At 39.6% G+C, this 57,671-nt stretch carries 53 protein-coding genes and 3 tRNA genes (2 of these 56 running past the window's edge); 25 read left to right on the top strand and 31 right to left on the bottom strand.

What is annotated here, in order from left to right; all coding sequences use genetic code 11:
* A protein-coding gene (locus tag G0Q07_RS07375; protein ID WP_163345478.1) for a DUF438 domain-containing protein crosses the window boundary here: on the top strand, nucleotides 1-465 show its end. It extends 777 nt beyond the left edge of the window; only the last 465 of its 1,242 coding nucleotides appear in the window; its start codon lies off the left edge, out of view; the stop codon is at nucleotides 463-465.
* A gap of 4 nt (nucleotides 466-469) precedes the next feature.
* A complete protein-coding gene (locus G0Q07_RS07380; protein WP_163345479.1) occupies nucleotides 470-1,018 on the top strand; it encodes a DUF1858 domain-containing protein in 549 nt (182 codons plus the stop codon).
* 205 nt (nucleotides 1,019-1,223) lie between these two features.
* Here the strand turns inward: G0Q07_RS07380 and G0Q07_RS07385 are convergent.
* Nucleotides 1,224-1,297 (bottom strand) — tRNA-Met (locus G0Q07_RS07385).
* Between the two features lie 148 nt (nucleotides 1,298-1,445).
* Between G0Q07_RS07385 and G0Q07_RS07390 the strand changes: the two genes are divergently transcribed.
* The 4 genes from G0Q07_RS07390 (at nucleotide 1,446) to G0Q07_RS07405 (ending at nucleotide 5,824) form a co-directional block, all read left to right on the top strand.
* Entirely contained in the window at nucleotides 1,446-1,823 is a 378-nt protein-coding gene (locus G0Q07_RS07390; RefSeq protein ID WP_163345480.1) for an START-like domain-containing protein, read from the top strand.
* Between the two features lie 123 nt (nucleotides 1,824-1,946).
* On the top strand, nucleotides 1,947-3,428 hold the full coding sequence (locus G0Q07_RS07395; RefSeq protein WP_163345481.1) for an LptF/LptG family permease: 1,482 nt from the start codon (nucleotides 1,947-1,949) through the stop codon (nucleotides 3,426-3,428).
* 6 nt (nucleotides 3,429-3,434) lie between these two features.
* Entirely contained in the window at nucleotides 3,435-4,637 is a 1,203-nt protein-coding gene (locus tag G0Q07_RS07400; RefSeq protein ID WP_163345482.1) for a glycosyltransferase family 4 protein, read from the top strand.
* Entirely contained in the window at nucleotides 4,634-5,824 is a 1,191-nt protein-coding gene (locus G0Q07_RS07405; protein ID WP_163345483.1) for a glycosyltransferase family 2 protein, read from the top strand. Before G0Q07_RS07400 ends, G0Q07_RS07405 begins: the two co-directional genes overlap by 4 nt.
* Before the next feature lie 221 nt (nucleotides 5,825-6,045).
* Here the strand turns inward: G0Q07_RS07405 and G0Q07_RS07410 are convergent, their stop codons facing one another.
* Both G0Q07_RS07410 and G0Q07_RS07415 read right to left on the bottom strand, forming a co-directional pair.
* Complete coding sequence (locus G0Q07_RS07410; protein ID WP_163345484.1) at nucleotides 6,046-6,723, bottom strand: TrmH family RNA methyltransferase; 678 nt, start codon at nucleotides 6,721-6,723, stop codon at nucleotides 6,046-6,048.
* An 84-nt stretch (nucleotides 6,724-6,807) separates the two neighbouring features.
* On the bottom strand, nucleotides 6,808-7,080 hold the full coding sequence (locus G0Q07_RS07415; RefSeq protein WP_163345485.1) for an HU family DNA-binding protein: 273 nt from the start codon (nucleotides 7,078-7,080) through the stop codon (nucleotides 6,808-6,810).
* A gap of 284 nt (nucleotides 7,081-7,364) precedes the next feature.
* Between G0Q07_RS07415 and G0Q07_RS07420 the strand changes: the two genes are divergently transcribed.
* From G0Q07_RS07420 to G0Q07_RS07430, 3 genes are all read left to right on the top strand, one after another.
* Nucleotides 7,365-7,449, top strand: a tRNA-Ser gene (locus G0Q07_RS07420).
* A 359-nt stretch (nucleotides 7,450-7,808) separates the two neighbouring features.
* Nucleotides 7,809-7,881: transfer RNA gene (locus G0Q07_RS07425), tRNA-Trp, on the top strand.
* Between the two features lie 113 nt (nucleotides 7,882-7,994).
* The gene (locus G0Q07_RS07430; protein ID WP_163345486.1) at nucleotides 7,995-8,711 is read left to right on the top strand and encodes a (Fe-S)-binding protein; all 717 of its coding nucleotides are present in this window, start codon (nucleotides 7,995-7,997) and stop codon (nucleotides 8,709-8,711) included.
* Nucleotides 8,712-8,779: 68 nt separating this feature from the next.
* On the opposite strand, the gene G0Q07_RS07435 is transcribed toward G0Q07_RS07430, so the two are convergent.
* Nucleotides 8,780-10,582 (bottom strand): ABC transporter ATP-binding protein, encoded by a 1,803-nt coding sequence (locus G0Q07_RS07435; RefSeq protein WP_246223003.1) that lies wholly within the window; start codon nucleotides 10,580-10,582, stop codon nucleotides 8,780-8,782.
* Between the two features lie 82 nt (nucleotides 10,583-10,664).
* Nucleotides 10,665-12,011, bottom strand: a complete 1,347-nt coding sequence (gene purB / locus G0Q07_RS07440; protein WP_246223004.1) for an adenylosuccinate lyase — start codon at nucleotides 12,009-12,011, stop codon at nucleotides 10,665-10,667.
* Between the two features lie 200 nt (nucleotides 12,012-12,211).
* On the opposite strand from purB, the gene G0Q07_RS07445 reads away from it, so the two are divergent.
* A complete protein-coding gene (locus G0Q07_RS07445; protein ID WP_163345489.1) occupies nucleotides 12,212-13,612 on the top strand; it encodes an NfeD family protein in 1,401 nt (466 codons plus the stop codon).
* A gap of 135 nt (nucleotides 13,613-13,747) precedes the next feature.
* On the opposite strand, the gene G0Q07_RS07450 is transcribed toward G0Q07_RS07445, so the two are convergent.
* Both G0Q07_RS07450 and G0Q07_RS07455 read right to left on the bottom strand, forming a co-directional pair.
* On the bottom strand, nucleotides 13,748-14,284 hold the full coding sequence (locus tag G0Q07_RS07450; protein WP_163345490.1) for a GNAT family N-acetyltransferase: 537 nt from the start codon (nucleotides 14,282-14,284) through the stop codon (nucleotides 13,748-13,750).
* A gap of 60 nt (nucleotides 14,285-14,344) precedes the next feature.
* On the bottom strand, nucleotides 14,345-15,232 hold the full coding sequence (locus G0Q07_RS07455) for a dienelactone hydrolase family protein (protein ID WP_163345491.1): 888 nt from the start codon (nucleotides 15,230-15,232) through the stop codon (nucleotides 14,345-14,347).
* A 189-nt stretch (nucleotides 15,233-15,421) separates the two neighbouring features.
* Between G0Q07_RS07455 and purT the strand changes: the two genes are divergently transcribed.
* Nucleotides 15,422-16,615: a formate-dependent phosphoribosylglycinamide formyltransferase gene (gene purT, locus G0Q07_RS07460; RefSeq protein ID WP_163345492.1), complete on the top strand. Its 1,194-nt coding sequence runs from the start codon at nucleotides 15,422-15,424 to the stop codon at nucleotides 16,613-16,615.
* Between the two features lie 700 nt (nucleotides 16,616-17,315).
* Here purT and G0Q07_RS07465 read toward each other — a convergent pair.
* The 3 genes from G0Q07_RS07465 to mltG all read right to left on the bottom strand — a co-directional run bounded on the left by G0Q07_RS07465 (nucleotide 17,316) and on the right by mltG (nucleotide 21,794).
* Entirely contained in the window at nucleotides 17,316-18,119 is an 804-nt protein-coding gene (locus G0Q07_RS07465) for a beta-galactosidase small subunit (RefSeq protein ID WP_163345493.1), read from the bottom strand.
* Entirely contained in the window at nucleotides 18,116-20,632 is a 2,517-nt protein-coding gene (locus G0Q07_RS07470) for a glycoside hydrolase family 2 TIM barrel-domain containing protein (protein WP_163345494.1), read from the bottom strand. The genes G0Q07_RS07465 and G0Q07_RS07470 overlap by 4 nt, the downstream gene beginning before the upstream one ends.
* A gap of 100 nt (nucleotides 20,633-20,732) precedes the next feature.
* Complete coding sequence (mltG, locus tag G0Q07_RS07475; protein WP_163345495.1) at nucleotides 20,733-21,794, bottom strand: endolytic transglycosylase MltG; 1,062 nt, start codon at nucleotides 21,792-21,794, stop codon at nucleotides 20,733-20,735.
* A gap of 327 nt (nucleotides 21,795-22,121) precedes the next feature.
* Here mltG and G0Q07_RS07480 point away from each other — a divergent pair, with 327 nt between their 5' ends.
* Nucleotides 22,122-23,330, top strand: coding sequence for an FprA family A-type flavoprotein (locus tag G0Q07_RS07480; RefSeq protein ID WP_163345496.1), 1,209 nt, complete (start codon nucleotides 22,122-22,124; stop codon nucleotides 23,328-23,330).
* A 153-nt stretch (nucleotides 23,331-23,483) separates the two neighbouring features.
* On the top strand, nucleotides 23,484-24,116 hold the full coding sequence (locus G0Q07_RS07485; RefSeq protein WP_163345497.1) for a histidine phosphatase family protein: 633 nt from the start codon (nucleotides 23,484-23,486) through the stop codon (nucleotides 24,114-24,116).
* A 46-nt stretch (nucleotides 24,117-24,162) separates the two neighbouring features.
* Here the strand turns inward: G0Q07_RS07485 and G0Q07_RS07490 are convergent, their stop codons facing one another.
* The 11 genes from G0Q07_RS07490 to G0Q07_RS07540 all read right to left on the bottom strand — a co-directional run bounded on the left by G0Q07_RS07490 (nucleotide 24,163) and on the right by G0Q07_RS07540 (nucleotide 34,690).
* Entirely contained in the window at nucleotides 24,163-25,374 is a 1,212-nt protein-coding gene (locus G0Q07_RS07490) for a cation:proton antiporter (protein WP_163345498.1), read from the bottom strand.
* An 82-nt stretch (nucleotides 25,375-25,456) separates the two neighbouring features.
* A complete protein-coding gene (locus G0Q07_RS07495; RefSeq protein WP_163345499.1) occupies nucleotides 25,457-25,993 on the bottom strand; it encodes a DUF2284 domain-containing protein in 537 nt (178 codons plus the stop codon).
* 56 nt (nucleotides 25,994-26,049) lie between these two features.
* Nucleotides 26,050-26,415, bottom strand: a complete 366-nt coding sequence (locus G0Q07_RS07500) for a DUF2200 domain-containing protein (protein ID WP_163345500.1) — start codon at nucleotides 26,413-26,415, stop codon at nucleotides 26,050-26,052.
* An 87-nt stretch (nucleotides 26,416-26,502) separates the two neighbouring features.
* Nucleotides 26,503-27,312 carry a ZIP family metal transporter gene (locus G0Q07_RS07505; RefSeq protein WP_163345501.1) on the bottom strand — a complete coding sequence of 270 codons (810 nt, stop codon included), beginning with the start codon at nucleotides 27,310-27,312 and terminating at the stop codon, nucleotides 26,503-26,505.
* A gap of 96 nt (nucleotides 27,313-27,408) precedes the next feature.
* Complete coding sequence (locus G0Q07_RS07510; RefSeq protein ID WP_163345502.1) at nucleotides 27,409-28,455, bottom strand: AMP-binding protein; 1,047 nt, start codon at nucleotides 28,453-28,455, stop codon at nucleotides 27,409-27,411.
* Nucleotides 28,455-29,483, bottom strand: coding sequence for an o-succinylbenzoate synthase (gene menC, locus G0Q07_RS07515; RefSeq protein ID WP_163345503.1), 1,029 nt, complete (start codon nucleotides 29,481-29,483; stop codon nucleotides 28,455-28,457). Before menC ends, G0Q07_RS07510 begins: the two co-directional genes overlap by 1 nt.
* On the bottom strand, nucleotides 29,480-30,385 hold the full coding sequence (locus G0Q07_RS07520) for a 1,4-dihydroxy-2-naphthoate polyprenyltransferase (RefSeq protein WP_163345504.1): 906 nt from the start codon (nucleotides 30,383-30,385) through the stop codon (nucleotides 29,480-29,482). Before G0Q07_RS07520 ends, menC begins: the two co-directional genes overlap by 4 nt.
* Before the next feature lie 83 nt (nucleotides 30,386-30,468).
* A complete protein-coding gene (menB, locus tag G0Q07_RS07525; RefSeq protein ID WP_163345505.1) occupies nucleotides 30,469-31,293 on the bottom strand; it encodes a 1,4-dihydroxy-2-naphthoyl-CoA synthase in 825 nt (274 codons plus the stop codon).
* Nucleotides 31,294-31,472: 179 nt separating this feature from the next.
* Nucleotides 31,473-33,152 (bottom strand): 2-succinyl-5-enolpyruvyl-6-hydroxy-3-cyclohexene-1-carboxylic-acid synthase, encoded by a 1,680-nt coding sequence (gene menD / locus G0Q07_RS07530; protein ID WP_163345506.1) that lies wholly within the window; start codon nucleotides 33,150-33,152, stop codon nucleotides 31,473-31,475.
* On the bottom strand, nucleotides 33,139-34,263 hold the full coding sequence (locus G0Q07_RS07535) for a chorismate-binding protein (protein ID WP_163345507.1): 1,125 nt from the start codon (nucleotides 34,261-34,263) through the stop codon (nucleotides 33,139-33,141). The genes menD and G0Q07_RS07535 overlap by 14 nt, the downstream gene beginning before the upstream one ends.
* Nucleotides 34,253-34,690: a PaaI family thioesterase gene (locus tag G0Q07_RS07540; protein ID WP_163345508.1), complete on the bottom strand. Its 438-nt coding sequence runs from the start codon at nucleotides 34,688-34,690 to the stop codon at nucleotides 34,253-34,255. Before G0Q07_RS07540 ends, G0Q07_RS07535 begins: the two co-directional genes overlap by 11 nt.
* 196 nt (nucleotides 34,691-34,886) lie before the next feature.
* On the opposite strand from G0Q07_RS07540, the gene G0Q07_RS07545 reads away from it, so the two are divergent.
* Entirely contained in the window at nucleotides 34,887-35,645 is a 759-nt protein-coding gene (locus tag G0Q07_RS07545) for an SGNH/GDSL hydrolase family protein (protein WP_163345509.1), read from the top strand.
* A 65-nt stretch (nucleotides 35,646-35,710) separates the two neighbouring features.
* Here the strand turns inward: G0Q07_RS07545 and G0Q07_RS07550 are convergent, their stop codons facing one another.
* Nucleotides 35,711-37,021: an MATE family efflux transporter gene (locus G0Q07_RS07550; protein WP_163345510.1), complete on the bottom strand. Its 1,311-nt coding sequence runs from the start codon at nucleotides 37,019-37,021 to the stop codon at nucleotides 35,711-35,713.
* A gap of 275 nt (nucleotides 37,022-37,296) precedes the next feature.
* Between G0Q07_RS07550 and G0Q07_RS07555 the strand changes: the two genes are divergently transcribed.
* Entirely contained in the window at nucleotides 37,297-37,896 is a 600-nt protein-coding gene (locus G0Q07_RS07555; protein ID WP_163345511.1) for a superoxide dismutase, read from the top strand.
* Nucleotides 37,897-37,983: 87 nt separating this feature from the next.
* Here the strand turns inward: G0Q07_RS07555 and G0Q07_RS07560 are convergent, their stop codons facing one another.
* Nucleotides 37,984-38,970 carry a tetratricopeptide repeat protein gene (locus tag G0Q07_RS07560; protein WP_163345512.1) on the bottom strand — a complete coding sequence of 329 codons (987 nt, stop codon included), beginning with the start codon at nucleotides 38,968-38,970 and terminating at the stop codon, nucleotides 37,984-37,986.
* Nucleotides 38,913-40,973, bottom strand: a complete 2,061-nt coding sequence (locus G0Q07_RS07565; RefSeq protein ID WP_163345513.1) for a hypothetical protein — start codon at nucleotides 40,971-40,973, stop codon at nucleotides 38,913-38,915. Before G0Q07_RS07565 ends, G0Q07_RS07560 begins: the two co-directional genes overlap by 58 nt.
* 299 nt (nucleotides 40,974-41,272) lie before the next feature.
* Here G0Q07_RS07565 and G0Q07_RS07570 point away from each other — a divergent pair, with 299 nt between their 5' ends.
* From G0Q07_RS07570 to G0Q07_RS07580, 3 genes are all read left to right on the top strand, one after another.
* Nucleotides 41,273-42,235, top strand: a complete 963-nt coding sequence (locus tag G0Q07_RS07570; protein ID WP_163345514.1) for a glycosyltransferase family 2 protein — start codon at nucleotides 41,273-41,275, stop codon at nucleotides 42,233-42,235.
* Nucleotides 42,236-42,268: 33 nt separating this feature from the next.
* A complete protein-coding gene (locus tag G0Q07_RS20245) occupies nucleotides 42,269-43,006 on the top strand; it encodes a class I SAM-dependent methyltransferase (protein ID WP_203532695.1) in 738 nt (245 codons plus the stop codon).
* 163 nt (nucleotides 43,007-43,169) lie between these two features.
* Entirely contained in the window at nucleotides 43,170-43,748 is a 579-nt protein-coding gene (locus G0Q07_RS07580; RefSeq protein WP_163345515.1) for a superoxide dismutase, read from the top strand.
* A 100-nt stretch (nucleotides 43,749-43,848) separates the two neighbouring features.
* On the opposite strand, the gene xylE is transcribed toward G0Q07_RS07580, so the two are convergent.
* From xylE to G0Q07_RS07605, 5 genes are all read right to left on the bottom strand, one after another.
* Entirely contained in the window at nucleotides 43,849-45,225 is a 1,377-nt protein-coding gene (gene xylE, locus G0Q07_RS07585; RefSeq protein ID WP_163345516.1) for a D-xylose transporter XylE, read from the bottom strand.
* Between the two features lie 219 nt (nucleotides 45,226-45,444).
* Nucleotides 45,445-46,770: a xylose isomerase gene (gene xylA / locus G0Q07_RS07590; protein WP_163345517.1), complete on the bottom strand. Its 1,326-nt coding sequence runs from the start codon at nucleotides 46,768-46,770 to the stop codon at nucleotides 45,445-45,447.
* 32 nt (nucleotides 46,771-46,802) lie between these two features.
* Nucleotides 46,803-48,152, bottom strand: a complete 1,350-nt coding sequence (locus G0Q07_RS07595; RefSeq protein WP_163345518.1) for a Gfo/Idh/MocA family protein — start codon at nucleotides 48,150-48,152, stop codon at nucleotides 46,803-46,805.
* Between the two features lie 22 nt (nucleotides 48,153-48,174).
* Nucleotides 48,175-49,659, bottom strand: coding sequence for a xylulokinase (locus G0Q07_RS07600; RefSeq protein ID WP_163345519.1), 1,485 nt, complete (start codon nucleotides 49,657-49,659; stop codon nucleotides 48,175-48,177).
* Between the two features lie 114 nt (nucleotides 49,660-49,773).
* Entirely contained in the window at nucleotides 49,774-50,763 is a 990-nt protein-coding gene (locus tag G0Q07_RS07605) for a GntR family transcriptional regulator (protein WP_163345520.1), read from the bottom strand.
* Nucleotides 50,764-51,050: 287 nt separating this feature from the next.
* On the opposite strand from G0Q07_RS07605, the gene G0Q07_RS07610 reads away from it, so the two are divergent.
* The gene (locus tag G0Q07_RS07610) at nucleotides 51,051-51,632 is read left to right on the top strand and encodes a nitroreductase family protein (RefSeq protein WP_163345521.1); all 582 of its coding nucleotides are present in this window, start codon (nucleotides 51,051-51,053) and stop codon (nucleotides 51,630-51,632) included.
* Between the two features lie 44 nt (nucleotides 51,633-51,676).
* Here G0Q07_RS07610 and G0Q07_RS07615 read toward each other — a convergent pair whose 3' ends face one another.
* The gene (locus tag G0Q07_RS07615) at nucleotides 51,677-52,588 is read right to left on the bottom strand and encodes a proline dehydrogenase family protein (RefSeq protein ID WP_163345522.1); all 912 of its coding nucleotides are present in this window, start codon (nucleotides 52,586-52,588) and stop codon (nucleotides 51,677-51,679) included.
* A gap of 285 nt (nucleotides 52,589-52,873) precedes the next feature.
* Here G0Q07_RS07615 and G0Q07_RS07620 point away from each other — a divergent pair, with 285 nt between their 5' ends.
* The 6 genes from G0Q07_RS07620 to G0Q07_RS07645 all read left to right on the top strand — a co-directional run bounded on the left by G0Q07_RS07620 (nucleotide 52,874) and on the right by G0Q07_RS07645 (nucleotide 56,133).
* Complete coding sequence (locus G0Q07_RS07620) at nucleotides 52,874-53,470, top strand: OmpH family outer membrane protein (protein ID WP_163345523.1); 597 nt, start codon at nucleotides 52,874-52,876, stop codon at nucleotides 53,468-53,470.
* A gap of 73 nt (nucleotides 53,471-53,543) precedes the next feature.
* On the top strand, nucleotides 53,544-54,398 hold the full coding sequence (locus tag G0Q07_RS07625) for a glycosyltransferase (protein ID WP_163345524.1): 855 nt from the start codon (nucleotides 53,544-53,546) through the stop codon (nucleotides 54,396-54,398).
* Nucleotides 54,374-54,724 carry a hypothetical protein gene (locus G0Q07_RS07630; protein WP_163345525.1) on the top strand — a complete coding sequence of 117 codons (351 nt, stop codon included), beginning with the start codon at nucleotides 54,374-54,376 and terminating at the stop codon, nucleotides 54,722-54,724. The genes G0Q07_RS07625 and G0Q07_RS07630 overlap by 25 nt, the downstream gene beginning before the upstream one ends.
* A 334-nt stretch (nucleotides 54,725-55,058) precedes the next feature.
* Entirely contained in the window at nucleotides 55,059-55,229 is a 171-nt protein-coding gene (locus G0Q07_RS07635; RefSeq protein WP_082063502.1) for a DUF362 domain-containing protein, read from the top strand.
* A gap of 92 nt (nucleotides 55,230-55,321) precedes the next feature.
* On the top strand, nucleotides 55,322-55,954 hold the full coding sequence (locus tag G0Q07_RS07640) for a hypothetical protein (protein ID WP_163345526.1): 633 nt from the start codon (nucleotides 55,322-55,324) through the stop codon (nucleotides 55,952-55,954).
* Nucleotides 55,930-56,133, top strand: a complete 204-nt coding sequence (locus G0Q07_RS07645; RefSeq protein ID WP_163345527.1) for a hypothetical protein — start codon at nucleotides 55,930-55,932, stop codon at nucleotides 56,131-56,133. Before G0Q07_RS07640 ends, G0Q07_RS07645 begins: the two co-directional genes overlap by 25 nt.
* Before the next feature lie 38 nt (nucleotides 56,134-56,171).
* On the opposite strand, the gene G0Q07_RS07650 is transcribed toward G0Q07_RS07645, so the two are convergent.
* Nucleotides 56,172-57,671, bottom strand: the 3' portion of a protein-coding gene (locus G0Q07_RS07650) for a YfcC family protein (protein WP_163345528.1). 99 nt of this gene lie beyond the right edge of the window; the window shows 1,500 of its 1,599 coding nt (coding positions 100-1,599); the start codon falls outside the window, past its right edge — the gene reads right to left on this strand; the stop codon is at nucleotides 56,172-56,174.

Raw genomic sequence — 57,671 nt, forward strand, 5'->3', positions numbered from 1 at the left:
GAGGGATTTACCGAAGAAGAAACCGAAAGTGACATTAATTCCGACGGAAACATTCAACTATCTTCAGGCAGTTTTTCGGCAGCGGAAATAAAAGCCATTCTGAATTCCGTTCCATTCGATATGACTTTTGTAGATAAAAACGACAAGGTGAAATATTTTACCCAGGGAAAAGAACGGATATTTGCCCGCAGCCGCTCCATAATCAATCGCGATGTGCGTTTGTGCCACCCGCCGGGGAGTACGCATATTGTTGAAAAGATACTGGAAGATTTTAAGTCGGGAAAAGCTTCACATGCACCTTTTTGGATACAAATGAAAGGTAAATTTATTAAAATTGAATATTATGCGCTTCGTGATGAACAAGGAGAATACATGGGGACTTTGGAGGTTTCGCAAGACTTGACAGAGAACCGAAATCTTGAAGGCGAACGCAGGATTTTGTCATATACTGATGATAAAGAATAAAATAATGAACAAACTGATCATTACACCTAAAACAAAAATATACGACCTGCTGGAGGCCTATCCACAGCTCGAAGATGTGTTAATCAGTGCAGCACCGCCTTTTAAAAAGTTGAAAAATCCGGTGTTACGCAAGACCATTACAAAAATCACCACGTTGAATCAGGCAGCAACAATCGGCGGACTGAAAGTGGAAGAGCTAATTAATAAATTAAGAAGCCAGGTTGGCCAAACCAATATTGATGGTGTAGGCGATGAAACTGAAAATTACACCACTGAAAAACCGGCTTGGTTTGAAGAGCGCAATATTGCGGAAACCATTGATATCCGTGAAATGCTGAATGCCGGAGAACAGCCTGTTCATGAAGTAATGTCGGCCATTAAAAAATTGAATGAGAATGAAATACTTCAAGTGATTGCACCTTTTATTCCGGCTCCGCTAATCGATAAATCGTTGAGCATGAGTTACAGGCACTGGCTGAATAAAAAAGACAGTGAAGAATATCGGGTGTTTTTTATCAAGAAAAATAGTAACACGTTGGGATTCAAAAACTGAATGAGAAGAGGTTGTCAAAATTGGCTTCAAGAATTGCAGTTCAAACTTAATTTTCAACCCCAAACTGATTCAATGATTATTGCTTTGTTTAGCAGGGCGATTACTGGTAAAAGCTGTGAATTTACACTACATTATATGTGTAATATTTGTTTCACCTAAAAAGAAAAAGGAGCCCGGTAATTACCAGACTCCTAGTGTTTTTAAGTAGCGAGAGGCGGGCTTGAACCGCCGACCTCGTGATTATGAATCACGCGCTCTAACCAGCTGAGCTACCTCGCCATTTGTTTTCCAAAAATGCGGTGCAAATATAGTATTTATTTTTATTTCGAGTAACCATTTCTGCAAAATTTCAAATTATCTTTATTCCTGTGTTTTTAACCAGTTGTAAGTTACGTTCTTATTAATTATATTGCCAAAAATCAAACATATGACTAGTAAAGTTAAGATTAACCTGGAATACATTGTTAACTGTTCTCCCAAAGTGCTCTATAACAGACTAAATACGGCCTCGGGATTAACAGAGTGGTTTGCCGATGATGTGCGTGTAAGAGGAAAACATTATACTTTTATATGGGAAGGATCGGAGCAAACCGCGGAGATGACTTTGCACAAAGAAAATCGTTTGGTTAGGTTTAGCTGGGTTGATGAAGAAGAAACTTACTTCGAATTTAAGATAACACGGGATGAACTTACCAGTGATGTTTCTCTTTTGATTACAGATTTTGCTGATGAAGATGAAATCGATGAAACACGAGGTTTATGGGATTCGCAAATTGCTGAATTAAAACATGTATTAGGTTCATAAGTCGTTTATTCCCAATTATTGAAAGCCGTATTCCGGTGTCAATAACGTTTCTTAACCTTTTTTACTTTACTAATTCCTAAAATAACTTAGTTTTGTAAGCGTTTCCAGAATGAAAGAATGTACATGAAACGTCTACACCTTTTTGTTATAAAATCTTTTTTAGGTCCATTTTTTATGACCTTTTTTATTGTGCTTTTCGTGCTGCTTATGCAGTTCCTGTGGAAGTATGTAGACGATCTGGTGGGCAAGGGGCTCGATTTTAAAGTATTGGGCGAAATGATGTTTTATGCATCCTTTGCTTTACTTCCACTGGCTTTTCCACTGGCAATGCTGTTGGCATCAATTATGACCTTTGGTGCATTGGGCGAAAATTACGAGTTAGTTGCGATGAAAGCTTCAGGAATTTCACTTTTCCGAATTATGAAGCCATTAATCGTTATTGCCGTGCTTATTACCGGAACCGCCTTCTATTTCTCCAATAATATTCTCCCTAAAACTAATCTGAAATTTTCAACACTTCTGTACAGTGTTAAGAAGCAAAGGCCCGAGCTGGTTTTGCAAGAAGGTGTTTTTACTAACGAAATGGATGGTTACAGTATTAAAGTTGGTCGTAGAGATAACGATACAAAAATGTTATACGATCTGCTGATTTACGACCACACAAAGAATAAACCCAACGAAAGTGTTACCGTAGCCGATTCAGGATTGTTGCGAATAACGGAAGACAAAAAGTACATGGTGCTTAACCTTTATAGCGGAGTAACTTATCAGGAGCAAAAATCGCAGGATCGAACTAAAACGGAAACGTATCCATATCAGCGAAATCGTTTTGAAGAACAGACTATCCGGGTAAAAGTCCGCAATTTTGAATTTAACCGTCGCGATGAAAGTATCTTTAAGAACCAGTATCGGATGCTCACTATCGATCAGTTGGAGACTGCCGATGACAGCTTGACCGATGATTATTACGACCGGTTAAGAAATTACATGATGCAGATTAATATAACCCCAACAATAACGCGAAGAATGTACAACCTTACCGCAAAAGCTGATTCGTTGAAACGTGATATTGTCGATTCAAAAGCCGATTCGATATTCGATTTTGATGCCTATTATAGTGGTCTCGATAAATGGGTGCAGGCCGATATTGCTAAAAGTGCACTCGACCGGGCTCGAAGCAATATGCAACAGATAAATATGTTCCAGGGGCAGCTTTATAGCAAAAAGAAAATGCTGAATAAGTACCGGATGGAGCGCCATCGAAAGTTTACACTATCAATAGCTGTGCTCATCTTCTTTTTTATCGGTGCACCTTTAGGGGCAATTATTCGTAAAGGAGGATTGGGAATGCCAGTGGTGGTATCAATTTTCTTATTCATTTTATATTACATTGTTTCCATGAGTGGAGAAAAGACTGCGCGCGAGGATGTTTGGGCAATGTTTAACGGTATGTGGTTTTCTTCCTATATTTTTCTCCCTGTCGGCGTGTGGTTAAGCTATAAAGCAGCAACCGATTCGGCTATTATGTCGGCCGAAACCTATACGAAGTTTTTTGCCCGTTTGGGGCTAGGAAGGTTTTTCTCAAAAAAGAAATCAAACGATTAAGCCGGAATGAACATATTGCAGGTAACAAATAAGGTTCCTTTTCCAGCCAAGGATGGTGGGGCCATTGCCTGTATGAATTTAACAAAAGGATTTTCGCAGCTGGGAAATAAGGTGACCGTGCTGGCAATGAACACTATAAAACATCATGTTCAACTCGATGAGATTCCCGAAGAAATAAAACAATTAGCCACATTTAAATTGGTGGATGTTCCGGCAAAAATAAATGTTTTCGAAGCTTTGGTAAATCTTATATTTTCGCGGCAACCTTATAATGCCGTTCGGTTTATTGATAAAAAATTTAGTGAAGCACTGGAAGACTTGTTAAGCAAAAACCAATTCGATATCGTTCAACTGGAAGGACTTTATGTGTGCCCATATATTCCATTAATACGAAAAAACTCAAATGCAACGGTGGTTTATCGTGCTCATAACGTTGAGTTTGAAATTTGGAAACGGACGGCAAAATTGGCGCATGGTTTGAAAAAATTATACCTACAAAATCTTTCAAAAAGGATAAAACGTTTTGAAACCCGGTTGTTGAACACGTATGATATTTTGGTTCCGATTACAGACAGAGACGGCGATATTTTAAACCGTTTGGGAAATGTGAAAGATAAACAGGCTTCCCAAACCGGTATTGATTTATCAAGTCTTCTTACGGATGCAACAAACCTCAATTTTCCATCACTTTTTCATATCGGATCGTTGGAATGGGCCCCCAACCAGGAAGGTGTTTTGTGGTTTGTCGAGAATTGCTGGCCGAAAATCCATGAAAAATACCCTGATTTACGTTTTTATGTAGCCGGAAGAAATGCTCCAAAGTGGTTTGCCGATAAGTTGGATGTTGATGGTGTTGTTTTTGAGGGAGAAGTTGCCGATGCTTACCAGTTTATGAATTCAAAAGCTGTTATGATTGTTCCGCTGTTTTCGGGGAGTGGTATGCGCATAAAAATTATTGAAGGAATGGCACTCGGAAAATCTATTGTATCTACATCGATTGGGGCAGAAGGCATTGACATTACAGATGGTGAAAATGTTTTAGTAGCTAACGATTCGAATGGCTTTGTGCATGCTGTTTTTAGCTTGATTGAAGATCGTAACTTATTTGAACGCATAGGAAAAAATGCAACTCTTTTTATCCAACAGAATTTTGATAATTTAGCAATAACGAAAAAGCTAATCGAATTTTACAAACAAAACATTAAATGATCTTAAGCGTTTTTTTCTGGATATTTTTATTCTTATTGTTTTATACCTATGTCGGGTATGCGCTTGTTTTGTGGTTTTTTGTCGGTCTAAAGAAATTGTTCGGGAGTCGGAAGGTTTTAGTTGAAAATGAAGCGTACGAGCCCGAAGTTTGTTTATTTGTAACTGCTTTTAATGAGAAAGATTACATTGATCAGAAAGTGGAAAATGCGTTTTCGCTTGATTATCCCAAAGATAAAATTCAATATGTGTGGGTTACCGACGGCTCGGATGATGGGAGCCCGGAGTTGTTAAAAAAAATAGAAGAGCTGGAAGTTTATCATCAGCCGGAGCGACGCGGGAAAATGCATGCCATGAACCGGGGGATGAAATTTGTTAAAGCGCCCATTGTAATCTTTTCCGATTCGAACACTTTGCTGGGGAAACAATCCATTCGCGAGATTGTAAATTGTTTTAGCAACCCAAATGTTGGTTGTGTGGCAGGAGAGAAGCGCATTGTTCAGAAAGATGAAGAAGCAGCTGCCGGCGCCGGTGAAGGATTGTACTGGAAAATGGAATCGTGGATAAAGCGTAAGGACTGGGAATTAAATTCGGCAGTTGGGGCAGTTGGCGAGCTGTTTGCCATAAGAACTGAGCTTTTTGAGAATGTTGAAACCGATACTTTACTCGATGATTTTATTATTTCGTTGCGCATTGCTCAAAGCGGATACAAAATCGCCTATGCACCAAATGCCTATGCCGAAGAAACAGCCTCGTTTAATGTAAAAGAGGAGCTAAAACGTAAAGTAAGAATTGCTGCCGGAGGAATTCAAACTATTGTACGATTGAAAGGATTGCTCAATCCATTTAAAAACGGCATATTGAGCTGGCAGTATTTTTCGCATAAGGTATTGCGCTGGGCTTTTGCTCCACCGGCTTTGTTCCTTTTGTTTTTAACAAATTTGTTTCTCGTATTAAATAACGATCTGTGGAGTGTGAGTAATTTTTATGGATTTGTTTTCTATCTGCAGGTTTTGTGCTACCTGGCCGCTGCTTTAGGTTGGTACTTTGAGAACAGAAAAGTACGGATGAAAGTGTTATTTGTTCCTTATTATTTTTTGATGATCAATTATGCAGCAATTCTTGGTATTGTTCGGTATGTAAAAGGCCAACAGTCCGTAAATTGGGAAAAATCGAAAAGAGCGGGGTAGTTTATTTTCCGGTTAATGGTTAAAAGCCTTCAATTTTATCGCAGCTACTTTAGTTTCTATAAATATTATTTAATCTCGGAAATGTAACGTTTGAAGTGCAAAGTTAAACATGACCTTAGATACCTCATGTTTACAACTTCGTACTTTAGGCCAATTAGTGGTGCAATGACAGAATTTTGTTCGATTTTTAAAACTATGTATTTTTTAATGTGTCGTGTTTTTTATTCTTTATTCTCTTCATAAAAGCGTTTTTCAAGCAACTCACTTCTTTTAAAGGTTTTTCGTATCCATTCCATTTTTAGTTCCGCTTTTTCGTCATCGCTTAGTTGCCAGCCAAGATCATTGCTGGCTCTCATCTTCAGAGTAAGGTGATGCAGTATTATTGCTGCCGAAACAGAGATATTAAAACTTTCGGTAAAACCATACATCGGTATTTTCAAGAATTCATCTGCTTCCTGCATAATCGTTTCCGTTATTCCCGGAAGTTCCGATCCGAATACCAGTGCCGTTTTCCCTTTTGCAATGTCAAAATCCTGTAATTCCTGATCGTCGGTGTGCGGAGTAGTTGCAACAATTCGGTAGCCCTGTTTTTTTAGTCCTTGAATTACTTCAATACTGTTGTTTTCCGCGTTGTTGTATTTGTGCAGCGACAACCATTTTGAAGCTCCCATGGCAATTTCGCGGTTAACCTGAAATTCGTTACGGTCTTCAATAATATGTACATCCTGAATGCCAAAACAATCGCAGGTGCGTAAAACTGCACTTGCATTTTGTTTCTGATAGATATCTTCCAATACAATAGTAAGGTGTTTGGTGCGCATATTTAATGCCTTGTCAAAAAGTTCAAGACGCTTTGGCGTAAGGTAGCCCGACAGGTATTCAAGAAGTTTATAGTTCATATTAGTTAGTGTATGATTTAGTTAAATGAAAAAGGGAAGCGTTTAGCTTCCCTTTAATCAGTTTCTTTTACCAACTTGTATAAGTTACGATACAGCATCAGCTAATTCAGCACCAGCTTTAAATTTTACAACTTTTTTTGCTGGAATAGTAATTTCTTTTCCTGTTTGAGGATTTCTACCAGTTCTGGCACCACGTTCAGTAACAGAGAAAGAGCCAAATCCAATAAGAGCAACACGGTCCCCAGCTTTAAGAGCATCAGTAGTAGCACCTACAAATGCGTCAAGAGCTTTTTTAGCATCAGCTTTACTAAGGCCTGCTTTTTCGGCCATCGCATCAAGTAATTGAGCTTTGTTCATAAGGTAAAATTTTAAATAATTAATTAAGTGATTGAAAATAAATAACTTAGTTCTATGTACTTTGTAAAGAATATTCTGAATCTTTCTGCTTTTTCAAGGGTTAAAATTCGTCAAACATTCAGTAAAATCAAGCGTTTCAGAGAACTTTTCTAACTTTTAGCTAAATTCATAAATATGTTTTAAAAAACCAAACCCTGGCTCCCTTTTTTTTTAAGTAATTTCTGAAAAATTTGTCAAAAAGTGTTTTGTACTTAAAAAAAATAATCTACTTTTGCACCGCATCTGGAGAGATGGCAGAGTGGTCGAATGCGGCGGTCTTGAAAACCGTTGTACCGCGAGGTACCGGGGGTTCGAATCCCTCTCTCTCCGCAAGAATCCATCGAAGTTTTTTCGATGGATTTTTTTTGCTCCAACATGTTGATAACTTTTTGCGGGAAACCGATTTTAAGTTGCTCTTAGTTAGGCAAATATAGGCTTCGGGTCTCTTTTTTGTTTACTTTTTCGGGAATTATGTTCCAAAATTTAGAGATTGAACGAATAATGTTGTTGGGAAAACGAAATTTTACCCTACTTTAAGAGTTCGTTTATTCTTATTTGAGTTTAATCATTTGCTGAAAAATTTCAAAGATAAATTCCTAAAATGTGTTGGGTGAGTATTTGCAATAAATTTCTTCACCGGCTTAGGTAATTAGAATTGAATTACTATATTTGCACTCGCAAAAAGAAACACGGGTGTAGCTCAGTTGGCAGAGCACTGGTCTCCAAAACCAGGTGTCGGGAGTTCGAGTCTCTCCTCCCGTGCGAAAGCACAAAAGGTCTTACTTTAGTAAGGCCTTTTTTATTGAATAAATTTCCTGACAGAAATCGTTAGATCTTCAGCTTTTAAGTGTTATTTTCACAACAAATTCGAGCCAATGCAAATCGATGTTTTTATTCCTTGTTTTATCGATCAGTTTTATCCTGAAACTGCTGGAAGTTTTGTTAAACTGCTGGAAAAGGTAGGGTGCGATGTAAAATATAATCCAAAACAAACTTGCTGCGGGCAGCCGGCTTTTAATAGTGGTTACTGGGATGAGGCAAAAACGGTGGCCAAAAAATTTCTCAAAGATTTTGAACAGGCAAGTGTCGTGGTGGCACCTTCTGCATCTTGCACCGGATTTATTCGAAACTATTACCACAAATTGTTTGAAGAAGAGGAGGAGTTGCTGAGAATGACAAATAAGACCAGGAAAAAGGTATTTGAGTTTACCGATTTTTTGGTGAATCATTTAAAAGTAACAGATGTTGGAGCAGATTTTAATCATAAAGTTACTTTCCATGATTCGTGTGCCGGTTTGCGCGAATATGGAATTAAAGAGGAGCCCCGAAAATTATTGAGTGAAGTGAGAGGTCTGGAATTGATAGAGATGGAAAATCTGGAAACATGTTGTGGTTTTGGAGGAACATTTGCTGCCAAATTTCATAACATTTCAACGGCTATGACGGAGCAAAAAGTTGAAAATGCACTAAAAACAGGAGCCGAATATATTGTATCTACCGAAGCATCTTGCCTGATGAATATGAATGCTTATATTCAAAAACAAAAGCTTCCCATAAAAACCATACATTTGGTTGATATTCTTGCCGGATAAATCGAAAAACTGCTAAATTGTAAAATTGAAAAACTCGCCACTTGTAACTAGGTGCACCTAGCCATTGGTTAAAACATTTGCATTCCGTGCAGTTTCTTATAACGTCCGCCAAGCTCCATTAATTCTTCGTGTGTGCCTTGTTCCACAATTTCTCCTTCGTGCAATACACAAATCAGATTGGCATGTTTAATTGTTGATAAGCGGTGCGCAATTACCAGCGAAGTTCTGTTTTTCATTAAGTTCTCCAAGGCCTCTTGTACCAGTTTTTCCGATTCGGTATCCAATGCCGAGGTGGCTTCATCCAATATCAAAATTGGAGGATTCCGCAAGATGGCACGAGCTATAGACAAACGCTGCTTTTGCCCGCCGGAAAGTTTATCTCCTCGATCTCCAATTACAGTGTCGTAACCGTTTTCTGTTGCAAGAATAAAATCGTGCGCATTGGCAATTTTAGCGGCTAGTATAATGGCTTCATCACTGGTGTCTTCAATTCCAAAAGCAATGTTATTTCTTATGGTGTCGTTAAATAATATAGGCTCCTGGTTAACGTTTCCGATCAGGTTGCGTAACGATTTCAGTTTCAGGTCGCGAATATCGGTGCCATCTACCTCGATATTACCTTTTGTAATGTCCCAGAAACGCGGCAACAGATCAACCATAGTGGTTTTTCCACTGCCCGAAGAGCCAACCAGTGCAACGGTTGTTCCTTTCGGAATATCAAGACTTACATTGGAGAGTACCTCTGCTTTATTGTAAGCAAAAGTTACATTCTTGTATACAATATCTTTTTCGAACGACAGGATTTCTTTGGCATCTTTCTTATCAACAATTGTTATTTCAGCAGAAAGAACATGATCGATCCGTTGCATGGAGGCCAGTCCTTTTTCAACACTGTATAGTGCCGTAGAGAATGCTTTTGCCGGATTAATAATACCATAAAAGAATACCATGTAGCCGATAAATTCGGATGCTGTGAGCGAGGAGTTGCTTCCGCCAAGAATAATTCGTCCGCCATACCACAACACGATAACAATTACAATGGTGCCCATAAACTCACTGGCCGGGTGTGCCAAATGGCGACGCCACATCAGGCGATTCATTATCAGGCGGTAATTCTCGTTTTCATTCTGAAAACGTCCGATAGCTTTCTCTTCGGCATTAAACGATTTGATAATCCGTAATCCGGAAAGGTCTTCTTCAATAATTGACAGAATTTCGCCCAACTTATTTTGTCCTTTTTTTGACACACGTTTCAGGCTGCGGCCAATTCGCCCGATAATAAAACCAGTAACCGGTAACATAATAAACACAAAAAGTGTTAGCGACCAACTCATGTAAATCATAACACTAAGGAATACGATTATGAGAATAGGGTTTTTAATCATCATACCCAGCGAGTTGGCAACAGAATTTTCCACTTCCTGCACATCGCTTGTGATGCGGGCCATAATGTCGCCTTTTCGTTCTTCCGAAAAATAACCAAGAGGCAGCCCGATAATCTTCTTATATATTAGTGACCGGATGTCATAAACAACACCGTTTCGTAAGGCAATAAGTACAAAATCTGCCAGGTACGTAAACCCAACTTTAAAGAGGGTGGCAATTACCAAAATTGCTCCAATTAGCAGCAAGGCATCTTGTTGGCCGTGTTCAATAATAAAAGAACTGATGTAATAGTTTACATTATTTGTTATTGAATCGGCAGTAAACGCCCATTCCATTTTTTCGGTTACCAGCTCTTTTGTTTGGAACAAAATATCAAGCGCTGGAATTAGCATGGCAAACGAAAAGGTGCCGAAAAGCGCACCTAAAATATTGTAGATAATATTCATGACGACTTTCCACCGATAAGGCGGAACAAATCGTTTCATGAGTTTTAAGAATTCTTTCATTCAATAAAGTTGGAAGTTTGAAGCCCGAAATTCGAAGCGTTCTTTTCCCTTTTATTTTTGTTTAAAAAATGCCGGTATAATTCTGAGGTGTAATTGCTTTTAGTTCTTCTTTTACAGCATCACTAACGTTTAAACCATCAACAAAATTGTGTATTGCCTCTTTGTTTATCACCTCGTTTTTACGGGTTAAATCTTTCAATGCCTCATAAGGATTTGGAAAAAACTCGCGGCGCAAAATCGTTTGAATTGCCTCGGCAACCACTGCCCAGTTATTTTCAAGGTCTTTTGCAATGGCATCTTCATTAATCAGCAATTTGTTCAATCCTTTCAAGGTTGATTTGATGGCAATGATTGTGTGACCAAACGGAACTCCAATAAAACGGGTAACGGTTGAATCGGTCAGGTCGCGCTGTAAGCGTGAAACCGGAAGTTTTTGTGACAACTGCTCGAAACCGGCATTGGCTATTCCTATGTTCCCTTCCGAGTTTTCGAAATCGATTGGATTAACTTTATGCGGCATGGTTGATGAACCAACTTCACCTTTTTTTATTTTCTGTTTGAAGTAATTCATTGAGACATAACTCCAAATGTCGCGGTCAAGATCAAGAATGATATTGTTAATGCGCTTCAATCCGTCGAAAATGGCGCTGTGATTATCGTAGTGCGAAATCTGCGTAGTAAACTGCGAACGGTTCAATCCCAGGTTTTCTTTCAGAAACTTGTTGGCAAAATCTTCCCAGTTAATATCAGGGTAAGCAACGTAGTGCGCATTAAAATTACCGGTAGCTCCGCCAAATTTCGCATCAATGGCAATGGATTTTAGTTGAACCAACTGCACCATAATCCGCTCTAAGAATACCTTTATTTCTTTTCCCAATTTTGTTGGCGATGCAGGCTGGCCGTGCGTTTTTGCCAACATCGGAATATCTTTCCATTCGGTAGCTAGTGTCAGTAATTTTTCAATTAACTCCTGTAATAACGGATAATATTCAAATTCCAGCGCATCTTGTATTGATTTTGGAATGGCTGTATTGTTGGCATCCTGCGATGTAAGCGCAAAGTGAATAAACTCCTTGTATTTACCCAGTTCCAGTTTGTCAAATTCGTCTTTTATAAAATACTCAACAGCCTTCACATCGTGGTTGGTCACACTTTCAATGCCTTTAATGCGCTGCGCATCTTCAAGTGAAAAGTTTGTGTGAAGCTCACGAAGTTTGTCCAGTTTTTCTGCGGGGATATCAGCAAGTTGTGGCAAAGGAATTTCGCACAAAGCGATAAAATATTCGACCTCAGTAAGCAAGCGGTATTTAATCAGGGCGAATTCGCTGAAATATTTTCCCAAGCCTTCTACTTTGTCACTGTACCTGCCGTCAACCGGCGAAATTGCTGTTAATGTATTAAGTTCCATTGTCATTACTTAAAATTAGGCTGCAAATTTAACAAATTAAGTTGACTAGCTATTTGGCAAGCGAATGAATTTAATATTCTTTAACCGCTTCAGAGATATGGCCCTGTTTTTAACACCAAACCTGATTTTTTAGCTTTTCTGAATCGGACATAATTTGTAATTTGTTTTTTGTATTTTGGAACTCGAAAAAAATCATTCCCATGAAGCTAAAGAATTTTTGGATTTTGTTATTTGTAGTTGCCACTTTGGCTGCTTTTGCGCAGGAGGCGAACAAGAAAAAAGTATTTCTTTTGAATATCAAATCCGAGATTACTCCGGCCACGCGACGCCAGATGAGCCAGGCTTTTATGGAAGCTGATTCGGTGAAAGCTGATGTCTTTCTTATTCACATGAATACTTATGGCGGAACAGTTGTTGATGCTGACTCTATTCGTACGCGAATACTCCAAAGTAAAATTCCGGTTTATGTGTTTATAGATAATAACGCGGCATCAGCAGGCGCATTAATTTCTATTGCCTGCGATGGAATATACATGCGTCCCGGAGGAAGTATTGGTGCAGCAACCGTTGTAAACCAAACCGGCGAGGCTATGCCCGATAAATACCAGAGTTACATGCGATCGACTATGCGGGCAACGGCCGAAGCACATGGAAAAGATACAACAATTACTGCCGGTGGCGATACAATTGTCAGTTGGTTTCGCGATCCGAAAATTGCAGAAGCAATGGTTGATGAGCGTATTTATATTGAAGGCGTTTCCGATTCTGGGCGCGTTCTTACCTTTACACCTTCGGAAGCGATGGAACACGGCTTTTGCGAAGGAACGGCGGAAACTGTTGATGAAGTGCTTCAACAGGTTGGAATTAATGAATATGACTTGTTCGAATATGAGCCAACTTTTATAGAAAAGATTATTGGTTTTCTGGTGCTTCCAATGATTTCCGGATTACTGATTATGGCAATTATTGGCGGTATTTATTTCGAGATGCAGTCGCCGGGAATTGGGTTCCCGCTGGGCATTGCAATTTTGGCGGCCTTACTGTATTTCATGCCGCTTTACCTTGAAGGATTGGCAGAACACTGGGAGATTGCTCTTTTTATTGTTGGTCTGATACTGGTTGCGGTGGAAATATTTGTGATTCCGGGCTTTGGATTTGCCGGAGCAGCGGGAATAACCTTTGTCTTTATTGGCCTTGTTTTAAGTCTTATTGACAATGTAAACTTTGATTTTGAAGGTGTTCAGTTACGTGGTGTAGGAACAGCAATTGCCACTGTTGTGATTGGCATATTTGGAGGTTTTATTCTTGCACTTTACCTTGGGAAACGTATGTTTACAGCAGAACATGGCATGTTTAAAAATTTTGCATTAAACACTGTACAGCAGGTTAATGAAGGGTTTGTTAGTGTAGAAACAAAACTTTTTGTATTGAAAGGGAAGAAGGGGTTTGCTCAAACCGTATTACGCCCGGGTGGAAAAGTAAATATTGAAGGCGAAATTTACGATGCTGTTGCCGTTACCGGTTTTATTGATAAAGATGAAGAAATAGTAGTTACAAAAGTGGAGTCTATGCAACTTTATGTTGAGTTGGATGAAGAATAAAAACAAACACAAAAGTTGTAGTATCCACACGGAGTTGACCGCTTATCTGTTTTAAAGTTGTTAACCATTAGCTAAATTCAATCTGCTTCATACTTAAGGCAAAAATTTTAAACAGCGAGATTCGTATTTCGCGCCTCAATCCTTCATTTCATAAAACATAATCTCTTCGTTGTCGTTGGGTAATGTCACATGTCTGGTGAATTTTAATCCCAGTTTTTCCAGCAATCGTTGCGAGCGCAGGTTATATTTTGCTGTTATCGCGGAGATATGCCGGATTTTAAATCTTTCTATTCCTACAGTTTTGAGTTTTTTGGCGGCTTCAAATGCATAACCATGGCCTTCAAATTCAGGTAAAAAAGCAAAACCAATATCAATGCCTTCCAGCCCGTCGCGGTCGAAAAGCCCACAGGTTCCCATTTTTGCATTGTCGGTTTTTCGGATGACCACATAGTTTCCATAGCCTTCTTTTTTTAGCTGAGGATACATTTTTTCGCAAATATAGGCACGTGCTTCTTCCTCCGAGTAAACACCACGATCACCAATGTATTGAAGCCATTTTTCAGAATTTAATAATTGGTAAATAAATCGGGAATCATTTTCCTCGCAGGGACGAAGAATCAGGCGAGGAGTTTCAAAAATTTGGTAGCTATTTCCATCAATAATAACCGACATAATTTGTGTTTTTATAAAGAAACAAAATTATGTCGGTTATTGGTAGAGTGCAGTATATTCTTAAGTCAGTTTTTCTTTGAAAAAATCTATGGTGCGACTCCAGGCAAGCTTCGCCGCAGCTTCATCATAACGTGGTGTTGTATCGTTATGGAATCCGTGGTTTACTCCAGGATACATGTGCGCCGTGTATTCTTTATCGTATTTTTTTAGAGCAGCTTCGTAGTCCGGCCATCCTGCATTTACACGTGTATCCAGTTCTGCATAGTGCAGAAGTAGTGGTGCTTCAATCTGTTTTGTTTCTTCTTCTGAAGGCTGGCCGCCATAAAAAGGAACAGCAGCTTTTAAATCAGAGACTTCAACAGCCATCATGTTCGATATCCAGCCACCAAAACAAAATCCTACTACACCAATATTTCCGTCACATTCGGGATGCGATTTCAGGTAATTAAAGGCCGCAATAAAATCTTGCAGCATTTCATCTCTGTCGCGTTCGCGTTGCATCGTCCTGCCATCGTCATCATTTCCCGGGTAGCCACCAAGTGGACTTAGTGCATCGGGAGAGACGGAGATGAATCCCGGTAGTGCTGCACGACGGCCAACATCAGCAATATGCGGATTCAAACCACGATTTTCGTGTACTACTACAATTCCGGGCAGTTTTTTTGAATTCCCCGCCGGGCGCGACAATTGTCCACTAATTTTACCTCCGCCTCGTGGCGAATTGTATTCGATTGTTTCTGTTTTTAATCGTGGGTCGTCAGCTTTAATCTGAATCTTATCCTGGTAATTTGGCATAATAAAACTCATGAGCGACGAAACGGTTAAACCTCCAACGGCATAGGCCGAAAGTCGTTCAACAAATTTTCTTCGATCGATTCGGTTGTGCGCATAATCATCGTACAGGTCGAAAACCTCCTGGCTAACTTGTTCTTTCTTTATTGATTTCATTGTGAAGTATTTATAATGAGATAACTCTTAACGTTTATGCTTTGTTCAAAACATGCTCGATCAATCTGAAATATCCATATTGCGTGTTAGTTTCAATAAAATGTTAGCAAAACAGCCTTGAGTGGGGTATTAAAATGTAGATTCGGAAATAACTCTATTTTTGCGGCTTCAAAAAAAGGAGAAACAGGGATGAGCACAAAGGTAGTTTTGGGAACAAAATTTTCACCGTCGGCAACAAAGGTTATATTGCTGGGATCGGGCGAATTGGGAAAAGAAGTAGTAATCGAATTTCAACGTTACGGCGTGGAAGTGATTGCTGTTGACAGTTATGAAAATGCACCTGCCATGCAAGTTGCCGATCGATCGTATGTCGCATCAATGCTGGACGGAGAGCGTTTGGCTGAAATCATCAGAAACGAAAAACCGGATTATATCATTCCGGAAGTGGAAGCCATTGCCACCGACAAATTACTGGACTTGGAAAAGGAAGGTTTTCATGTTATTCCAACAGCAAATGCGACGCAACTTACAATGAATCGTGAAGGCATCAGAACCTTGGCTGCCGAAGAACTAAAGCTTTCAACATCGCCATACAAATTTTCCGGATCGAAGGAAGCGTTTAAGAATGCCATTAATGAAATTGGATTTCCTTGTGTGGTGAAACCAATTATGAGTTCGTCGGGCAAAGGACAGAGCGTGGTAAAAAGTGCCGCAGATATTGATTATGCGTGGAATTACGCTATGGATGGTGCACGCGGAAACAGCGACCGTGTAATTGTAGAAGGGTTTGTTGATTTTGATTACGAAATAACTTTGTTGACAATCAGCCATGTTGGTGGTGTATCTTTTTGTGAACCTATTGGTCACCGTCAGGAAGGTGGCGATTATCAGGAGTCGTGGCAACCACAAGTTATGTCTGAGAAAGCACTGGCCGAAGCACAGCACATTGCCAAAACCGTTGTGGAAGCATTGGGTGGCCGCGGTTTATTCGGCGTAGAATTCTTCGTGAAAAATGATACTGTATATTTTAGCGAGCTTTCGCCGCGTCCGCACGATACAGGAATGGTAACAATGATTTCGCAGGATATGAGTGAATTTGCACTACACGTAAGAGCAATTTTAGGTTTACCGATTCCAAACATTAAATTTCATGGTCCATCGGCAAGTAGCGTAATCATGGTAAAGGGAGAATCAAAACAAGTTGCTTTCTCCAACCTTACAGAAGTGCTAAGTGAACCGGATACTCAATTGCGTTTATTTGGTAAACCCGAAGTGGCTGGTGAACGTCGGATGGGAGTATGTTTGGCGCGTGCCAATTCGGCAGAAGAGGCCAGGGAAAAAGCCAATAAGGCAAGTAGCTCAGTAGTTGTTAAGCTTAAATAGGCTCAGTTTAATATTCCGGTGGAGCAAAATCTAACTGCACTAAAACCATTGTTATTATTTCCTGCCGGAGGCCTTCATTTTTGTCTTACCACAAAAACGAAGCAAAAAAGGCAAGGCTCCTTTTGGTCATTTCCCTCCATTTTCATAAAACCCAAGTTCGGACGGGTGATCTCCTCGATTCCTCGGAGCTTCCCGCTCTCACTAAGGTTTTACTTCAACTCCGGGCAACGACCAAAAGAGGCCATCCGCTGAGGTAACGTCGTCACATCGAAGCCTGGCCTCGACCGATGAGCCGGAAAACAAGTGGTGACGGCGTTAAAAAATTACTGGTGCCCGCCTGCCGGCCGGCAGGTTTGAGGAGGCACGACTGCCTGTCACGATCGTAGCATCGGGAAGTTTCAGGAATTTTAGCTGGAACCACGTACCTGCCTGCCGGTAGGCAGGGCTTTTCCGAGGGAAGCGGGCGCAGCCCTGGGTTTTCTGTCTCTTTGGGCTAAACCGGCAGCGTAGAATCCGTCTTAAGACAAAAGTATGTTGCCTATGATCGGTTTATAAATACTCCTGGAGTGAGATATTTTTCTGCTTCTCCACCGGAAAATCAATGTTATCCCTTTAATAGAACGCCAATTAATAAGAACAAAAAACGGCCTTGTTCTATACAAGACCGTTTTTTTATGGTTTAGATTAAAGACTGCCTTTTCTATTTTTTATCACGATAAATTTGTTGTAAATCTTTAGCTTTCGATAACGGAACCAGCCTAAATTCGTAGCTGTATTCTTTTTTCAATAAACGATATTTTTCTATTGGGCGTGCATTAATCGACCACGAATCGTTACCACCTACACCGGCCATTTTATGACTGATATTTACTGTTAAAGCATCTGCTTTTTCCAGTTCTGTTGGGTGCTGTGCTTCATAAATATTTTCAGCAGTATAAGGCCATACTGAAGTTTGCAGCGGAGTTTCACCAAGCACCATCAATCCGGAATTGTTATTTGTAAGTGCCAGCCATCTAACACAAGTGTGGTTGCTGCTTTCCTGTGGTTTGGTATAGTTGTAGTAAAAATCATCCACTGTTCCTTTATAAATATCGATATCGGCAGCACCATTTCTGTCCGAATAATTTTCAAAAGGACCTTTACCATAAAAGCTCATTTCTTGCAGGTCGGCTGAAACTCCCATGTTCATTCCAACGCGGATTGGTTCCGGCATCTCGTCAGGAATAGAAAGATCAAATTTTACATCTACAATTCCATCATTCGCAAACGTGTAGTTCAATTTTAAGCTCAACTCCTGGTAGCCCAATTCAACTGAAATACTTCCTGACGACGCATCGGCATTCATTTCGGTTACGTTTAGCATTTCTGGTAAATTTTCCCAAATTGGAATACGTTGTTGCACGCGCCAGCCACGTTCGTCATTGTCGGTTAATGGCCGCCAGAAATACGGTTTTAATGACGAAATTATCTGTTGCTCACCACCTTTTTCGTAACGTTCAATCAAACCACTTTTTTGCCAATACCCATTGTGAAATCCTTTCCGCTAACCACAATTTGATCTTCGGTATCGTTGAAGGAGATATTATCGAAAACCATTTCTTTTGCCGGAGCTTCTGTTTCTATTGGAAGTTTAAATTGTTGCTTTGCCAGTTCATGACCGGCTTTTGCCCAGTTTTTATCTTCCTTTAGCTGAATACTAATGCGTAGCCAATACTCTGCATTAGCTTTTGTGCTGAAATCTTTAAAAGGAATTTCGACCACGGTGCTGGCTTCCGGATTCAGGCTCAGTCCATGCAAAATGCCTGACTGAATTTGTGTAGCATCTTCACTTAAAGTCCAGCTTACCTTGTATTCGTTGAGGTTCGCAAAACTAAAACGACTGAGCATACGTACCAATCCTTTTTCAAGATCAACGGCAGTAATTTTAACCGGTTGCATTACATATTTAGCTTCCCATGTTTGTGGTTTTGGTGTGCGGTCGGAAGCAATTACTCCGTTTATACAGAAATTATTGTCGTTGGGTTTGTCGCCAAAATCACCACCGTATGCATAAAATTCCTTTCCGTTTTCATCGGTTGTTAAAATTCCCTGATCGATCCAGTCCCAGATAAAACCACCGATTAGGTTCGGGTAACTGTGCATCAAATCCCAGTATTCCTGGAAATTACCCAGCGAGTTGCCCATTGCATGTGCATATTCGCACTCAACAATAGGGCGACTGATATACGGGCTGTTTGCCAGGGCTTCCAAATCCTCCAAATTAGCGTACATCCGGCTAATCACATCAACATAATAAGGATCGGTTGGATTGGCTGTGCGTCCTTTACTTCGGAATTCTTCTGAGCCGTAAGCTGTGTAATCCGGGTGCTCCGGTTGTCCCTGCGCTCCTTCATAATGGATAAAACGCGTGGGATCAAAATCTCTTACCCAGCCCGCTGCAGCTGCATGATTTGGCCCGGTTCCCGATTCGTTACCAAGCGACCAGCCAATAATCGATGGGTGGTTTTTATCGCGCTCAACCATTCGAACCACACGGTCCTGAAAAGCCATGTGCCATTCCGACTGGTTGGTGAGGTAGCCCATTAAACCGTGTGTTTCAATATTGGCTTCGTCGAGTACATAAACGCCATACTTGTCGCACATATCGTAGAAATACGAATCGTTAGGGTAGTGGCTGGTACGAACAGCGTTAAAATTAAAACGTTTCATTAGCAATACATCATTCTCCATATCCTCCCGGGTAACCGATTTTCCACGTTTGTGATCGTGGTCGTGACGATTTACACCATATAATTTAATGGATTTACCATTTACATAAAGCTGTCCGTTTTTTGTTTCTGTTTTGCGGAAACCAATTTTTGCTGAACGTGCTTCAACAGCATTTCCTTCAGCATCTTTTAAGGTGAGAACAACAGTATATAATGTTGGTTTTTCAGCAGACCACAATTCGGGGCTGGTTATTTTTTCTTCCAGCAAACCGAAATATACATTGTCGCGCTGCGGATATCCTTCGTAAATAATAGCGTTTACATCTTTGGTAATTGGCTCCTCTAAAAGCTTGTTGTTTTGAGGACAATACAATTCAGCCTCCAGTGTCCAGTCTTTTGTGTCAACTTCGGCTCCGCGCGTAATTGTTGGTCGTATTTGAAGCAGTGCATCCTGGTAATTCGCATCCAGTCGCGTGCGCACGAAAAAATCTTCAATTGCCACTTTGGGTTGAGCCATTACCATTACCTCGCGGTGAATTCCGCTCATACGCCAGTGATCCTGATCTTCGAGATAACTGCCATCGCACCAACGAAAAACCTGAACGGCAACTTTGTTCTCACCGGTTTTCACAAATTCGGTAATATCGAATTCTGCAGGCAGACGACTACCTTGACTGTAACCCACTTTTTGCTCGTTTACATAAACAAACATTGCAGAACTAATGCCGCCAAAGTGTAAAATAATTTTTTTGTCGTTCCAATCTTTAGGAATTGTAAACGTGCGAACATATGATCCAACAGGATTTTCACGAGTAATGACAGGTGGCGTAGGTACATTTTTTGAAGCTACGTCGGCATAAAAACGGCGGTATAGTTCTTGTCTTGAAAGCCCTTCCGGTACATCGTAGTTTTCTTGATACCAGGCAATCGGATCTTTCTGTGCCTCGGCCGGCAGTTGTGGACGAAAAGGATAGCCGGCATTTACATAAATTGGTGTGCCATAGCCTTCCATTTCCCAGTTCGACGGAACTTCAATATCATCCCAACCGGAAACGTCTTGTTTATAAAAATCCAGTGGACGATCCTCTGATCTTTCTACAAAGTTGAATTTCCAGGTTCCGTTCAACGAAATCATTCGCGATATTTCGCGATCACCACTAAGGGCATCGTTGGCTGATTTGTAGGAATAGGAAGTAGCTCTTCCGGGAAGTTTGTTTTTTGCAATATAGCTTGCATCTTCCCATATATTGTTTTGGGCAAACAGGGTAGTGGCACACATGGTAAGCACCAGAATGATCAGTTTTTTCATTTTAATTGGTTTAATTCATTATCACTACTCAGGACGATAAAAAACAATGGTACACCTATAAATATTATCTATACGGGAGTTTATTCTTCGAATTTTAGGTTTATTCATAAATGCGTCGCTCGTTCAACGCATCACGATATTTTTTTGCGTTCCGATTGTGCTGACTTAATGTTCGTGCAAAACTATGGTAACCCGAAAAATCTTCCCGGGCACACATATACAGGTATTTGTGGTCTTCGTAATTTAGAACAGCATCAATTGATGTGATTTCAGGAAAGCAAATTGGCCCTGGTGGTAAACCCGCATATTTGTAGGTATTGTAGGGCGAATCTATCTCGAGGTGCTTGTTCAAAACCCGTTTAATGGAGTAGTCGCCAACGGCATATTTTACGGTTGGGTCGGCTTGCAAAAGAATATTTTTGTTGAGACGGTTTATGTAAAGCCCAGCTACGGTTTTTAGCTCGTCGGGTTTTATGGTCTCCGACTGCACAATAGATGCCAGGGTAACTACCTGCTGTGGTGTCAAGCCCATTTTTGCTGCCTGTTTTGTGCGTGTATCGTTCCAAAAACGGTCGTATTCTGTTTTCATGCGTTCGGCAAACTCTTCGGCTGTTGTTGTCCAATACATTTCATAAGTGTTAGGAATAAACATGGCGCGGAAGTTTTCTTCGGTAAATCCCCAATCTTTAATCTGTTGCTCATCCGAAAACAATTTTAAAATTGAGGTTGAATCAGCTTTTATGTAGTTGCTCACTTTGCCTGCCAGTTCTTCTTTAAAACGAACATTATTGAACGTAATATTCACTGGAGCTTGTGCACCACTGCGCAGCATATTTACCAATTGGTTGGTGTTCATTCCTTGTTTTAATTCGTATCGACCCGGACGCATGTAATCGGCATACTTTTTCTTTTTTGCCACCCATTTAAAGGCTTTCATATTTATTAAAACCTGGTCGGCCTCCAGTTTTTCGCTAATACTTTTCAAATCATCCTCTCCCGTAACAAGTATTACATAATCAACTTTTACATTCTCTTCAAATACATAACGGTAGAGCTGGTAACCACGCGCTCCGGCAAAAATAAAGGCAATGGCAAAAAATATAATAATGTATTTCCCAACGCGTGGGAAAGTCATGGCACGGCTTTTCTGATCAATCGTCATAGTTCAAATTTCGAATTCCAGTCCAAAGATAAAATTCTTTCGATTTTTTTACCACAAAGTACACAAAGAAGGCACCGAGTTGCACCAAGAAAAGGATAGAATTAGACTTCTTATTTTTGAATTTCCTTTCAGTTTATCACAAAATGGCAAATGTTATGTCTTAGTTTTCGCCGTCTCATTGTCTCACCGTCTGTCTTATTTGATTTTCCTAACATTCCCTTAACCCAAGTTCTAAATAATGGCTGTAGAAAATTATTTTATACGCTGTCAGCCGAAATTCACTAATTTTGTGCGTGTTTTGAAAATTGATTTAAAAACTGAAAAATTATGCTACAAGTAAATCTTGCAGAAGATATTTATTATTTGGGATTTAACGACCGCCGTACTCACTTGTTCGAGAACATCTGGCCAATCCCGCTTGGGGTTTCATATAACAGTTATTTGATTGTTGATGAAAAGATCGCCCTGGTTGACACCGTTGAGCGTGCGTTTATCGACGATTACCTTGATGCTATTGAAGAGATTATTGGCGATCGTGAGGTGGATTACCTTATTATTAACCATATGGAACCCGACCATTCGGGAGCCTTAAAAGCTATCGTTCACCGCTACCCAAATATTACGCTTGTAGGAAATAAAAAAACTTTTGGTTTTGTGGAGGCCTATTACATGAAACCGGAAAATATACACATGGTGCACGACGACCATGTACTCGACCTGGGAAAACACAAGCTGCAATTTCAGATGATACCGATGGTGCACTGGCCCGAAACGATGGTAACTTACGAAGAAACCAACAAAATCCTTTTCTCGGGCGATGCTTTTGGTAGCTACGGAACTATGGACGGTGGTATTTTCGACGATGAGATTAACCTTGATTTCTATGAAGTGGAAGTGATGCGTTATTTCACCAACATTGTTGGGAAATATTGTCCGCACACGCAGCGTGCCATTAAAAAACTGGCCGGAATAGATATTAAAATGATTGCGGCAACACACGGCCCAATCTGGCGTAGTCATCTCGATTGGATTTTAAAACGCTACAACAAGTGGAGTTCATACGATTTGGATCGCGGGGTGGTTATCGTTTACGGATCAATGTACGGAAACACCAAAAAAATGGCAGAAACGATTGCCCGTCAGATTGCAGTTCGTGGTATCAAGAACATTCGTGTTTACGATGCTTCAAAAACACACTCGTCGTATATCATCAACGATATTTTTAAATACAAGGGATTTATCGTGGGAAGCGCGGCGTATAACAATGCGATGTTCCCGAACGTGGAAACACTGCTTACAACCATCGAACACATGGCGCCAAAAGACCACTTGCTTGGTATTTTTGGTAACTACTCGTGGAACGGTGGCGGTGTAAAAAACCTGAAAACATTTGCCGAAAAAATTAAGTGGGATATGGTTTACGAACCTATTGAGGAAAAAGGTAATATGAAAGTTCAAACACAGGAAGAACTGATAAAACTAGCCGATGCAATGGCGGATAAACTCCTGGAGATGCCTGTTCCTGAAAAAATTTAAGATAACTTTACAAGATCGTTCAAAAGCTACTCATCGGAGTAGCTTTTACTTTTTTATCAGGATTACACAGAAGATAAACTAGATATTATTTTCATACGTAATTATTCCTATCAGGGGAAAAATAGTTCATCTTCGCACAAAGTTGAATAAGATATGGCTACAGAGATTACAATTATACGACATGGAGAAACCATTTGGAATGCACAACGGCGGATACAGGGGCAGCGTAACAGCAAGCTTTCTGAGAATGGGATTTTACAGGCCGAACTTGTAGCAAAAGCATTGGATAAACGACAATTCGATATACTTATTAGCAGCGACCTTGAAAGAGCCGTTGAAACAGCAAGAATAATAAATACACAACTGGTGTTACCTCATGAATATAATGTGAAATTGCGCGAACGTTCATTCGGTGTTGTGGAAGGATTGAATTTTGAAGAGATGAAACATCAATATCCCGATGAATTCCGGCGCTATAAAGAACGTGATCCTGAATTCGCTTTTCCCGGCGGTGAAAGTATTCAGCAACTGTTTAATCGGGTTACAGTTGAAATAGAAGATATCGCCCGTAAATTTGATCAGCAGAAAGTGCTGATTGTTTCACACGGGTTGGTACTTGAAATGATGATGTATAAAACCTTTTCTATCAACCTGACTGATCCACGCACTTTTTCAATTAATAATTCTTCAATCAGTTCATTTTACATTGATGGCGCTAATTGGTTCTTAAAAGAATGGGGTGTAATTGAACACCTGGTTTCGCGCAATGTATTAAATGAACTTTAGTATTCCTCAATAACTTTTGGTACGGAAATTAATACAACCAAACTATCTACTCTATCTCCCCAGCTTTTCTTAGCGATAGCCGTGAAGAAACAGGACCAATAAGTTCGTGGATTAAAGCGGCACCGATTACAACGCCCATAATCATAGAGCCGGTTTCTTCAAATACAGGATCTTTGGCAAGCAGCAGTGCCAGACCAATTACAATCCCGCCTTGTGGGATAAGACCTCCCGCGGTGTATTTTTTCACTTTAGGGCTGGTTTTAAAAAGTACAGAACCGCTGAAAATCCCCGTAAACTTACCAATCGCACGAGCCAGAATATATATAACAATCAACACATAACTGCCGCTTATGTAAGCTAACTGCAAATGCAGACCGGATAATGTAAAAAACACTACAAAAATCAGCTCATCGGTATAGCGCTCAATAAGTTTAAATACTTTACCCGAGAGGGGATTAAAATTGGCCACCACTGCTCCCAGTGCAATGGTAGATAGTAACGATTCAAAGTCAAAATAGTCTGAAATTCCATAACTCATTAATATCGACCCCAATGTTAGAACGATTAATGTGCCCTCGGCTTGTTTGCTAAATATTTTAGTGATGAACTGAAATACAAATCCAATTATTGAACCAATAAGTATTGCTCCACCAACATCAATGCCCAATTCCAGTATTGTTTTACTTATTTCAATATCGTTGTTGCCCATAAAGAAAGCTGCAAACGCGGTAACCATTGTGTAGATGATAATGCCTACGATATCGTCGAAAGCAGCAATTTCGAGCATGGCTGAGCTTACCTCGCCTTTGGCTTTGTATTCGTGAATTACGGCCAGCGTTGCCGACGGATCGGTGGGAGCGGCCAACGATGCCAGTACCAGACTGACAGCCAGTATTACGTGCGTTGATTGAAAAATAGTTATAAAAAAACTGAGGCTCAGAAACATGAATAAGAATACCAGAATAAAGGCAAATAATGATTCAAATAGGGTAAGAAACAGTATTGCTTTTCCGGTAGCACGTAGTTTTTTAGCCGACAGTGAACCACCTATTGAAAAGGTGATAAACGATAAGGAAGCAGAAAGCAGGGGGTCGGTGTGTTCTACAAATTCCTTCGACATAATCCCTGACAAATCAGGATTCAGCAGAATGCCTGCCAGAATGTATCCTGATATTTTGGGAAGCTTTATTTTCTCGGCTAATTCTCCCAGTAGATATCCACTAAAAATTAAGAGACCAATGCTTAAAATTACATTCATACGAAGTTGTTTTTTTGTGGTCTTTTAACGGGCCAATTATAGAATAACCATTCATCTCGCCGATGGTTTTTTGATTTCTGCCTTATTCAACTAATAATATTGCAATCCGATTCATCTCGCCCGGATTGTTATCCACCACGTTTATTTCCATACCCACTTTTTGTACGGTTTGATAAACATCCACTGCAAAACTCTCCGGACTTGGTCGGGCATTTCTCTTGTCGTGGCAATCGAGGCGGTTGCCCGAGCAGTCGTTACACAGGGTACAACATGTTTGGTTGAGCAGAAAAACTTTTGGGTGCCCCATTAGAAATACAGCACGTTCAACGCTCAGTAGTTTGCTGGTCATTTCTCTTGACCAGTCGGAAGGGTAGTCGTTTTTATCAGCCAGTTTGTTCAGTTTTATAACCACTGCACTTTTGTATTCTTTAAAGAAGCGCTCGCACTCGCTAACCGACGGTGTATTTGGCGGGCATGACCCCAGGCCGTAATCGCTGCAGCCGAAATAGCATTTTACTCGCACCCACTGTGCTACTACAATTTCTTTCGGATCGATCCATTTGTAATCGGTAAGTTCCTGCTTTTGGAGTAGCTCTTCAATTTGGTTTTTGTTAGTCATTTTTTGGTTTTATTTGGCAATTGTATTTAACACCTGCCGACTTTAATGGCATCATATTATTCGTCTCGTAAAATATTTTCCATTTTTCTGCCTTTCGCCAATTCGTCTACTAACTTATCCAGATACCTAACTTGTTTTGTCAGAACGTTTTCAATCTCCTCAATCCTATATCCACAAATCACACCTTTTATCAATCCGGCATTTGGATTTAAATTTGCTTTCTCAAAGAAGGTTTCAAATGTTACCTTTTCATCAATCAATTTTTGCAGCTTATTTTCATTAAAACCGGTTAGCCACTCTATTACTTGATGCAGTTCCTCTTTCGTTCGTCCTTTGCGTTCAACCTTTGTTACATAGTGTGGATATACTGCTGCAAATGTCATTTCTGCTATTCGCTTATTATGTTCCGATGTTGTTTTCATCTGCGTGAAATCTTTTAGTTTCTGATGTTTATTTGCAGAAGGGAAATTGCTTTCCCCGAATTTTTGAGAACGATTCAAATAATAGTTCTATCCCAAAGCTACATCCAGCAACATCATGGTGGCAAAACCCAACATAGCGCCAATGGTCGATAAATCGGTTTCGTTTCCTCTTTGCGATTCGGGAATCAGTTCTTCAACCACTACAAAAATCATGGCACCAGCAGCAAACGACAGGGCGTAAGGCAACAGCGGCTCAATTGTTAGAACCAGGTAAGCACCCAATACTCCGGCTATTGGTTCAACAATTCCCGATAGTTGTCCGTAGTTAAATGACTTAAATCGCGACAGCCCCTCGCGGCGCAACGGAATTGAAACAGCTGCTCCCTCGGGGAAGTTTTGTAGTCCGATTCCCATTGCCAGAGCAACCGCTCCGGTTAAAATGCCCATATCGGGGTTATTGGCCAACGCGCCAAAAGCAACGCCTACAGCTAGCCCTTCAGGGATATTGTGCAGCGTAATAGCCAGTACCAAAAGTATGCTTCGTTGCCACGTTGTTGGAATCCCCTCGGCTTTATCGATAGACAATCCCATGTGCAGGTGAGGCAGGATTTTATCGATTAATAACAGAAAAGCTCCACCCGCTAAGAATCCGATAACCGCGGGTTTCCACGGAAGTTCACCTTGTGCTTCTGCCATTTCTATGGCCGGTTTCAAGAGCGACCAAAAGCTGGCTGCAATCATCACGCCGGCAGCAAAACCAAGCATCGAATTCAATACTTTTTTGTTTATCGATTTGAAAAAGAATACCATTGAAGCTCCGGCTGCCGTCAACAGCCAAGTGAATATGGTAGCTCCCAGAGCCAGTAATACCGGATTATATTCTAATAATTTCTCCATGAATTTGATTTTTGTTTTTGACGAATAAAGCACAACAAATTAAACAAAATTATTGTTCGGTGTTCTTTGGAATGTGATTAATATTTGGTGAAATAATTAAATACATCGAAGCCTTTTTCGATCAATCTTACCGTTTTCTGTGCGGGGAAGTAGGTCAATAAAGCGAATTTTTTTAGGTTGTTCGTATTTTTGAAGTAATTTACGGCATTGGAAAGCAATGCTTGTTTTTACTTGTTCATCGGCTTCTCCTTCAACCAGTAGAATCATTTTTTCTCCCAACAACTCGTCGGGAACCGAGCTAAAAGCAAAGGGCAGAGGCATGCTGTTTTCAAGCTTTTTCTCTAATTGCTCGGGCATAAATTTGATGCCACCAGATATGATCACATTATCAACACGACCCAGCACTTTAAAATGATGACTGTCGATTAATTTGCCAAAATCGTTGGTTTGAATGGCTCCGTTTTTAAGTCCCGGCATCAAAATACGAATGCAATCGCGTTTATCCAGTTCAACAGAAATACCATCAACACAATTGTAGCAGTCAGTTTTATCGTTGCTATTTAGTTTACGCAGTGCAATGTGGGTGGCTGTTTCGGTCATGGCATAACTCGAATAGCAGTTTGTTGAGATTTGCTGTAATTGTTCTTCCAAAGATACAGGAATAGCAGAACCTCCAATAAGCAGATTTTCGATGTTTTGCTTTGGTAGTGCGAGGAATTTTTTCACCTGGTTAATTACCATCGCTGCAAACTTTATGGGCTTATCACTAGGCAGATCTACAAAATCTGAAGACGGATCAACAAGATGGAGGTCGAGTTTGCCGATAAGGGCGCGAACGGTCATTAATTTTCCTGCAATAAAACGACTGGGCAGACAATGCATTATGCGGTCGCCTTCATGCAAATCAAAAAAGCGTATGGTGCGTTGGGCACTTGCAGCTACAAAATCTTTCTTAAGAGTTATGGTTTTGGGTGTTCCTGTACTGCCCGAGGTTTGTACTTCTATAGCATCATTTGGATGATACCATTCGGCAAGAAAATCTAACCAGTTTTGTTCCCATTCGGAAGGGGGTTTTTGCTGCAGCAATTTTTCAATGCTTTCCAATTGCCCGTTTATGGTAATATGTGCCGGAAATAACTCCATTACATTTCAAATTTTTCGGTGGGATTAAACCACAGTTTTTCACCACGAATCTCGAGTGGCGAATCAATATTGTTGGTAAAAAGCTGTCCGGTTCCCAATCCCTGGTACGTGGTGGAGTTCTTCGTGTAAGCCCACTGTGCAATAGCATTCAATCCAATATTCGACTCCAGATACGAAGTGATCCACCAACCAACATTTCGTTCGTTAGCCAGTTCTATCCATTCGTTGCAACCCGAAATGCCACCGTGTAAACTTGGTTTTAATACCAGATATTGCGGACAGATTTTATCAAGCAATTGTATCTTTTGATCTCTTTTATTGATACCGATTAACTCTTCGTCTAAAGCAATAGGCAGTGGAGTAGTGGCACAAAGCCCGGCCATTTTGTTCCATTGTCCCGCGCTAATGGGTTGTTCAATGGAATGAAGTTGTAAATCAGACAGTCGTTTCAGTTTCTCTAGCGCAGAATTGCTGTTAAAAGCACCGTTTGCATCCACTCGAAGTGTAATTCCATCGCTAGAGAAACGCTCCCGAACAACTTGTAGCAGTGATAATTCCTGCTCAAAATCTTTCGCCCCGATCTTTAATTTGATACATCGAAATCCGGCTGCCAGTTTTTCTTCTATCTGGTGTTGCATGTTATCGATTTCTCCCATCCAGATCAATCCATTTATTGGAATTCCGGCTTCGCCTTGGCTAAAAGCAGATGGGAAAAGTTCACGTTTACCTCCGTTTTGCAAATCGAGAAGCGCCGTTTCCAAGGCAAATTTCAGGGATGGAAAATCTTGAAGCAATTCTATCGCATCGATAAAAGTTTGCGGATTGGTGCAAAGTTTCTCCAGCTGTTCTTCAACCTGCTCGGGTGCTTCAATACTTAATCCCGGTAGTGGCGCGCATTCACCAAGTCCTGTAACGCTATCCTCTTCCAAAAATAAATACCAAACAACACGCTTTCTTAATACACCGCGCGAAGTTCCGGCCGGTTGCTTAAAATGCAGTTCATATTTTTGGTATCGTGCTTTTATCATGATAATATCAGTCCGAGTGAGAAGAGGAGTGTTAATGCCAAGGTTTGTAATGCCAGTCGTTTTAAAAACGGGTCGAGCAGTCGGCTGTCTTTTATGCGAAATATTTTGATGAGGTCGAAAATTGAAACCGGCAACACCAAAAGGAACAACCATTGCCAGGCTGTTTTTTGTTGCTGAAAAGTAAAAACGATGAGCGTAAGCCAGGCCAGTAAAATTAGCAGTGTATGGTAAATGCGACTCTTTATCGGCCCCAATTTTACCGCTATTGTTATTTTTTTCGACTGCATGTCGTTTTCAATGTCGCGTGTATTGTTCAGGTTCAGTACTCCGGTACTAAATAATCCCATGCTGATGGCCGGCAACCAAACCGCTGTTTCAATAGTATTGTTGTGTAGGTAAAAAACTCCAATCACCGGCAGTAACCCGAAAAACAAAAAAACAAACAAGTCGCCAAGGCCAATATAACCGTACGACCGTTTGCCAGCTGTATAAAAATAAGCCGCTAAAAGTGCCAGAATTCCCAGTGCGATAAATACAAAAAATGCTGTAGGACTATTGTGCCAGGTTCCGGCAAAAACCAAAAAAGTACCCAGAACAAAACTTAATCCGGTAATAATAAACATCCCGGTTTTCATTTCGCTAATGGTGATTTCGCCGCCCTGCATTGTTCGTGTTGGCCCCAAACGCTGATGATTATCGGTGCCTTTTTGGAAATCGCCGTAATCATTTGCGAAGTTAGAGAAAACCTGAATGAGCGTGGCGGTAAGCATTGCAAGAATAAAAATAATCCAATCAAACCCATGCCAAAAAGCTGCCAGTGCCGAGCCCATTAAAATGCCTGATAATGCTAGTGGCAGGGTGCGTAAACGTGCTGCTTTTACCCAACTTTTTGCTGATGCCATTCTTGATACTTGATGTTAGATAATAGATGTTTGATAACCAGATGTTCCGGTCGGAATCTTGCTTCATTCAACTCGTAACTATCTTATGGGAATTTTGGGTATTTTTTAAAATCGGGTTTACGTTTTTCAAGAAAAGCATGTTTCCCTTCCTGTGCTTCCTCGGTGAGGTAATACAGCAGAGTGGCGTTTCCTGCAAATTCCTGAATTCCAATCTGACCATCGAGTTCAGCGTTTAGTCCAAGTTTTAACATGCGTAATGCCAGCGGACTGTGTTCCTGCATTTTTTGTGCCCAGGCAACCACCTCGTCTTCCAGCTGGTCGAGCGGAACAACTTTGTTTACCAAGCCCATTTCCAGTGCTTCGGCAGCCGAGTACTGGCGACACATAAACCAAATTTCGCGGGCTTTCTTTTGTCCCACAACACTGGCCAGGTAAGACGATCCAAGGCCCGCATCGAAGCTCCCCACTTTTGGGCCGGTTTGGCCAAAAATGGCATTTTCGCTGGCGATGCTGATATCGCAAACCACATGTAAAACATGACCGCCGCCAATGGCATAACCATTCACCATGGCAATTACCGGTTTCGGCATACTACGAATTTGTTTCTGCACCTCAAGTATGTTCAATCGCGGAATACCATTTTCATCAATATAACCGCCGGTACCTTTTACATTCTGATCGCCACCCGAGCAAAAAGCCTTATCGCCCGAACCTGTCAGCACAATTACATTTATGCGTGGGTCTTCGCGACAAAGGAGCAAAGCGTCGCTGATGTTGTTCACCGTAGTTGGGCGAAAAGCATTGCGCACCTGCTCACGGTTGATGGTAATCTTACCAATTCCATCGAAATAATCGAAAAAGATATCTTCGTATTCTTTAATGGTTTCCCATTGTCTTTTTGTACTCATTGTATGTTGTTTTTGTTGAAGTTGTTTAACGTTAAATCTGAAAACTACGAGCAACATCCTGATCCCATTGGACTGCAGCTAATTTTTCTTCCGTAGCTATGGCTATGCAAGAAAAATGGAGCTTTGCCACTGAGAATCAATATGTCACTCTCGAAATTCCCCATTAACTTTAAATAACTTCATTGTTTTACAAACTTAAAAAGTCCCCGGAATGTTTCCGTGTTAATTTCGGCATCAGTAAAAACCTCCAAAATGGTTGCTCTTGTTTTTGAGGAATATAACTTGGTAAGTGAGGTTTTGAGTTGTGTCTCGTTTTCAGCACTTAAATAATCGAGTCCGAAAGTTTGAGCAATTCCTTTGGCGCTAAACTTGTTTTCGGCATAAAAATGCTGCTGAAAAGCAGGTGACTCACCCGGCCCTTTTATCAGACTAAAAATGTTGCCGCCCCCATTATTGATGACAATTATTCGCAAATTTTTTCCGATGTAATTATTCCACAGTGCGTTCGAATCATAAAAGAATGACAAGTCGCCAATTAAAACCGTATTTATTTTTTCAGAAACTGACGCAAAACCAACGGCGGTAGACATTGATCCGTCGATTCCACTGGTGCCACGGTTGCTCATAAATTGGATGTTCTTTGGCCAATCGGCAATTAATGCGTAGCGTACAGGAGAACTGTTGCCCAAGTGAACAATTGAATTTTCGGGAATTGATTGGCCAACTTTGGCAATTACTTTCAGGTCTGAAAAAGTAATTTCTGAAATATAGTTGTCGCGAAACTGGTTGACTTCTTTTTCCTTGTTTTTCCAGCGCTGAAAATAATCTTGATTGTTTGTTGTTACTTCCGGCAGAAGTTGTTTAACGAAAGTAACAGTATCCGTTTGAATAACTTTTGTTAGCGACTGATAAGTATCGTAATGCTCGTTAGATGGCGACAAATGCCAGTGTTGTTGCGCTTTGTTTTTTCGCAAATATTGTTTTAGTGCTTTCGAAACAAAATGACCCCCAAATGTGATCAAAAGTTCGGGCTTAAAATCGGTTGGTTTATCAGCAAGAATGGCTGCCATTAACGTATCTATGCTTTCGCAAGAACTCTCGTTGTTCAGGTTAGCCAGATGTTCTTTTAAAACAACAGCACCTGATTTTTTGGTTAATTCAGCAAACAGCTTTTCCAATTCAGTATTTGGGTTTTGTTGCCCGGCCAGGATCATTATTTTTTTTGCGGAATTAAAAGCTGTGGCTAACTCTTTTAATGCGGAATCACTAATAGTATAAATAGCTTGTTTCGCCTCAACCGTTTTTATGTGCGGTAGATCTTCATCCAAAAGATCGTGTAAAGGTTCCTCCAATGGCACATTTATGTGCACCGGTCCGGGGCGTCCCGATACTGCCATGTTCAGACATTCATTAATCTCGCGTGCCGCATACGATAATTCTTCTTCCGATTCTTCTAATGGCAGGTGATATTCCTTTTTTACAAAATTAGTGTAAATGCCTTTTTGTTTGATGCACTGGTTTTCAAGTTGATCAATCCAGTACTCCGGACGATCGGCCGTTATAACGATCAGCGGAACATTCAGATAAAAAGCCTCAGCAATTGCCGGTGTGTAATTTAGTGTTGCTGTTCCCGAGCTGCAAACAATCGCAACCGATTTGTTCAACGACTGTGCCAGCCCCAGCGCAAAATAAGCGGCGCTGCGTTCGTCAACCACATTGCGGCAATTGAACAAATTGCTGCCTGCAAGAGTGTGTATCATCGGACCATTTCGCGATCCGGGAGAAATAACGATATCATGTATTCCCTTCTGTTGAAGAAGAGCTGCCAGTTGTTGAACCTGTTTTTTATTTGAGATCATTTTGTCGTATAGCTTCTATTGCCGATAACAGTGTTTTTGCTTTGTTGTTGGTTTCTTCCCATTCTTCTTCGGGAACCGAACGTGAAGTAATTCCGCCGCCGGCATAAAGCATGTACTGCTCCTGAATTATCTCCATGCAGCGCAAATTTACAAATAATCCTACTGAATCTTTTAGTTGCCATGGTCCAAGAAATCCGCCGTAGTAACGCCTGTTGTGTTTTTCTACAGAACGAATAAATTTGTCGGCTTTTGATTTTGGGAAACCACAAACCGCAGGCGTTGGATGCAGGTCGGCAATAAAATCACCAAGACAGTCGTCCAGCTTCTTTTTGGCAAACAGAAAGCTGGTAAACAGGTGGGCTACTTTTCCACTTTCCAGTGTTTCAGGGCCGCGTGTGGTGTACCGGTGTATGTTAAATCGATACAACAGATCAACGAGGTAACGCGAAACAAAGGCCTGCTCTTCAATATCTTTGGTACTCCATCCGTATTCTGTTCCCAAATTTCGGGGCTGTGTTCCGGCCAGCGAAACGGTTTCCATTGTTTTACCTTCCGATTTCAACAGGATCTCGGGCGTTGCTCCCATCCACAAACCTGCTTTTGGAAGGTTTACCATGTACACAAAAGCATTTGGCGTTTGTTCTAATAACTGGCTGTACAATTTTCCCAGCGACTCATTTTTTCGTTTTTCAGGAATAACACGCGACACAATGGCTTTTGCCAGTTTGGTATTTTTAATGGTGTTGATGGTCTGATCAATTTCTGAAAGGTACTCATCCTTTTCAATTATATAATGCGAAGAGTAGTTATCCCGCTCTTTCTGACAAGTCTTTAAATCATCAATATTTAACTGAAGGATTTCTTTAATACCCGTTTTGTATATATCTGGTTTTAGCAAAATCAGTGGTGTTTCCTCGCTGATGTGATACGGTGCAAAAACAAAACCTTCCTGCCCGTTTAAGCGACTAACCTCATTGGGATAAAACAAGGCTTCCTGCCATGATATAAGAAGCTCAAGTGTTTTGTTGCCGGGTACAGACCATAGGGCAAAAGAGCAGTTTTTGTTAACGAGTTCGTCGATCAGATGTATTAATCTTTCGTTATCGGTCATTCTTTTCGGTAATCATATTGGTAACACGTACAGATGAAATCAATCTCCCTTCTTCGTTGCAAATATCAACATTCCACACATGTGTTTGTTTGCCGCGGTGAACGATTTTTGCAACCGCAACTGCCTTTCCCGCTTTTAATATACCGGTATGGTTTCCATTGACCATTATCCCTAGTACATCCAAAGCTGTTAAGTCTACAAGTAACATGCTGCCCAATCCTGCAAGTGTCTCGCCTAAAGCAAGGTTCGCTCCACCGTGTAAAATGCCTCCCGGGCGCGAATTTCTTGATGAAAGATCTAACATTCCTTCAACCCTTCCGTCTTCAATTTTTGTGATCTCAATTCCCAGACTTCCAACAAGGCTGTCTTCTAAGGCCTGATTGATCAGTTCAACCGGCGTATGCAATGATAATTGTGTAAAATCCATAGTGCTATCCTAAAACGAGACTAAAATAATGGATAGTTTTTGAATATTGCTAAAATAGGTTTTGTAATTTTTGATCGTTTACTGAAATAAGGAAAATCGCTGACGATTTTGTTGCTATATTTTGTGACGGCACAATGTTAAACAGGTGTTATTATTTTATACATTTGTTTGTCATCAATTAACTAAAAATAACCAAATGAGTATTTCCAGAAGAAACTTTTTATATAAATCAACTGCAGGAGCTGTGGCTGCCGTAAGTATTTCAAGCATCGTTTCGGCCTGTGTTTCAGAACCGAAACAAGGTAAAGCATCTATTTTTGCTAAAGGTAATACGGTCTTGTTTCAGGGCGATTCGATAACGGATGCAGGTCGCGACAAACAAAATGAAACGCCAAACAGGGCCTGGTCGTTCGGAAATGGTTATGCGCTTTTGGCAGCATCTCATTTGTTAAACGTACTTCCAGAGCATGAATTAACCATTTATAACCGTGGAATCAGCGGAAACAAAGTATTTCAACTTGCTGATCGCTGGGATAAAGATTGTTTGGATCTCAACCCTCAGGTTTTAAGTATTCTGATAGGAGTGAATGACTACTGGCACAAACGCAATGGCAATTACGATGGAACTGTAGAAATCTATGAGAACGATTATCGCGCTTTGTTAAAACGTACACAAGAAGCTTTGCCCGGAGTTAAATTGGTACTTTGCGAGCCATTTTATGTGTTGGAAACATCGGCTGTTGACGAAACATGGATTGAGCCCATGCAAGAATACCAGGCGGCAGCAAAACGAATTTCAGATGATTTTGAAACTATTTGGGTACCTTTTCAACAGGTATTTGATGAAGCAGTTAAACATGCTCCCGGAACATATTGGACACCCGACGGTGTGCACCCTTCAATGGCAGGTGCACAATTAATGGCCGAAGCATGGTTGAAAGCCGTTGGCGAATAAATTCGGAAAAAGGAGTTTCAATTTAAATGTTGCAGGTTTTCTTACCACAAGTATATAAGCTGAAATTATGCCTTTCTTTCCAATGGTTTCAGAATCGTTTTCTGGTAGAGAAGTGCTAGAATTACTCCCCGCGAGAACATAAACAGTAACATGCCCATCCAAAGCGCATGATTATTCCATACTGGATTTAAGAAATAATAAACCGGAACGAAGATCAGAAAGGTTGAAACCAACAGGCTGTTTCGCATGGGGCGCGAAACTGTTGCTCCAATGTAAATACCATCCCAAATAAACGATCCCACACTTGCAACAGGTACTAACACGATCCAAAACAGGAATTGTTGTGCACTCTCAATTACATTTTCCTGGGAGGTGAGTAGTTTTAGTATGAAATTAGTTCCCGACAGATAGAGTAGTGTAAAAATTACTGCCAGTCCTAGTCCCCAATACAACAACAGTTTAACAACTTTTTTAAGATTTTGAACTTCTTTTGCCCCAATAAATTTTCCAACCAATGCTTCGCCGGCAAAGGCAAATCCATCAATAAAAAAGGAGAAGAACATAAGAAACTGCAAAAGAATTGAGTTTACAGCAAGAATAGTATCGTTTATGCTGGCCGATTTCGAAGTGAAAAAGGTAAAGACAACGATGATGCAGAAACTACGAATGAAAATATCGGTATTTACCTTAAAGAAGTTGGTCAGAAACTTCAGGTCCATAACACTCGCTTTTGTAACCAGCGGAAGCATTTTTCGGTATTTCCTGAACAATAGTATAATGGCTGTTAACAAACCTGCGTACTGCGAAATAACGGTTCCGAGCGCTACTCCTTCAGATTTCATTTTTAGTCCAAAAACAAAAAACACACTCAGTAATATATTAACAATGTTTACCAGAATAGCAATGATCATGGGGTAGCGAGCATTTTGCATACCCAAAAACCATCCGCTAAAAACAAACAGACTTAAAGCTGCAGGTGCTGCCCATATTCGTATTCTGAAATATTCGTTTGCAAGCGTTTCTACCTCGGAGCTGCCACCTATTAATTTAAAACTTCCCCAGGCGATAGGAGCTTGCAGCAATAAAATAATAATACTAATTGATAGTGTTAAAAGCAGCGCACGAATTAATATGGTTATTGCTTCTGCCGATTTTTTTTCGCCAAAAGCCTGTGCTGTAAATCCGGAGGTGCTCATTCGCAAAAAACCAAAGCCCCAGTAAATAAAGTTAAATATTACGCTCCCCAACGAAATGGCCCCGATGTAAACCTCTGAGCCAAGATGCCCCATCAGTGCTAAATCAATCAATCCCAATAATGGAACAGTTATGTTGCTGATGATATTGGGAACCGCAAGTTTTAATATGCTTCTATTCATCGTGTATTAGTGAGCTGGCAAAGGTAGCATTATTGATAAAGCCTGTTAAATGAATAAAAGCAAATTATTTTGCAGCGCATGTTTATCTGTTGAAACATCGCTTACTTGTTGGTTTTCCGGGTTTTACTTTATGACGTTTTGTATTTATTAATTCCTTCTATGAACAATAAAGGATATCAATGTGTTTTATTATTCAGAGATTTGGATTAATTCTAAATAGCGTATATTCTTGCTTGCAAGAAATTAATATATTTAAATCTTTTAATAAAAAAAATATGGCATTTGAATTACCAAAATTAGGATACGATTACAAGGCACTAGAGCCACATATTGATGCAAGAACAATGGAAATCCACCATAGTAAGCACCATGCAGGTTATACAAATAACCTTAACGGAGCCGTTGATGGAACTGATCTTGCCGGAAAATCGATTGAAGAAATATTAAGTGGCGTGTCGGCACAATCGACAGCAGTACGAAATAATGGTGGTGGTTTTTACAACCACAATTTGTACTGGGAAGTTATTGCACCAGGTGGTGCACCCGCTCCGGAAGGAGTTTTATTAGATGCAATAAAAGATTCATTTGAAACTATAGAAAATTTCCAGCAGGTCTTCGCTAAAGCTGCGGTAACGCGCTTTGGTTCGGGTTGGGCATGGTTGGTTCTTCAAAACAATAAGCTGGTGGTTTCGTCTACGCCCAATCAGGATAATCCGCTGATGGATGTGGCCGAAGTTCAGGGAACTCCAATTTTGGGGATTGATGTGTGGGAACATGCATATTACCTGAACTACCAAAACAGACGTCCGGATTATGTGAATGCATTCTGGAATCTCATCAACTGGGATGAAGTCGCCAGGCGGTTTAAAGGTTAGTTGATTTTTGGTTTTTTCCCCGGAGCAGAGGCTCCGGGGTTTTTATTGCTTTCCTGTGTTATTTTATGTTAAGCGTTTTTTGGCTCATTATTTATTTGGGAAGGTTATAGGACTTGTTTTCTTGGGTTTTGGATCTTGGAACATAATGGATTGCTGCTCTTCTTGTTCTTTTTTCTGATTTGTAGAAGTAACAGCCTGTGCTGTTTGCGTGAATGATTTTAAAAGTTCCTGGGCTTCTCTATTTACACGATCAAGTTCAACTGCCTTATCCAGATTTTGTTTGGCCAAATCTACTCTTCTTTGCTTCATCAGGTATTGCGCCCTGAGGACAAATAGCTCAGCGTTATTGTTAATGTTTCGAGCCATATTTAAATAACGCCCAGCATTATTCCAGTCGTTTTGCTGCATGGCCATTCGGCATCTTAGTTTAACTACTTCGAAGTTGTTTGCATGACTGCTGGGCAAGTCATTTAGTATTTTATTTGCGTTTGCATTGTCGTTTAAGAGGTGGTGGCATTTTGCTGTGTACACTTGAGCATATAAATCATCTTTTCTTAAATCCAGTACTTTTTTGTACACCTCCAACGCCTTTTTGTAATTCTTGTAGTTCATAAGGATTGCCCCCACCTGCATATGTGCCTGATAATAGTCTTTTTTATAAGCAATCGCTTTTTGGAATGCCTTTAACGCTTCGTTTGGTTTATTCAGGTTTCTTAATGCAATACCTTTTTGAAACTGTCCTTCTGCAAATTCCTCTTTAATATCAAGCATTTTATTCGATGCAGTTAAAGCCTCGTTCCATTTCTTTTGGGTATTTAAAGCGGAAGCTTTTAGTAGCAGTGCGCCAACTTGATCAGGGTTGTAAATTAAAGAACTGTCTGCGTAAACTAGCACTGAATCTAATTTTCGCTCTCGCATCATTACATTGGCATAACCTTCCAAAACTTGTTCACTATTTGGATTTAATTTCAGGTAGTTTTTAAAGTGCTGTTTCGCTTCTTTTGTTTTTCCTGCTTTCAGTGCATTAAATCCTTCGAGATCTTCTTTGCTAATTCTCTTAATAATTGCCGCCACGGGTAGCCATCAACGTCAATTGTGTGGATTGTTCCAATAGGAGGGAAATATTTTTCAAGGAGTTGTTCTCTTCTAATAAAAACGTTGGAGTAAATGGCATAATCCCAGTCTTCTTTTGATGTTTCGTAATATCTGGAATAATTCACTTTTACATTGGGGTAATCATTAAAATAATCAGTGTATGAGGCATTTGTAATAATAATAAGGCTGTCACTAAGATCTTCGTTTTCTTTTAACCATTCTGATCCAGCCTTTACAGAATTATAATAGTAGTCTAAATCGTAATTTGCATAACCGCCTTTCATTCCATCAATTAGTTCGTTGAAATAGATATATTGGTTTGGGTGGTTCGCTACCATATGTCTTGCCGGAAGGAAAACCAATATAGTTAATACTATTATTGGCACTAATTTGTATCTGCGATTAAAGAATCCTATAAGATTGATCCACCCTTTTGAGGCTACAACAACAAAAAAGATTACAACAAAGGTCAAATGACGCATGCCTCCGTAAATATTCGATTTTTGATAAATTATATAGGCTATTGGGAAAATACATCCAAAAATAAGAAGAATCATTATTGGATTAGGATGGTAATTTTTTGCTATAGATACAATATAAGATAAAAATCCAATAATCGTAAACAGAGGCATTCCAATAAGCAGATATGTCGGAGCATAACTTACGGGTAGACTTGTTGACATTTTTTGAATTCCATTAAAAATAGTTGTCAAAGACCACGGGAACTTAGAAAAGGTTACAATTGAATCATAAACGGCAGTTAACGGTTCTTCAAGGCCTTTGGGCCAAAGAATAAGACTTAAAAAATAACTGAATACAAGTATGATTGCAAAATAGCCGGTAAATTTGAATATTTGATTTTTGTATTTAGCCAATTTGTAAAACTCTTTGCCGGAAATAACAAATATGTAGTAAGAGCCAGCAAAAAGAAGAAAATAAGCATATAATAATACCCCTGGTGCCCGATTACTAATGGTAAATGCAATTCCAATAATAAGCCCTATTAAATAGCGTAATTTAACTTTTGGCCAAAAATCGAAGAAACGTACGGTGTAGTAGGTAGCGATTATATATCCGGTTGCAAAAGGTATATCTGATAGGTTATTCATGGAATTACCAAAATATCTGGGAGTAAAAAACATAAATAGAAGTGCCAGAACACCTCCGGCTCCACCTCCAATGCGTAATCCCAATAAGCCTGCAAATACCAGCCCAATAAAACCAATAATCGTATTGGAGTAATGACGAACATTCCAGACATCCCATTCTGTTACTTGGCTTATAATACCGGCTATTACATTGGCTGAAAAACCATAGTATTCCATGTTAACCTCGCTGTATTCCGCCCACTTTGCATCGCTATCATCTGTAAAATAGCGGATAACATTCTCTGCATGTCGTTTGCCAACAGGTTCATCTCCGGTAACTCCATAATCTTTTACAACTGCCAGCATTATAAAAAGCATAGCAATACAAAGCAGCGTAAATAGGCTTCTATAGGTGAGGTCTTTTTTCAATTTGTTAGTTGACGAAAACTGATCTTTAAAGTACTCTCCTGAAAGAATGTATTTTAAAGGTAGGGTGAATGAGTTGTAAACTTTTATTTTAACAACTTCACCTATAAACTGTTTTGTTTTTAAAGTCTGTGTTTCTTTAACAACTTCATTACTGAGAGGAAGAAATCGATAGAAGTTTAGTTGGCAATAGTATGCTATCGAGTTCAGTAAATTATTGTCGCCGGAATAGTGTTCAAAAAATGGAATAAGCGATTCGCTTTGCGCAATGAGAAAAGGTGTATTATATATTTCTTTGTCAATTTTTGTAAATAATGATTCCAAATTCTTTTCAAATAACTTGCCTCTTTCTGTTTTGGCATAATAAGCTTCCTTAGTATTTAGTTTTTCGCTAAACTGCAGATACGCCGAAAATGTATTCGAATCGATCTTCGATTCATCAACAACTGCGCAATATTTATATTGCATAATTGTATCAATTTGATCTTGTTCGAAAGACCGGTCGATTACAATAGACTCTGCTTTATTGTTCTCAGCAATTTTACTGAAACCTTTATTATTAACAATACAAACACATAGTCTTTTCGAAAGAGGTTCACTTTCTGTAATCGAATTTTTTTGTTTGGTTTTATTGCGCATTTCAATTGTTATTCTAAAAAATTTCGGACTCAGGTTACAAACTTATCAGTGATAATATGTAAAAGAAGCTAAAAATAAAGGATTATTTCAAAAATAAATAACTTAGATTTGTGTAAAATTGAAATTTTATGAAGCTTATAAGTATTGTCGTTTCAATGTATAATGAAGAAAGTGGTATTGCCTTTTTCTCGAAAAAACTTGTCGATGAATTGAAAAGGCTAAAGGAATATAACTTTGAAATACTTTGGGTGAACGATGGTAGTTTAGATCATACTCAACAAAATGTTGAAAAATCATGTTCATCTAAAGATGAGAATGTTGAACATATATTTATTCAGTTTTCAAGAAATTTTGGACATGAAGCTGCGATGATTGCAGGGGTAGATAATGCCCGTGGAGAGGCTGTTGTTTGTCTTGATGCCGATGGGCAACACCCACCAACTGAAGTAGGGAAAATGCTTCAAACTTATGAAAAAGGGCATGACATTGTATTGATGCAGCGAGTCGATAGAGAAGACCATGGAGTGATCAAAAGTTCAATGTCTAAAATGTTTTACACGGTTATAAATAAACTATCAGTTGTAAAGTTTCAGGAAAATGCATCTGACTTTTTTTTAATTTCAAAAAGTATCACTGAACTATTAAAGCAAGAATTTAGAGATAATAACCGGTTTTTAAGAGGATTTATACAAGAAGTTGGATTTAATGTAAAAGTGCTTGAATATACTGCCCCAAAAAGAAAGTATGGCGAAAGCAATTACTCTTTTTATAAACTTATGAAAATGGCTTTCAATGTAGTTTTTGCGTTTTCAAACAAACCTTTACGCATTGTAATTCTTATCTCCATTTGTTTCTTCTTGTTTACCATAGCATTCGGAGGATATTCCCTTGTTCAATATTTTATTGCCGATTCAATTCCTTCCGGGTATACTTCCATAATATTCTTTATTTCCTTGTCTTTTTCGTTAATGTTTTTGGTTCTAACTATATTGTCAATTTACTTTGAGAAAACGATTAAGGAGATTCGAAAACGTCCATTATATATTATCCGCAAGATAAGGCGAAGCGATAGTAAAATTCATTTGCAATAAGCAGTTTTTTATAATTTTCGAATAGAGTAGAAGATGATTAGTCAATTTCCAAAATCAAGAATACAGCTTCCGGAAGAGATAAAAGCAGTTTATGACTTGCATTATAAATCGAATAGAGAAGGAAACACTGCTGCTTCAGGTTTAGCGCAAATGATGGAAGCATGGATGCATAAGAAGGTTGCCGCTGATGTAAAGCCAATACATGAAAAACGGACATTGGAAATAGGAGCTGGTACCTTGAATCAGTTGTGTTACGAAAAATCAAGTCATTATGATATTGTAGAACCGTATGATAAACTTTATCAAAATTCTCAGTATCTTAGTAGTATTAATAAAGTTTATAATGATATTCGTGAGGTTGAGTCTACCAATAAATATGATAGAATTACTTCCATTGCGACATTTGAGCACATTCTGGATTTACCAGCAGTTGTTGCAAAAACTTGTCTTTTGCTTGCATCTAAAGGGACTTTGCGAACAAGTATTCCAAATGAAGGAACCCCATTGTGGACAATGGGGTGGAGATTAACTACTGGATTAGAATTTTATTTGAAGTATCGAGTTGATTATGGTATTTTAATGAAGTACGAACATGTTAATTCTGCCAAAGAAATTGAAGATGTATTAAGCTACTTTTATAATATTAATGAATGTGATGTATTAGGTTTGAATAAAGCCGTCGGGTTTTATCGCTCTTATGTCAGTAAAGAACCAAAAGTTGAAGTGGCAAAAGATTACCTTGATTCGATAAACGAAGCAAAGCGAAGTTAGGTCATGTATTAAATACTTTATGATTTGATGGGAATTCACGCGTCTTCCATAATCTAATTTAAACTCCTTCCAAATTAAACAAACAACTAATCCTTTTTGCCCCAAAAACGTTGTACCTTTAGAAAACAAAAATCAAATTATTAATCTTTAAACAAGGAAAATTATGGCATTTAGTTTACCAAAACTTCCGTATGCAAATAACGCATTGGAACCAGTAATAAGTGAAAAAACAATCGAGTTTCACTATGGCAAGCACCATCAGGCTTATGTAAATAATTTAAATAAGCTGGTTGAAGGAACTGAGTTTGAAAACGCAAGTTTGGAAGACATTATTAAAAAGGCCGAAGGTGGTATTTTTAATAACGGAGCTCAAGTGTGGAACCACACATTTTATTTTATGCAATTCAGTTCTGATGGCTGGAAAGAACCAAAAGATGAGTTGAAAGCAGCTATCGAAACTAAATTTGAATCGTTTGATGCTTTTAAGGAAGCGTTCTCGAAAGCAGCCGCTACTTTGTTTGGCTCGGGGTGGGCATGGTTGGTTGTTGATGAAAAAGGTGAGTTGGAAATCGTTCAGACTAGTAATGCCGGAAATCCATTGCGAGATGGTAAGAAACCTCTGTTAACTTGCGATGTTTGGGAGCACGCATACTACCTGGATAAGCAAAACGCACGCCCGGCTTATGTTGCCGATTTTTGGAAAATCGTTGACTGGAAAGTAGTTTCAGAACGATTTGCGTAAAGACAAACCTTTGGTTTCTAAGAACCAAAATAATTAAAATAAATGAGGGCCTCACATAAAGTGAGACCCTCATTATCGTTTCAATCGTTTCAACTAAAAACTATTTTTTCCAGAGCGTTTCCATCTCTTCTAAAGTTTTTCCTTTTGTTTCGGGTACCAACTTCCACACAAAGAAGAAGGACAATAAGCTCATTAATCCATAAAATCCATAAGTTACAGCACCGCTAAATTCCATCATGGCAGGGTAGGTAGATGAAATAAAATAGTTTGCTGTCCATTGTGCAACTACAGCAATTGCCACTGCACGCCCACGAATTTTATTAGGGAATATTTCTGAAATAAGAACCCAGCAAATTGGTCCCCACGACATCATAAATGAAGCCGTATATACAATAATGAATACAAGTGTGCTCGTACCTATAATCTCAAAAAAGGCTAAGCCTGCAATGGCAAACATTCCAACGGCCATACCAATTGAACCAACCATTAAAAGTGGTTTGCGGCCCCATTTGTCAACAGTTAATATGGCCACAACGGTAAATATTACATTCACCAATCCCATTACAATGGTTTGTAACATCGATGCATCTTTAGCTGCTCCCATACTTTCAAAAATACGTGGTGCATAATACAGAGCCACATTAATACCTACAAATTGTTGAAATACAGAAAGCAGAATACCAATAATAATCACTAATTTTCCGTAAGACCATAATTTCCCCGAATGGTGTTCAACGGTTTTTTTAATATCGTCAAGAATTTCTTTTGCCCTGCTTTTACCATTTATTTTTTCAAGAATAGCAAGAGCTTCGTTATCTTTTTCTTTCAAGGCGAGGTAACGAGGAGTTTCCGGAACAAAGAACAGTAAAAGTCCAAATAATGCGGCAGGGATCGATTCTGATAAGAACATTCTTCTCCATCCTACTTCATTTATCCACTCCAAACTATTACCATTGGCAATTCCCCAGTTTACAAAGTAAACAACCAGCATTCCAAAAATAATGGCGAACTGGTTAATTGAAACCAAACGTCCACGAATATTTTCAGGAGCAATTTCGCCAATGTACATCGGAACAATAGCCGATGCCATACCAACACCAATTCCTCCAATTACACGATAAAAATTAAACATGTATAACAATCCCATGGTAGCCTGGCCTTTTTCGAAAAATAAGAATTCGGGATATCCCGATCCCAAAGCCGAAATAAAGAAAAGTAAAGCCGCGATCATTAGTGATTTTCTACGGCCAATTTTTAAAGCAAAAATACCGGAGATACCTCCACCAATTATGCAGCCAATTAACGCACTTGAAATGGTTAAACCGTGAATTAAAGTACTTAAACCCTGACTGTCGATAAGAAATGCCTGCACCGATTTTTCGGCACCTGAAATAACAGCAGTATCGTAGCCAAAGAGTAAACCCCCGAGGGTAGCTACAATGGTTATAGAAAAAATGTAAAAACTATTGTTCTTCATAATATTGGTAATGTTAGTATTGTATAAAGAAGCCCAGTTCAAACTAAATTTTGAACCGGGCCAACTTTAAATATGATTTAAGACAAATCCTTATCTATCGAATTCTCATATGAATTAAATATATGCATTTAATGAGTGTTATAAAAGTTCATATTTTCCACACATTCGTTTCACATTAAATCCAATAAAAGATTCAAAATAATCAGGTTTTTGAACGAACTATAAATACCAGTTAATCAATTGTTCGATCATTTCTTGTTTTCCACTGATCTGAGCTGGTTCGCCAACTTCTTTTGCAATGGCGTACATATCTTCGATGGTTAATTTACCGGTTTCAAATTCGGCACCTTTACCTTCGTCGAACGAAGCATAACGTGCAGCACGCATAGCGCAGTATTGCGAGTCGTTCAGAATTTTGTCGGCAATTACAAGGGCACGCGCAAATACGTCCATACCACCAATGTGTGCGATAAAGATATCTTCAAGATCGGTTGAGTTACGGCGTGTTTTGGCATCAAAGTTAATACCGCCTTCTGTAAACCCTCCGGCAGGAAGAATTTCGAGCATGGCCTCGGTAACTTCGTAAATGCTTGTTGGGAATTCATCTGTATCCCATCCGTTTTGATAGTCACCTTTATTTGCATCAATCGATCCAAGTAAACCGGCATCGGTCGACATTCTCAGGTCGTGCGTAAACGTATGACCGGCAAGTGTAGCGTGGTTTACTTCAATATTTAGTTTAAAGTCATTTTCCAGGCCATTGGCTTTTAGGAATGCGATAACTGTTTGTGCATCGTAATCGTACTGGTGCTTAGTTGGCTCCATTGGTTTTGGCTCGATAAAGAAAGAACCTTTAAAACCTTGTTTGCGACCATAATCGCGTGCCATACGAAGGAATTCTCCAAGGTGTGCCAGTTCGCGTTTTGTATCGGTATTGTGCAGGCTCATGTAACCCTCACGGCCTCCCCAGAAAGTATAACCCGTGCCGCCCAGGGCAATGGTAGCATCGATAGCATTTTTAACCTGAACGGCAGCATTCGCAACCACATTAAAATCAGGGTTTGTTGATGCCCCGTTCATATAACGCGAATTACTAAAAACATTGGCTGTTCCCCACAATAACTTAGCGCCTGAATCAGCTTGTTTTTGTTTGGCAATCTCCACCAGTTTTTCCAATCGTTTTTCAATCTCGAAAACAGTACCGTCACCTGCAACGTCAGTGTCGTGGAAACAATAGAATGGAGCTCCCAATTTTGTTATAAATTCAAAAGCGGCATCCATTTTCTCTTTGGCAGCATCCATCTTATCGGCAGCTCCAACCCACGGGAAAATCTGTGTTCCTGGCCCGAATGGGTCTTCACCTGTTCCACAGAACGTATGCCAGTAAGCAACCGCAAAACGCAAGTGGTCTTTCATTGTTTTTCCTGCAACAACTCTGTTCTCGTCGTACCATTTAAAGGCCAACGGATTTTTTGAATCAGGACCTTCGAATTTAATTTGATCGATACCTTTAAAATACTCTTTGTTTCCTTTTAAAACTTCCATTTTATATTAATTTTTAATAGTTATTATTTCTACTATAAGTTTTCGCCATAAGACCAACCTTTGCGAACAGGCTCTTTAATGTACTTATCCAATTCAGGACGATCTGTGGCTTTCATGTTTTTAGCATCGTAATTAATTGTGCCACCAAAACGTTGCGCCAATACACCAACCTGTGCCATTTCCATAAGACTAGAAGCGTAATCGAAATTAGAACCAGGCAAGCTATCATTCTTAATGGCGTCAATCCATTCTTGCACGGGTTGTTCTTCGCCAACACGAGGAATGGTTTTCTCCGGGGCATTCTTCAAAAAATCCTGCCATTCTTCTTCGGGCATTAATAATCTGGGATTATTGGGTCTACCACCCGTATATAGAGTGTTTTTGTCTCCAATCATAATCATTCCACGATCCGGTAATTCTGTTAATCCCCATTCTGGTTTTAACTCTGGTTTATCAAAACCTTCAAGCCATTTCATTGTCAGTGGAGCTTTGTTGCCTCTGGCTCCAAACTGCCATGTAACGACTGATTCCTGAGCGACAAAACTATGATCCGGTACCGGATCTTTAATTTGCGCATCAACGGTGTGCGGCAAACCCATATCCAGAGACCAGAAAGGAGCATCAAGCGTATGGCAACACCAGTCACCAAGTTTCCCATTTCCGTAATCGTAAAATCCTCTCCAGGTTCGGGGGGCGTATAAATTGTTAAATGGGCGTTCCGAAACAGGTCCTTGCCATAAATCCCAGTTCAGTCCTTCGGGAATGGCATCTTTTTGTGGTGGGAATGAATTCGGTTTTGCGAAGTAGATATCTTTTTCGAAATCTATTTTACCTTGCCAGGCAATAACTTCTTTAACTTCTCCAAGTACTCCGGCTTCGTACCATTCTTTTACAAGCCTGATACCATTTGTTGTATGACCCTGATTACCCATTTGCGACACGATTCCATAGTGTTTGGCTGCTTTTTTTAGTGTACGCAATTGCCAGATGTTATGCGCCAATGGCTTTTCTACAAACACATGCTTCCCCAGTTCCATTGCTGCCATGGCCGCAGGAAAATGTGTGTGATCAGGTGTTGCAATAATAACGGCATCAATTTGATTTGCCATTTCATCAAACATTAACCTAAAATCCTTGTACTTTTTTGCATTCGGGCAGGCCTCGTATCCTTTTGCCGACATTCTGTCGTCAACATCACACATGGCAACGATACTTTCACTGGGAACCTGGCTCCAACTTGCATGTCCTCGTCCGCCAACTCCAATCACAGCAAAATTTAAACGATCATTCGGCGAACAGCTAATCATATGTGGAATGATTGCGGCTCCAACACCAGCAGTAGTGGCTGATTTCAAAAAAGTTCTTCTTGTAGTTTTTTTCATAGTTTATTGGTTTAGTTAGTATTTACAAAAGTACTTTTTCAAGTTCTGATTTCCAGTTTTCGTAAGCTTCCTGGTAAGCCGCAACTTTTTGTGTGTCTGGTTCAATTACATCCAGCTTTTTCAGGTTCGAGAAAGCCTCGTTAAACGATTTGTAATAACCCGATCCTACACCTGCTCCACGCGCTGCACCAACCGATCCGTCGGTATTATAAAGTTCGATGGTTGCACCCGAAATTCCGGCCAGCGTTTCTCTGAAAATAGGACTGAGAAACATATTGGCTTTTCCGGCTTTTATGACCGATGCATCGATTCCAATATTTTTCATGATGTCCATTCCGTATTTAAACGAGAATACAATGCCTTCCTGCGCCGCACGCAGCAAGTGGCCTTTTCCGTGAATGTTAAAGTTGACTCCCGAGAATTGCGAACCAATATTTTTGTTCTGAAGAACACGTTCTGCTCCATTTCCAAAGGGTAGGATTGAGATACCGTCGGAACCGATTGCAATTTTGGAAGCCAGGTCATTCATCGCTTCATACGAAAGATCTTCAGCAACCATTCGTTTCATCCAGGCATTTAAAATTCCTGTTCCGTTAATACACAACAAAACACCCAGTCTTGGATCTTCCGGAGTATGATTAACATGAGCAAAAGTATTCACGCGCGATTGCGGATCGTATTTAATTTCCTTGCTAACACCATAAACTACTCCAGAAGTTCCTGCCGTTGTTGCAATTTCTCCCGGATTCAAAACATTAAGCGAAAGTGCATTGTTGGGTTGGTCGCCGGCACGGTAGCTTACTTTTGTTTTTGTTGATAGCCCAAGCTCGGCGGCCGTTTTTGCACTTATCTGGCCCGATGGGGCAAATGTTGGTACAATCTCAGGAATGATATCAGCAGAAAAACCATAGTTGTCGAACAACACTGTTGCCAGATCGTTATCTTTGAAATTCCACATTATTCCTTCGGAAAGACCACTAATGGTTGTTTGTGTTTCGCCGGTAAGTTTCATGGCAATATAATCACCCGGAAGCATAATTTTGTCAACCTTAGCAAAAGTTTCCGGCTCGTTTTCCTTTACCCATTTTAATTTTGATGCAGTAAAATTACCCGGCGAGTTTAACAGGTTAGTTAAACACCGCTGGCCACCAATTTCGTCAAAAGCTTTGTCGCCATAAACAGCAGCGCGGCTGTCGCACCAAATAATCGACGGGCGCAAAACTTCCTGATTTTTGTCTACCATTACCAAACCATGCATTTGATACGAAATACCAATCGACTCAATACTTTCTTTGTTAATATTAGCCGTTGAAAGTACTTCGGCCAATGCCAGCCTTAGGTTTTTCCACCACAGTTCAGGCTCTTGTTCTGCCCATCCTGCTTGGTGTGCAGTAATTTTCATTTCCTGTTTTGGGTAAAACGATGAAGCTACTACATTTCCGTTGTTTGCTTCAATTAAAGAAACTTTTACTGAAGAGCTTCCAATGTCGAGTCCTAATAAGTGCATGATTATAAGTGGTTTTGTATCGTTTTGTAATTAATCTGTTCTGTTCTGATTCGGTAGCAAAAATAGATCTATTTTGTATTATATCAAACTTTAAAAAAAATGTTATAAAACACATTATAGCGACGACCTGAGTTTTAAGGTGGTTGGAACCTCAATATTTATGGGCTTGCCTTTCAGTACGAATTCGGCGGCTTTTTGGCCCATCAGGTTAAAATCGGTAGATATGACGGTTATTCCTTCCTTAACGTATTTTTTCATTGGAGTTTCGTTATAGGAAATCACGCCAACCTCGCGTCCCGGTTCAAATCCTTTTTCAGAGCACTGGTCGAGAAAACCTGCCAGCGTGCGGTCGCTCACCAATAAGTATAAATCGCCTTCCTGCAAATCAAACTCCTCAAAAGTTGTAATAATCCGGTGGTTGGTGTTATGGTCTTTACCAAAACGTTCGAAGTTATCTACAACTTCGTGCGGGTGATAAGTAAAGTCCGGGTAAAAAAGTGTAAAGCGTTTGTATTTCGAAATGGCATTTAAATTTTTATCGAGACAATTGTAAACGGCTTCGCCAAAATTCTGGTAAACACTCGATTTCTCTTCACCATGAATTTGCCAGTCGATAATAAGCAATTGCTCTTCCGGAATTTTATCAATAACATTTTTCACCTTTTTGTGGTCGAAATTCATTACAATATATTTGGTATAACGCCCCACACTTTCGGTAATAATCTTATCGAAAAGGTCGATGTTGTAATGATGAAAGTGCAGATCGACACTAATATTTTTTGGTAAATGATTTAAAATAGAGTGGTAAAGCACTTCTTTGTAGGCCTTAAACGTGTCGAGAAACAAAAATACCTTGGTAATTTTTCGGGTAACAAAATAGCCCCGGTTCGGAACCGATTCTACTACGTTTCGTTTTTTTAGTTCGGCGTAAGCTTTAAAAACAGTGTCTCTCGAGAGTTTGCAATCCTTCATAATCTGATTTACAGAAGGAAGCATGTCGCCTTCTTTTAGCTCGTTTCTGCTTATAGAGTCGAGAATAGCGTCAACCAGTTGTTGAAATTTCAGAACACTTGAGTTCTTTTCAATCGTAAATTTGATGCTCATAGTTTTGGTCTAATTTCAGAACTCTATTCTGTTCTGTTCCACAAATTTAGTAATAATAATTGTATTAATGGTAGTGAATGTAAAGTGCTTAATTAATCACTCTTTCTTTATTTAACATTTATTAAAGTTGGTTGGAGCAATAGTTCACTGCCAATTGCGTTTTAAAACCAAAGGGTAAAGTGAGGTTATTTTTTCTAGTGGTTAAGTTTGGTCAGCAATTCTTTTTTAGCCTCATTTTTATCCTTTTTTATTTTATTTTTGATTTGGAATAAGAATCAAAAAAAATCATGATCAAAGAACTTATAGCCCGTAATCGCAGCTATCGCCGGTTTGATGAGGCAGTAAAAATATCTTCGGAACAAATACTAAAATGGATTGATTTGGCACGACTTTCGGGCAGTGGACGAAATGCACAGCCGCTACAATTTGCAGTTGTTACCAATAGCGAACTTTGTGCAAAAATCTTCCCTTACCTGGGGTGGGCCGGTTATTTGTCGAACTGGAAAGGCCCGGCAGAAGGGGAGCGGCCTGTTGCTTATATTGCGGTTATCAAGAATAGAGAAATTGCTGATAACCATTACTGCGATGATGGAATTGCCATGCAAAGTATTTTATTGGGAGCAGTTGAGGCTGGTTTTGGCGGGTGTATGATTGGTTCGGTAAACAAAGCTAAAGTTGCAAAACTGTTAGGTTTGGAAGAAAGGCACGAGTTGTTATGGATTATTGCCCTTGGGAAACCAACAGAAATAGTAGTTATTGATGAGGCGGAGAATGGTAACATAAAATACTGGCGTGATGAAAAAAGTGTCCATCATGTGCCTAAACGACCGATTAATGAAATCGTTATTTTAACAGATAAAAATGCATAAAAAAAGGATGGCACTGCCATCCTTTTTGCGTTTAACTCCTAAAATTAACCCCTAATAAAAAGTGCCTTAATTATATGTTGAGCCATTTTCGGATTCTCTTTTAATCTCCTGGTTGAGTAGTTAAACCATTTTTCGCCAAATGGAACATAAACCCGCATGTGGTGTCCGTCGTTAACAATTGATTGGCGCAATTCGGGTGTTACCCCGTAAAGCATCTGAAATTCGTACATATCTTTCGGGATGTTCATTTCCCGAATTATTTGCATCGATTGCTCAACCAGGTATCTATCGTGCGTGGCAATTCCCACATACATTTTATTTTCAAACATGTATTTTAAATCCGTCAGGAAATGCTGGCGAACCTCGTCGTATTCTTTAAAAGCGATGTTTTCAGGTTCAACATAAATTCCTTTACACAGCCTGAAGCTAATCGGGTAATTTTCGTTGTTCAGATCGTTCAGTGCAATCAAATCGCTTTCGGTGCGACGTAAATAAGCCTGAAGCACTAAACCCACATGTTTTGGAAATTCGTTCCTTAACCGGCGAAAAATATCCAGTTCCATGTCAACACATTGCGAGTCTTCCATGTCAATACGAATGAAAGAATCTTTTTGTGCAGCAAACTGTATAACCTCGCGAAGGAAGTTGTAACACACCTCTTTATCGATAAGTATTCCAAACATGGTTGGTTTTATCGAGAAGTTGCCTTTTACATTTTCAGAAGTAAAACGCTCTATCACTTCCAGGTATTCGTCTCGGTTCTTTTTTGCTTCGTCAAGTGTACTAATAAATTCACCTAAAATGTCGACAGTGACTTCAATCCCTTTTTCGTTGAGGAGCTTCGAGGCAAGCAAACCTTCTTCCATCGATTCGCCGGCAATGTAACGCTTCGAGAATACCCAAACCAGTTTTTTAGGCATGTAAGGCAGTATATTTGCTATTAACTTATTCAACATTTTATTTTTTAGGTAAATACTAATTTTTGCTGCATAAAAATACGATGCACAAGTACGCTCGTGCAATGATGTTTATCATTGGCAAAGCATGATTTTAGGCAGCTTTTTATAGAACTTGTTGATTACTAATAAGATCAAAAAAATGTTAATTAGAGTAGGGCATTTCCGCTAAAAAAGTATCTTTGTCGGGATTTAAAAGTTGAACCTAAAAGTTTATTGGAAGTAACGGGTGCATTTAACACCACTTATTTTAAATAAATTGATTGAAGAAAAAATTAGAAAAAGATGAAAGGAACATCGTTAGTAGTTAGTGTAGTGCTTTTTGTTGCAGTTGCAGTATTGTACGTTTTGCATTTTACTGGAAACGGAGCAAGTGAAGGAACCGAAATAAAAGCTGCAGCCGGAACAGGTGGCGATTTGAAAATCGCTTATATAAAAGCTGATTCGGTGCTTTTAAATTACGACTTGTCGCAAGATTTGCACGAAGAGTTTACAAATCAGCAGGAAGCTTATACAACTGAATACGGAACAAAACGTCAGTCGTTTGAAAAGGATGCAGCAGCTTTCCAGGAAAAATTACAACGTGGAGGCTTTTTAACAGAACAACGTGCTGTACAAGAACGCGATCGTTTATTGGGTAAAGAGCAGGAAATTCAGAAACTGGATCAGGAGTTGTCTACTAAACTAGCTAAAATTCAACAGGATAACAATAATAAAATCCTCGACAATATGATGGATTACCTGGAGCGTTACAACGAAAAAGCCGGTTACGATTACATTTTAAATGGCGCAAATGTTTTAATTGGGCCTGAGACAACTAATATTACTGCCGAAGTATTAAAGGCATTGAACGAAGAATATGACGTTGCAAAAACAGAATAATAAAGTATAAAGCATAAATGGAGATCCGGGTTAGCGCCCGGATTTTTTTTGCATTTTATTTTAGCTTTGTCTTATGTTTGCCGATAGATATCTGGAAAAGAATCAGCACAAAATCCTCATTGATGAGTTGCCGGAAGCAGCAACGGGAATAATTGTCGTTATTCCGTGTTTGCGAGAAACGGAGTTGACGAATACATTGAACTCACTGAATGAATGTGATTTGCCGAAGTGTAGAGTTGAAGTTATTTTGCTTATCAACCAATCAGAAGTGGCTAATGCAGACACTATCCGCTTAAACACACAAACAAAAGCTGAGGCCGATAAATGGATAGCGGAGAACCCAAAAAGCGGCATTCGGTTTTATACCGTTGGTCCGGTTAACCTGAAAAAGAAGTGGGCCGGAGCCGGACTTGCACGTAAAAAGGGGATGGATGAAGCCATCAGTAGATTCAACACCAACGATCGAAAAGATGGAATTCTGGTGTCGCTTGATGCTGATACACTGCTGGCAAAAAACTATTTGGTTGAGCTGGAAAAGCATTTCAACGAACATCCAAAACAGGTGGGAGCAACACTGGCCTTTGAACACCAAAAACAACAGTTGGGTGAAAAACATCGCGAGGGTATTGATCTTTACGAACTTTACCTTGATTATTACAAAAGGGCACTACATTTTTCCGGTTATCCGCATTCGCTGTTTACCATCGGATCGGCATTTGCCGTTACCGCCGAAGCATACGTAAAACGCGGAGGAATGAACAGAAGGCAGGCAGGTGAAGATTTTTACTTTTTGCAAAACCTGGTGCAAATGGGTAAGGTTGGAGAAATTACGTCAACAAAAGTTTATCCTTCGGCACGCCTTTCTAATCGCGTTCCTTTTGGTACCGGCCCCATTTTGCAAAAATGGATGAAAGGGAGGAGGACCTGACTCTTACATATAATTTTGAGGCCTTTAAAAACTTGCAAGAGTTTTTCGTTCAGAAAGACCGACTGTTTAAAATTCAGCAGGACGAGTATTCGGAGTTTATGAATGCTTTAAATAAGCCGATAAAGGAATTTCTTGATATTGATCAGTTTAGCGTAGAACTTGATGATTTAAATAAGAATTGTTCGCGCCTGGAAACTTTTCAAGTGCGCTTTTTTCAGAAATTCAACGCGTTTAAAATTTTGAAGTTCCTGAATTTTGCGCACGAAGAACACTATCAAAAAGCTAATCTGCAAGAGCAGATTGTGTTGTTAATTAAGGAACAGTAAATTCAGTGCCATCGCCACCATTATTCCGATTAATTCGTAAATGACAACATCGTGTTTACTATATTTTTGGGGTTGTATGTAATAAATAAAGTAGAGTAAGCGCAAGAAGTAGTATGTCCGCTAATTCCATTGTTTTGCAATTGTAATAGCAAAATTAAGAAAAAGAAGATTAATAGAATATTAATATGTGTGTTGGAGTTAATGTGTTGAATACTAGTTGGTATGGGGTGGTTTATTCAAAACATAGTAATTAAATCTTTTTTCAACTTTGATTTTATATCAAACTTTGTACTTTTGCTGCAAATGATAATGTTTAACTTTAAAATTCGTTGCTATGGCATACAAAATTTCAGATGAATGTATTGCATGCGGTACTTGTATCGATGAGTGCCCAGTTGACGCTATTGCGGAAGGTGATATCTATACCATCGATGCAGAGCTTTGCACTGACTGTGGATCATGCGCAGAAGTTTGTCCGGTTGAGGCAATTGCTATTGAAGAATAGTCCGCTCAGCATAAAAGACAAGAAAGCTCGCTCATGCGGGCTTTTTTTATGCCCAAACGCAACCTTTCCTGTTTATACTCCGTCTTGAAGATATGAAATTCTTATTCCCATTTTACGTTTTATTGCTTGGTATGTTATCGGCCTGTAATGATGATAATATGGAATTTTCAGATCCCGAATATCCAAGCAGGTACTGTATTTTATCTGATGCAGAACGTAACGATTTGTTTGTTGATTTTCAATCGGATTTCAAAATGTATTTCGAGGTTGACTCTTTTGGCTTTCTCGACAGAAAAAATGGTATTCACTGGGGAAGTGAGCTTTTTACCGAAAAAATAAATAACACTGAGTCGGTTGAGGACATTATTGAGTCGTTTATTCAAGCGAATCATAAATTATACGGGGGAGCAGATTTTTCGCAGTTGAAAGCCGAACGTGTTAGCAGTGAATGGGTAAGTTATGGCGGAACCCTGACTCAGCAGAATGAAAACGACAAAAATCGCTGGATGATTCGATATGAAAACCAGCTGTTTAATGGTATTGAGGTTTATAATACCAAAATAGGAATGTATGTTTCGGCTAAAGGAGTTTATCAAACTTACGGTCATTGGTATTCTGATATTCACTTACCACAGAAAGAAGATGTTTCGTTTGATGAAGCCAAACAAACGTTAATTGGTAGAAAATTTGGCTATTCAGATTGGGGGGAGGTAAGGAAACGGTAATTACTGCCGATGCGTTTTATGTCGACGATAATCCCGAAATGATTATCATTCCTTATCGCCAGGGCGATTGTATTGAAATGCGTTTATGCTGGAAGATTACGTCTAAAACAATCTGGAATTTTTATGTGGATGTAATGAACGGAGAACTTGTGATGAACGAGCAAACAGTTATTTTTTAATTCGAGCAAATAATTTATACCCTAAAAATGGATTTTTTCTAAAACCCATTTAAATCCATAAAAACAGTTGGCAATATCAGTAGAAAGCCAATAACAATAAGCATTAAAGTAAATGAAGCAGCCCACTTAAACCACTTTTCGTAGGGAATACGTGCCACTCCCAAAACACCAATTAACACGCCACTGGTGGGAGTAATCATGTTGGTAAATCCGTCTCCAAGTTGAAAAATCACAACAGTAGTCTGGCGCGAAATTCCAATTAAATCAGAAATTTGCGACATAATTGGAATGGTTAATGCCGCCTGTCCCGATCCGGAGGGGATAAACACATTCAGCATGGTTTGTATCAGGTACATAATTCCCACGGTTCCTACTTCACCAAAACTTTGCATCGAGTTGGAAACATAGAATAATATGGTATCGATAATCTGACCGTCTTCAAGAATAACCACTATTCCACGGGCTAAACCCACAATCAATGCGGCCGGAAGAATATCTTTGGCGCCATCTAAAAACAGTTTGGTAATGCTGTTGGGCGACTTGTTGGCCGCAATGCCGGCAAATATTCCCATGGCAAGAAAAATAGTTGCAATTTCTTTAATGTACCAGCCGTGCCCCATCACACCAATTACCAGGAATACAATGGTAAAGGTGAGCAGGGTTAAGATAAAATATTGCACCGAGCGCCACAGTGTTAAAATTCCCATTACTATAAAAAATACGGTAGCCACCGGAATGGCCGGAATATTAAACATATTATTGCCAATAGCAATTGAACTTTGGGGGATAGTAAAAGAAAAAACGATTAAAGCAACAGAAATTACAGTCAGTGCAAACCAGGCTGCCCTGGGATTTATCTTTTCGATTTCTACTGCTGTGGTTTCATTTCTCGATCGCCAGTAAGCATCGTCCTCGTATACAACTGATTTTGCAGGATTTTTCTTAATTTTGGCGGCATAACGCAGAATAAACGCAAAGCCAAAGAAGTTAATAACTACCCACATCAATATGCGGTATTCCAAACCTGAAAACAAAGGAATATGCGAAAGTCCCTGCGCAACACCAATGGTAAACGGGTTTAAAAAGGCACCGGCAAAACCCATGGCAGCAGCTATAAAACACAGGGAGACACCAACAATCGAATCGTAGCCCATTGATATGGCAAGCGGAACAAAAATGATGGTGAAAGCAATGGTTTCTTCACTCATGCCAAAAATTGCTCCAAACAGACTGAAGATCGTCATTATAGAAATCAACACAATATTGTGTACGCCAACAAAGGCCAGCACTTTTATTTGCTCCAACCGTTTTATACGTTTAAGAAAGGTGAAGATGCCAATATCGATGGATTTGCTGTCGTTAAGAATCCAAAACGAACCACCAATCAGTAAAATAAGTGCTATAATATTTGAGGTGCGTAAAAAGCCATCAAAAAAGGAAGAAAAAACCTGCCAGGTTTGTAACTGGCTGTCGGTTTTATGAAACGATCCGGTTTGTATGACACTGCGTTCAACACCATTAACAACCACACTTTCGCG

This window comes from Draconibacterium halophilum (genome assembly GCF_010448835.1).
Lineage (GTDB): Bacteria > Bacteroidota > Bacteroidia > Bacteroidales > Prolixibacteraceae > Draconibacterium > Draconibacterium halophilum.

What these genes read in the sequence shown, in the direction of transcription:
- G0Q07_RS07380 (WP_163345479.1), top strand. Translation starts at nt 470, where the DNA reads ATGAACAAACTGATCATTACACCTAAAACAAAAATATACGACCTGCTG.
- G0Q07_RS07390 (WP_163345480.1), top strand. Translation starts at nt 1,446, where the DNA reads ATGACTAGTAAAGTTAAGATTAACCTGGAATACATTGTTAACTGTTCT.
- G0Q07_RS07395 (WP_163345481.1), top strand. Translation starts at nt 1,947, where the DNA reads ATGAAACGTCTACACCTTTTTGTTATAAAATCTTTTTTAGGTCCATTT.
- G0Q07_RS07400 (WP_163345482.1), top strand. Translation starts at nt 3,435, where the DNA reads ATGAACATATTGCAGGTAACAAATAAGGTTCCTTTTCCAGCCAAGGAT.
- G0Q07_RS07405 (WP_163345483.1), top strand. Translation starts at nt 4,634, where the DNA reads ATGATCTTAAGCGTTTTTTTCTGGATATTTTTATTCTTATTGTTTTAT.
- G0Q07_RS07410 (WP_163345484.1), bottom strand. Translation starts at nt 6,723, where the DNA reads ATGAACTATAAACTTCTTGAATACCTGTCGGGCTACCTTACGCCAAAG.
- G0Q07_RS07415 (WP_163345485.1), bottom strand. Translation starts at nt 7,080, where the DNA reads ATGAACAAAGCTCAATTACTTGATGCGATGGCCGAAAAAGCAGGCCTT.
- G0Q07_RS07430 (WP_163345486.1), top strand. Translation starts at nt 7,995, where the DNA reads ATGCAAATCGATGTTTTTATTCCTTGTTTTATCGATCAGTTTTATCCT.
- G0Q07_RS07435 (WP_246223003.1), bottom strand. Translation starts at nt 10,582, where the DNA reads ATGAAACGATTTGTTCCGCCTTATCGGTGGAAAGTCGTCATGAATATT.
- purB (WP_246223004.1), bottom strand. Translation starts at nt 12,011, where the DNA reads ATGGAACTTAATACATTAACAGCAATTTCGCCGGTTGACGGCAGGTAC.
- G0Q07_RS07445 (WP_163345489.1), top strand. Translation starts at nt 12,212, where the DNA reads ATGAAGCTAAAGAATTTTTGGATTTTGTTATTTGTAGTTGCCACTTTG.
- G0Q07_RS07450 (WP_163345490.1), bottom strand. Translation starts at nt 14,284, where the DNA reads ATGTCGGTTATTATTGATGGAAATAGCTACCAAATTTTTGAAACTCCT.
- G0Q07_RS07455 (WP_163345491.1), bottom strand. Translation starts at nt 15,232, where the DNA reads ATGAAATCAATAAAGAAAGAACAAGTTAGCCAGGAGGTTTTCGACCTG.
- purT (WP_163345492.1), top strand. Translation starts at nt 15,422, where the DNA reads ATGAGCACAAAGGTAGTTTTGGGAACAAAATTTTCACCGTCGGCAACA.
- G0Q07_RS07470 (WP_163345494.1), bottom strand. Translation starts at nt 20,632, where the DNA reads ATGAAAAAACTGATCATTCTGGTGCTTACCATGTGTGCCACTACCCTG.
- mltG (WP_163345495.1), bottom strand. Translation starts at nt 21,794, where the DNA reads ATGACGATTGATCAGAAAAGCCGTGCCATGACTTTCCCACGCGTTGGG.
- G0Q07_RS07480 (WP_163345496.1), top strand. Translation starts at nt 22,122, where the DNA reads ATGCTACAAGTAAATCTTGCAGAAGATATTTATTATTTGGGATTTAAC.
- G0Q07_RS07485 (WP_163345497.1), top strand. Translation starts at nt 23,484, where the DNA reads ATGGCTACAGAGATTACAATTATACGACATGGAGAAACCATTTGGAAT.
- G0Q07_RS07490 (WP_163345498.1), bottom strand. Translation starts at nt 25,374, where the DNA reads ATGAATGTAATTTTAAGCATTGGTCTCTTAATTTTTAGTGGATATCTA.
- G0Q07_RS07495 (WP_163345499.1), bottom strand. Translation starts at nt 25,993, where the DNA reads ATGACTAACAAAAACCAAATTGAAGAGCTACTCCAAAAGCAGGAACTT.
- G0Q07_RS07500 (WP_163345500.1), bottom strand. Translation starts at nt 26,415, where the DNA reads ATGAAAACAACATCGGAACATAATAAGCGAATAGCAGAAATGACATTT.
- G0Q07_RS07505 (WP_163345501.1), bottom strand. Translation starts at nt 27,312, where the DNA reads ATGGAGAAATTATTAGAATATAATCCGGTATTACTGGCTCTGGGAGCT.
- G0Q07_RS07510 (WP_163345502.1), bottom strand. Translation starts at nt 28,455, where the DNA reads ATGGAGTTATTTCCGGCACATATTACCATAAACGGGCAATTGGAAAGC.
- menC (WP_163345503.1), bottom strand. Translation starts at nt 29,483, where the DNA reads ATGATAAAAGCACGATACCAAAAATATGAACTGCATTTTAAGCAACCG.
- G0Q07_RS07520 (WP_163345504.1), bottom strand. Translation starts at nt 30,385, where the DNA reads ATGGCATCAGCAAAAAGTTGGGTAAAAGCAGCACGTTTACGCACCCTG.
- menB (WP_163345505.1), bottom strand. Translation starts at nt 31,293, where the DNA reads ATGAGTACAAAAAGACAATGGGAAACCATTAAAGAATACGAAGATATC.
- menD (WP_163345506.1), bottom strand. Translation starts at nt 33,152, where the DNA reads ATGATCTCAAATAAAAAACAGGTTCAACAACTGGCAGCTCTTCTTCAA.
- G0Q07_RS07535 (WP_163345507.1), bottom strand. Translation starts at nt 34,263, where the DNA reads ATGACCGATAACGAAAGATTAATACATCTGATCGACGAACTCGTTAAC.
- G0Q07_RS07540 (WP_163345508.1), bottom strand. Translation starts at nt 34,690, where the DNA reads ATGGATTTTACACAATTATCATTGCATACGCCGGTTGAACTGATCAAT.
- G0Q07_RS07545 (WP_163345509.1), top strand. Translation starts at nt 34,887, where the DNA reads ATGAGTATTTCCAGAAGAAACTTTTTATATAAATCAACTGCAGGAGCT.
- G0Q07_RS07550 (WP_163345510.1), bottom strand. Translation starts at nt 37,021, where the DNA reads ATGAATAGAAGCATATTAAAACTTGCGGTTCCCAATATCATCAGCAAC.
- G0Q07_RS07555 (WP_163345511.1), top strand. Translation starts at nt 37,297, where the DNA reads ATGGCATTTGAATTACCAAAATTAGGATACGATTACAAGGCACTAGAG.
- G0Q07_RS07565 (WP_163345513.1), bottom strand. Translation starts at nt 40,973, where the DNA reads ATGCAATATAAATATTGCGCAGTTGTTGATGAATCGAAGATCGATTCG.
- G0Q07_RS07570 (WP_163345514.1), top strand. Translation starts at nt 41,273, where the DNA reads ATGAAGCTTATAAGTATTGTCGTTTCAATGTATAATGAAGAAAGTGGT.
- G0Q07_RS20245 (WP_203532695.1), top strand. Translation starts at nt 42,269, where the DNA reads ATGATTAGTCAATTTCCAAAATCAAGAATACAGCTTCCGGAAGAGATA.
- G0Q07_RS07580 (WP_163345515.1), top strand. Translation starts at nt 43,170, where the DNA reads ATGGCATTTAGTTTACCAAAACTTCCGTATGCAAATAACGCATTGGAA.
- xylE (WP_163345516.1), bottom strand. Translation starts at nt 45,225, where the DNA reads ATGAAGAACAATAGTTTTTACATTTTTTCTATAACCATTGTAGCTACC.
- xylA (WP_163345517.1), bottom strand. Translation starts at nt 46,770, where the DNA reads ATGGAAGTTTTAAAAGGAAACAAAGAGTATTTTAAAGGTATCGATCAA.
- G0Q07_RS07595 (WP_163345518.1), bottom strand. Translation starts at nt 48,152, where the DNA reads ATGAAAAAAACTACAAGAAGAACTTTTTTGAAATCAGCCACTACTGCT.
- G0Q07_RS07600 (WP_163345519.1), bottom strand. Translation starts at nt 49,659, where the DNA reads ATGCACTTATTAGGACTCGACATTGGAAGCTCTTCAGTAAAAGTTTCT.
- G0Q07_RS07605 (WP_163345520.1), bottom strand. Translation starts at nt 50,763, where the DNA reads ATGAGCATCAAATTTACGATTGAAAAGAACTCAAGTGTTCTGAAATTT.
- G0Q07_RS07610 (WP_163345521.1), top strand. Translation starts at nt 51,051, where the DNA reads ATGATCAAAGAACTTATAGCCCGTAATCGCAGCTATCGCCGGTTTGAT.
- G0Q07_RS07615 (WP_163345522.1), bottom strand. Translation starts at nt 52,588, where the DNA reads ATGTTGAATAAGTTAATAGCAAATATACTGCCTTACATGCCTAAAAAA.
- G0Q07_RS07620 (WP_163345523.1), top strand. Translation starts at nt 52,874, where the DNA reads ATGAAAGGAACATCGTTAGTAGTTAGTGTAGTGCTTTTTGTTGCAGTT.
- G0Q07_RS07625 (WP_163345524.1), top strand. Translation starts at nt 53,544, where the DNA reads ATGTTTGCCGATAGATATCTGGAAAAGAATCAGCACAAAATCCTCATT.
- G0Q07_RS07630 (WP_163345525.1), top strand. Translation starts at nt 54,374, where the DNA reads ATGGATGAAAGGGAGGAGGACCTGACTCTTACATATAATTTTGAGGCC.
- G0Q07_RS07635 (WP_082063502.1), top strand. Translation starts at nt 55,059, where the DNA reads ATGGCATACAAAATTTCAGATGAATGTATTGCATGCGGTACTTGTATC.
- G0Q07_RS07640 (WP_163345526.1), top strand. Translation starts at nt 55,322, where the DNA reads ATGAAATTCTTATTCCCATTTTACGTTTTATTGCTTGGTATGTTATCG.